This is a genomic window from Brenneria rubrifaciens (assembly GCF_005484945.1).
In the GTDB taxonomy this organism is placed as follows: domain Bacteria; phylum Pseudomonadota; class Gammaproteobacteria; order Enterobacterales; family Enterobacteriaceae; genus Brenneria; species Brenneria rubrifaciens.
This window is the reverse complement of record NZ_CP034035.1, coordinates 2017069-2074739: the sequence shown is the minus strand read 5'-3', so window position 1 is coordinate 2074739 and position 57671 is coordinate 2017069. Positions and strand designations below refer to the sequence as shown.

Annotated in this window: 57 protein-coding genes, 2 pseudogenes and 1 other annotated feature (2 of these 60 only partly in view); of the genes and pseudogenes, 33 read left to right on the top strand and 26 right to left on the bottom strand. The window is 50.9% G+C overall.

Features of this window, described 5'->3' with window-relative positions; translation table 11 throughout:
- On the top strand, window positions 1-244 hold the 3' portion of the coding sequence (locus EH207_RS09665; RefSeq protein ID WP_137713812.1) for a S9 family peptidase. It extends 1799 nt beyond the left edge of the window; 244 of the gene's 2043 nt are visible here — the last part of the coding sequence; its start codon lies off the left edge, out of view; its stop codon occupies window positions 242-244.
- A 291-nt stretch (window positions 245-535) separates the two neighbouring features.
- Here the strand turns inward: EH207_RS09665 and EH207_RS09660 are convergent, their stop codons facing one another.
- Complete coding sequence (locus tag EH207_RS09660; RefSeq protein WP_137713811.1) at window positions 536-766, bottom strand: DNA polymerase III subunit theta; 231 nt, start codon at window positions 764-766, stop codon at window positions 536-538.
- A gap of 326 nt (window positions 767-1092) precedes the next feature.
- On the opposite strand from EH207_RS09660, the gene ftnA reads away from it, so the two are divergent.
- Window positions 1093-1605 (top strand): non-heme ferritin, encoded by a 513-nt coding sequence (ftnA, locus tag EH207_RS09655; protein ID WP_137713810.1) that lies wholly within the window; start codon window positions 1093-1095, stop codon window positions 1603-1605.
- Between the two features lie 269 nt (window positions 1606-1874).
- Window positions 1875-2228: a YebY family protein gene (locus EH207_RS09650; protein WP_137713809.1), complete on the top strand. Its 354-nt coding sequence runs from the start codon at window positions 1875-1877 to the stop codon at window positions 2226-2228.
- 468 nt (window positions 2229-2696) lie between these two features.
- On the opposite strand, the gene EH207_RS09645 is transcribed toward EH207_RS09650, so the two are convergent.
- Window positions 2697-2981, bottom strand: coding sequence for a CsbD family protein (locus EH207_RS09645; protein WP_137713808.1), 285 nt, complete (start codon window positions 2979-2981; stop codon window positions 2697-2699).
- Window positions 2982-3235: 254 nt separating this feature from the next.
- Between EH207_RS09645 and umuD the strand changes: the two genes are divergently transcribed.
- The 3 genes from umuD (at window position 3236) to EH207_RS09630 (ending at window position 5947) form a co-directional block, all read left to right on the top strand.
- Window positions 3236-3655, top strand: coding sequence for a translesion error-prone DNA polymerase V autoproteolytic subunit (umuD, locus tag EH207_RS09640; RefSeq protein ID WP_137713807.1), 420 nt, complete (start codon window positions 3236-3238; stop codon window positions 3653-3655).
- 1 nt (window position 3656) lies between these two features.
- Entirely contained in the window at window positions 3657-4919 is a 1263-nt protein-coding gene (umuC, locus tag EH207_RS09635; protein ID WP_137713806.1) for a translesion error-prone DNA polymerase V subunit UmuC, read from the top strand.
- A gap of 335 nt (window positions 4920-5254) precedes the next feature.
- A complete protein-coding gene (locus EH207_RS09630) occupies window positions 5255-5947 on the top strand; it encodes an extensin-like domain-containing protein (protein ID WP_377805049.1) in 693 nt (230 codons plus the stop codon).
- A gap of 30 nt (window positions 5948-5977) precedes the next feature.
- Here EH207_RS09630 and EH207_RS09625 read toward each other — a convergent pair whose 3' ends face one another.
- The 4 genes from EH207_RS09625 to yebS all read right to left on the bottom strand — a co-directional run bounded on the left by EH207_RS09625 (window position 5978) and on the right by yebS (window position 11755).
- The gene (locus EH207_RS09625; RefSeq protein WP_137713805.1) at window positions 5978-6169 is read right to left on the bottom strand and encodes a YdfD/YebW family protein; all 192 of its coding nucleotides are present in this window, start codon (window positions 6167-6169) and stop codon (window positions 5978-5980) included.
- Window positions 6170-6297: 128 nt separating this feature from the next.
- Entirely contained in the window at window positions 6298-7740 is a 1443-nt protein-coding gene (gene rsmF, locus EH207_RS09620; RefSeq protein WP_137713804.1) for a 16S rRNA (cytosine(1407)-C(5))-methyltransferase RsmF, read from the bottom strand.
- A 114-nt stretch (window positions 7741-7854) separates the two neighbouring features.
- Window positions 7855-10488, bottom strand: a complete 2634-nt coding sequence (locus EH207_RS09615; protein ID WP_137713803.1) for a PqiB family protein — start codon at window positions 10486-10488, stop codon at window positions 7855-7857.
- Complete coding sequence (gene yebS / locus EH207_RS09610; protein ID WP_137715312.1) at window positions 10439-11755, bottom strand: membrane integrity lipid transport subunit YebS; 1317 nt, start codon at window positions 11753-11755, stop codon at window positions 10439-10441. The genes EH207_RS09615 and yebS overlap by 50 nt, the downstream gene beginning before the upstream one ends.
- A 338-nt stretch (window positions 11756-12093) precedes the next feature.
- On the opposite strand from yebS, the gene EH207_RS09605 reads away from it, so the two are divergent.
- From EH207_RS09605 to prc, 3 genes are all read left to right on the top strand, one after another.
- Window positions 12094-12600, top strand: a complete 507-nt coding sequence (locus EH207_RS09605) for a GAF domain-containing protein (RefSeq protein WP_137713802.1) — start codon at window positions 12094-12096, stop codon at window positions 12598-12600.
- Window positions 12601-12684: 84 nt separating this feature from the next.
- On the top strand, window positions 12685-13425 hold the full coding sequence (proQ, locus tag EH207_RS09600) for an RNA chaperone ProQ (protein WP_137713801.1): 741 nt from the start codon (window positions 12685-12687) through the stop codon (window positions 13423-13425).
- A 19-nt stretch (window positions 13426-13444) separates the two neighbouring features.
- Window positions 13445-15466, top strand: coding sequence for a carboxy terminal-processing peptidase (gene prc, locus EH207_RS09595; RefSeq protein WP_137713800.1), 2022 nt, complete (start codon window positions 13445-13447; stop codon window positions 15464-15466).
- A 138-nt stretch (window positions 15467-15604) separates the two neighbouring features.
- On the opposite strand, the gene potD is transcribed toward prc, so the two are convergent.
- The 4 genes from potD to potA all read right to left on the bottom strand — a co-directional run bounded on the left by potD (window position 15605) and on the right by potA (window position 19491).
- Entirely contained in the window at window positions 15605-16648 is a 1044-nt protein-coding gene (gene potD / locus EH207_RS09590) for a spermidine/putrescine ABC transporter substrate-binding protein PotD (protein ID WP_137713799.1), read from the bottom strand.
- Between the two features lie 110 nt (window positions 16649-16758).
- Window positions 16759-17535: a spermidine/putrescine ABC transporter permease PotC gene (potC, locus tag EH207_RS09585; protein WP_137713798.1), complete on the bottom strand. Its 777-nt coding sequence runs from the start codon at window positions 17533-17535 to the stop codon at window positions 16759-16761.
- Window positions 17532-18392 carry a spermidine/putrescine ABC transporter permease PotB gene (gene potB, locus EH207_RS09580; protein ID WP_137713797.1) on the bottom strand — a complete coding sequence of 287 codons (861 nt, stop codon included), beginning with the start codon at window positions 18390-18392 and terminating at the stop codon, window positions 17532-17534. The genes potC and potB overlap by 4 nt, the downstream gene beginning before the upstream one ends.
- Window positions 18376-19491 (bottom strand): spermidine/putrescine ABC transporter ATP-binding protein PotA, encoded by a 1116-nt coding sequence (potA, locus tag EH207_RS09575; RefSeq protein ID WP_137713796.1) that lies wholly within the window; start codon window positions 19489-19491, stop codon window positions 18376-18378. The genes potB and potA overlap by 17 nt, the downstream gene beginning before the upstream one ends.
- A gap of 488 nt (window positions 19492-19979) precedes the next feature.
- On the opposite strand from potA, the gene pepT reads away from it, so the two are divergent.
- Window positions 19980-21215: a peptidase T gene (gene pepT, locus EH207_RS09570; protein WP_137713795.1), complete on the top strand. Its 1236-nt coding sequence runs from the start codon at window positions 19980-19982 to the stop codon at window positions 21213-21215.
- Window positions 21216-21330: 115 nt separating this feature from the next.
- On the opposite strand, the gene EH207_RS09565 is transcribed toward pepT, so the two are convergent.
- The 6 genes from EH207_RS09565 to rluE all read right to left on the bottom strand — a co-directional run bounded on the left by EH207_RS09565 (window position 21331) and on the right by rluE (window position 27111).
- The gene (locus EH207_RS09565; protein ID WP_137713794.1) at window positions 21331-22452 is read right to left on the bottom strand and encodes a ribosomal protein uL16 3-hydroxylase; all 1122 of its coding nucleotides are present in this window, start codon (window positions 22450-22452) and stop codon (window positions 21331-21333) included.
- 237 nt (window positions 22453-22689) lie between these two features.
- Window positions 22690-24060, bottom strand: a complete 1371-nt coding sequence (gene purB, locus EH207_RS09560; protein ID WP_137713793.1) for an adenylosuccinate lyase — start codon at window positions 24058-24060, stop codon at window positions 22690-22692.
- A 64-nt stretch (window positions 24061-24124) separates the two neighbouring features.
- Window positions 24125-24751, bottom strand: coding sequence for a high frequency lysogenization protein HflD (gene hflD, locus EH207_RS09555; protein ID WP_137713792.1), 627 nt, complete (start codon window positions 24749-24751; stop codon window positions 24125-24127).
- A 2-nt stretch (window positions 24752-24753) separates the two neighbouring features.
- Complete coding sequence (mnmA, locus tag EH207_RS09550) at window positions 24754-25860, bottom strand: tRNA 2-thiouridine(34) synthase MnmA (RefSeq protein WP_137713791.1); 1107 nt, start codon at window positions 25858-25860, stop codon at window positions 24754-24756.
- Window positions 25861-26024: 164 nt separating this feature from the next.
- Window positions 26025-26492 (bottom strand): NUDIX domain-containing protein, encoded by a 468-nt coding sequence (locus EH207_RS09545; protein WP_137713790.1) that lies wholly within the window; start codon window positions 26490-26492, stop codon window positions 26025-26027.
- A complete protein-coding gene (rluE, locus tag EH207_RS09540; protein WP_175413728.1) occupies window positions 26485-27111 on the bottom strand; it encodes a 23S rRNA pseudouridine(2457) synthase RluE in 627 nt (208 codons plus the stop codon). The genes EH207_RS09545 and rluE overlap by 8 nt, the downstream gene beginning before the upstream one ends.
- A gap of 131 nt (window positions 27112-27242) precedes the next feature.
- Here rluE and icd point away from each other — a divergent pair, with 131 nt between their 5' ends.
- Entirely contained in the window at window positions 27243-28496 is a 1254-nt protein-coding gene (gene icd / locus EH207_RS09535) for an NADP-dependent isocitrate dehydrogenase (protein WP_137713788.1), read from the top strand.
- Window positions 28497-28630: 134 nt separating this feature from the next.
- On the opposite strand, the pseudogene EH207_RS09530 reads toward icd, so the two are convergent.
- A pseudogene (locus tag EH207_RS09530) lies at window positions 28631-28879 on the bottom strand (site-specific integrase); the annotation flags it as partial.
- An 86-nt stretch (window positions 28880-28965) separates the two neighbouring features.
- Between EH207_RS09530 and EH207_RS09525 the strand changes: the two are divergent.
- A complete protein-coding gene (locus EH207_RS09525) occupies window positions 28966-29289 on the top strand; it encodes a colicin E1 family microcin immunity protein (RefSeq protein WP_137713787.1) in 324 nt (107 codons plus the stop codon).
- 24 nt (window positions 29290-29313) lie between these two features.
- On the opposite strand, the pseudogene EH207_RS18610 reads toward EH207_RS09525, so the two are convergent.
- Window positions 29314-29418: pseudogene (locus tag EH207_RS18610) on the bottom strand (colicin-like pore-forming protein); the annotation flags it as partial.
- A gap of 142 nt (window positions 29419-29560) precedes the next feature.
- Between EH207_RS18610 and EH207_RS09515 the strand changes: the two are divergent.
- Together EH207_RS09515 and EH207_RS09510 are read left to right on the top strand one after the other, a co-directional pair.
- Complete coding sequence (locus EH207_RS09515; protein WP_246048868.1) at window positions 29561-29881, top strand: colicin transporter; 321 nt, start codon at window positions 29561-29563, stop codon at window positions 29879-29881.
- Window positions 29882-30125: 244 nt separating this feature from the next.
- Window positions 30126-30527, top strand: a complete 402-nt coding sequence (locus EH207_RS09510) for a hypothetical protein (protein ID WP_137713786.1) — start codon at window positions 30126-30128, stop codon at window positions 30525-30527.
- A gap of 110 nt (window positions 30528-30637) precedes the next feature.
- Here EH207_RS09510 and EH207_RS18355 read toward each other — a convergent pair whose 3' ends face one another.
- Entirely contained in the window at window positions 30638-30910 is a 273-nt protein-coding gene (locus tag EH207_RS18355; RefSeq protein WP_137713785.1) for a hypothetical protein, read from the bottom strand.
- Between the two features lie 397 nt (window positions 30911-31307).
- Between EH207_RS18355 and EH207_RS09500 the strand changes: the two genes are divergently transcribed.
- The 16 genes from EH207_RS09500 (at window position 31308) to ihfA (ending at window position 48424) form a co-directional block, all read left to right on the top strand.
- A complete protein-coding gene (locus EH207_RS09500) occupies window positions 31308-31565 on the top strand; it encodes a hypothetical protein (protein ID WP_137713784.1) in 258 nt (85 codons plus the stop codon).
- A 517-nt stretch (window positions 31566-32082) separates the two neighbouring features.
- Window positions 32083-34260, top strand: coding sequence for a sensor domain-containing phosphodiesterase (locus EH207_RS09495; protein WP_137713783.1), 2178 nt, complete (start codon window positions 32083-32085; stop codon window positions 34258-34260).
- Window positions 34261-34361: 101 nt separating this feature from the next.
- Window positions 34362-36107, top strand: coding sequence for a sensor histidine kinase (locus EH207_RS09490; RefSeq protein ID WP_246048867.1), 1746 nt, complete (start codon window positions 34362-34364; stop codon window positions 36105-36107).
- A complete protein-coding gene (locus EH207_RS09485) occupies window positions 36104-36853 on the top strand; it encodes a LytR/AlgR family response regulator transcription factor (RefSeq protein WP_137713782.1) in 750 nt (249 codons plus the stop codon). The genes EH207_RS09490 and EH207_RS09485 overlap by 4 nt, the downstream gene beginning before the upstream one ends.
- Window positions 36854-37037: 184 nt before the next feature.
- Window positions 37038-38264 carry an L-lactate MFS transporter gene (locus tag EH207_RS09480; RefSeq protein ID WP_137713781.1) on the top strand — a complete coding sequence of 409 codons (1227 nt, stop codon included), beginning with the start codon at window positions 37038-37040 and terminating at the stop codon, window positions 38262-38264.
- Window positions 38265-38545: 281 nt separating this feature from the next.
- Window positions 38546-39427 carry a protease HtpX gene (htpX, locus tag EH207_RS09475; RefSeq protein WP_137713780.1) on the top strand — a complete coding sequence of 294 codons (882 nt, stop codon included), beginning with the start codon at window positions 38546-38548 and terminating at the stop codon, window positions 39425-39427.
- Between the two features lie 214 nt (window positions 39428-39641).
- Complete coding sequence (gene kdgR, locus EH207_RS09470; RefSeq protein ID WP_137713779.1) at window positions 39642-40433, top strand: DNA-binding transcriptional regulator KdgR; 792 nt, start codon at window positions 39642-39644, stop codon at window positions 40431-40433.
- Between the two features lie 221 nt (window positions 40434-40654).
- Window positions 40655-40909, top strand: coding sequence for a YebO family protein (locus EH207_RS09465; RefSeq protein WP_137715310.1), 255 nt, complete (start codon window positions 40655-40657; stop codon window positions 40907-40909).
- Window positions 40910-41183: 274 nt separating this feature from the next.
- Entirely contained in the window at window positions 41184-43112 is a 1929-nt protein-coding gene (gene thrS / locus EH207_RS09460; protein ID WP_137713778.1) for a threonine--tRNA ligase, read from the top strand.
- Between the two features lie 3 nt (window positions 43113-43115).
- Window positions 43116-43658 carry a translation initiation factor IF-3 gene (infC, locus tag EH207_RS09455; protein ID WP_137713777.1) on the top strand — a complete coding sequence of 181 codons (543 nt, stop codon included), beginning with the start codon at window positions 43116-43118 and terminating at the stop codon, window positions 43656-43658.
- A 99-nt stretch (window positions 43659-43757) separates the two neighbouring features.
- Window positions 43758-43955: a 50S ribosomal protein L35 gene (rpmI, locus tag EH207_RS09450; RefSeq protein WP_004235358.1), complete on the top strand. Its 198-nt coding sequence runs from the start codon at window positions 43758-43760 to the stop codon at window positions 43953-43955.
- A 42-nt stretch (window positions 43956-43997) separates the two neighbouring features.
- A complete protein-coding gene (gene rplT, locus EH207_RS09445; RefSeq protein ID WP_009112987.1) occupies window positions 43998-44354 on the top strand; it encodes a 50S ribosomal protein L20 in 357 nt (118 codons plus the stop codon).
- Window positions 44355-44506: 152 nt separating this feature from the next.
- Window positions 44507-44633, top strand: a sequence feature (Phe leader region).
- Window positions 44513-44557, top strand: a complete 45-nt coding sequence (gene pheM / locus EH207_RS09440) for a pheST operon leader peptide PheM (RefSeq protein ID WP_121514181.1) — start codon at window positions 44513-44515, stop codon at window positions 44555-44557. (Overlaps the previous feature by 45 nt.)
- A 103-nt stretch (window positions 44634-44736) precedes the next feature.
- Window positions 44737-45720 (top strand): phenylalanine--tRNA ligase subunit alpha, encoded by a 984-nt coding sequence (gene pheS / locus EH207_RS09435; RefSeq protein ID WP_137713776.1) that lies wholly within the window; start codon window positions 44737-44739, stop codon window positions 45718-45720.
- A gap of 15 nt (window positions 45721-45735) precedes the next feature.
- The gene (gene pheT, locus EH207_RS09430; RefSeq protein ID WP_137713775.1) at window positions 45736-48123 is read left to right on the top strand and encodes a phenylalanine--tRNA ligase subunit beta; all 2388 of its coding nucleotides are present in this window, start codon (window positions 45736-45738) and stop codon (window positions 48121-48123) included.
- Window positions 48124-48127: 4 nt separating this feature from the next.
- Window positions 48128-48424, top strand: a complete 297-nt coding sequence (gene ihfA, locus EH207_RS09425; RefSeq protein ID WP_009112984.1) for an integration host factor subunit alpha — start codon at window positions 48128-48130, stop codon at window positions 48422-48424.
- Between the two features lie 55 nt (window positions 48425-48479).
- On the opposite strand, the gene EH207_RS09420 is transcribed toward ihfA, so the two are convergent.
- Together EH207_RS09420 and nadE are read right to left on the bottom strand one after the other, a co-directional pair.
- Window positions 48480-50198, bottom strand: a complete 1719-nt coding sequence (locus tag EH207_RS09420; RefSeq protein ID WP_137713774.1) for an ABC transporter ATP-binding protein — start codon at window positions 50196-50198, stop codon at window positions 48480-48482.
- A gap of 222 nt (window positions 50199-50420) precedes the next feature.
- The gene (gene nadE / locus EH207_RS09415; RefSeq protein WP_137713773.1) at window positions 50421-51245 is read right to left on the bottom strand and encodes an ammonia-dependent NAD(+) synthetase; all 825 of its coding nucleotides are present in this window, start codon (window positions 51243-51245) and stop codon (window positions 50421-50423) included.
- Between the two features lie 224 nt (window positions 51246-51469).
- Here nadE and osmE point away from each other — a divergent pair, with 224 nt between their 5' ends.
- Together osmE and EH207_RS09405 are read left to right on the top strand one after the other, a co-directional pair.
- Window positions 51470-51802, top strand: a complete 333-nt coding sequence (gene osmE / locus EH207_RS09410; protein ID WP_137713772.1) for an osmotically-inducible lipoprotein OsmE — start codon at window positions 51470-51472, stop codon at window positions 51800-51802.
- A gap of 339 nt (window positions 51803-52141) precedes the next feature.
- Window positions 52142-52597 (top strand): RcnB family protein, encoded by a 456-nt coding sequence (locus EH207_RS09405; RefSeq protein ID WP_137713771.1) that lies wholly within the window; start codon window positions 52142-52144, stop codon window positions 52595-52597.
- 56 nt (window positions 52598-52653) lie between these two features.
- On the opposite strand, the gene hxpB is transcribed toward EH207_RS09405, so the two are convergent.
- Entirely contained in the window at window positions 52654-53319 is a 666-nt protein-coding gene (hxpB, locus tag EH207_RS09400; RefSeq protein ID WP_137713770.1) for a hexitol phosphatase HxpB, read from the bottom strand.
- Between the two features lie 195 nt (window positions 53320-53514).
- Between hxpB and EH207_RS09395 the strand changes: the two genes are divergently transcribed.
- A complete protein-coding gene (locus EH207_RS09395; RefSeq protein ID WP_137713769.1) occupies window positions 53515-54063 on the top strand; it encodes a YniB family protein in 549 nt (182 codons plus the stop codon).
- 94 nt (window positions 54064-54157) lie between these two features.
- On the opposite strand, the gene EH207_RS09390 is transcribed toward EH207_RS09395, so the two are convergent.
- The 4 genes from EH207_RS09390 to EH207_RS09375 all read right to left on the bottom strand — a co-directional run.
- The gene (locus tag EH207_RS09390; RefSeq protein ID WP_137713768.1) at window positions 54158-55018 is read right to left on the bottom strand and encodes a fructosamine kinase family protein; all 861 of its coding nucleotides are present in this window, start codon (window positions 55016-55018) and stop codon (window positions 54158-54160) included.
- Window positions 55019-55261: 243 nt separating this feature from the next.
- On the bottom strand, window positions 55262-56122 hold the full coding sequence (locus EH207_RS09385) for a metal ABC transporter permease (RefSeq protein WP_137713767.1): 861 nt from the start codon (window positions 56120-56122) through the stop codon (window positions 55262-55264).
- Window positions 56119-56982, bottom strand: coding sequence for a metal ABC transporter permease (locus tag EH207_RS09380; RefSeq protein ID WP_137713766.1), 864 nt, complete (start codon window positions 56980-56982; stop codon window positions 56119-56121). The genes EH207_RS09385 and EH207_RS09380 overlap by 4 nt, the downstream gene beginning before the upstream one ends.
- Window positions 56979-57671 carry the 3' portion of a manganese/iron ABC transporter ATP-binding protein gene (locus EH207_RS09375; RefSeq protein WP_137713765.1) on the bottom strand. Its footprint extends 201 nt past the window's final position, so only the last 693 of its 894 coding nucleotides appear in the window; its start codon lies beyond the right edge, outside the window; it ends in the stop codon at window positions 56979-56981. The genes EH207_RS09380 and EH207_RS09375 overlap by 4 nt, the downstream gene beginning before the upstream one ends.

Sequence of the window (57671 nt, the reverse complement as noted above, 5' to 3'; positions counted from 1 at the left end):
TACCGCGCAGGCTTACCCCCATATGCTGGTGACCACCGGGCTGCATGATTCGCAGGTTCAGTACTGGGAACCCGCAAAATGGGTGGCCAAGCTGCGTGACATGAAGTCGGATGAGCGATTGTTATTGTTGTATACCGATATGGATGCCGGGCATGGCGGCAAGTCGGGACGCTTTAAACATTATGAGGATATTGCGCTGGAGTATGCGTTTCTGCTGATGGTACTGGGGACGCCCGGCGCTTGATGCTGGATTGTTATCGGGAGTAAACCCGCAGGGAGGCGGGTTTACCGATCGGTATCGTGGGTTTAATTGATGTCGGCCTGTGGTTGACCTTTTTTCGCCTTTTTATCCGCCCGTTTTTCCGCCGCGGTTTTCAAGGGCTTTTTCTTGCTGTTCTTTTTGCTGTCCATTCCTTTACTCATATCTTACCTCGTCTGGTAGTAAAAGGTTGGTTTGCCCACCCATTAACCGCCTGTTTTACCCAATATGCAAGGGAAACGCGGTTTTTATTGCGAGTCTGCTGAGCTGGAAAAATTATTTGGCCTTAGGTTCATAAGGAAGGCGAGAAAACTGCAACGACAACTGACGATAAACGGCAACGCGCTCGCGGAAATAACCGCGCAGATGCTCTGGCTGCTCTTTCTCAATCATTTCAGGAATGACAGGCATATTATAACGTTCTTTGAACGCTACCCCTGACGCCGCTAAATCAACATTGACCTTATCCATTTCTTCTTTGGAAAGTTCTGCCAGATTGTGTCCCATCGCGTTTTCCCCCGATTAACTGTGACGATATGCTGGCGTCACGGTAAAACAGAGCCATGGAAATCGCAAGTTATACCCGTCACCTTTCAATTTGCAGAGGTTAGATATATTGAATGTTTATTTTGATTGATAATAAAAACGGTTATCAATCAAAAACGTTTCTTTATTGAAAATGAAAATAATTATCAATAATAAAAAACAACCAATTGATTTTATTATTGATAATTATTTATTGTTGATTTAATTGATAAGATGTTTTTTATTTTTACGTTTCAAGGCATAATGGCGATCAATTATTTTGCTTGCCAGAAAAATAAGGAATGTCTATGTTAAAAAAAGAAATGACTCAAAAACTGAATGAGCAGCTTAATCTGGAATTTTATTCTGCGAATCTGTATTTACAAATGAGCGCCTGGTGTGGGGATAAAGGTTTTGAGGGCGCTTCTGCATTCCTGAAAGCCCATTCCCAGGAAGAAATGCAGCATATGCAGCGTTTGTTCAACTACCTGGACGACACCGGCAACCTGCCGATACTGGGAGCGATCCCCGCGCCGCCGGTAGAGTTCACTTCACTCTCTGACGTTTTCAAACTCACTTACGAGCACGAACAGCTCATCACCTCAAAGATCAATGAACTGGCGCATGCCGCGATGACGTTGCAGGACTACTCCACCTTCAACTTCCTGCAATGGTATGTTGCAGAGCAGCATGAGGAAGAGAAGCTGTTCAAATCCATTCTTGATAAGCTGGCGCTAGTCAATACCGATGACGGCGGCCTGTTCTTCATTGATCAGGATCTTAAAAAAATGTCTGCAAGCGTTTCAGGTTCAGCGAACTGATGCCGTAAGGCGTTTTCTGCTAGCGGCGTGAGGGAGCGTGTTTCTCGCCTCACGCTATTTTAAATCGCCGCGTTATTTTCCCCTCTTTATCTTTCCGCGTTTCCCTGCCGATTTGCCGCTCGACTTCATTGAATACTGTCGCTATGATCGCTGACAGAACTTATACGCAACCTCATGTTTTATAAGGTTTGAGATTTATCTTTGCCCGTGCCGGACGGTTTAATATGATGGCGCGCAATCGTCTGGATAATCATGTTCAGGAACCTCCGATGAAAAAACTACTTTTATACTTTGTCCTCGCCTCCCTGCCTGTGAGTGTATTCGCTGCGGCGAAACTGGCGAACATCAGCCGTCTGGAATACGGAGAACGCTGGGCCTTCACGCGAGAAGAAGTTCAACTGATATGCCGGCCCGGCAATGCGCTGTATGCCTTGCATACCGGAACATTGATGCAATATCCCCTCAATGACACGGCAACGGAGCAAATGAAAGCGGGGTTGGTGAACGCCAAGCCGATCGATGAAATCTGGCTGGATGACCCTAAAAACCCAGGTCAAAAGAAAAGTCTGCAACCTTTCATTGAACGTGCAGAGCAACTCTGCCAGCCGGATAATAAATCCTGAACTGATTGATTTTTATTTTATTGTTAATTAATTGGTTTTGAATAGTTATTGTAAAGTGTGAAATCTGTTCCATTTGTGATAACTGCTGATGAGTTGAAACTGGAAAACGCGAGAGAATTTACTAAGCTTATGTGACAAGGCTCGTTCAGCTTGTATAAATGCCAACTTTTAGCGCAAGGCTCTCTCCCAAGAGCCATTTCCCTAGACCGGATACAGGAATCGTATTCGGTCTTTTTTTAACTATTTGTTAATACGCGCTAAATCCCAGAAAAATACCGAGGTATGCCTAAAAAGCAACTGCGTTTTTTTATATGGACTGATGATGATTTCAATCAATAAGATAATGCCAAGATTGAAAAACATCTTCCTGGCAATCCAGCATTTTTTAAACTCACTAAAGTTTCAATCATTGGTAAGGCGACTAATGTCGCCTTACCGTGTTGACAAGTCCCTGAAAGGGACTTGAGATTATTTGCGCCCTGCCAAAAGGCCAATCACGATACCAATCGCGCCAGCGGCTAATAGACTTGCAATGGGGGATTCTTTAACTTTACCGGCAACGGTATTTGTTGCATCGCATAGTGCATCACAAGCTTGTGCCGCGTATTTTCGGGTAGCGCCTTTTATTTGATGTTTCGGTGAATCAACAACATCGCCGAAAGTTTCCTGAGCGGCTCCGGCAACCTCATTGGCTTTGTTAGCGGCTTTATCTGCGAGGTTTTCAGCATCTGTATCAAAATTATTTTTCGACATCGTTTATCTCCGCGTTATCTCATTAATGACAATACAAGGATAGTTCGAAATGCCGTCCAATCCACTGTTGATTGCATCATCAATGCGAATTCAGCAGGGCGTATTCAAAAAAAGGATACCGCGTTACGATAGGCAAAAACTAAATATTCAGCGCTATCAATTCGTTAATAAAAACATTCATGTGCAGGCTTGACCATTTACGTGATGAAATAATACTGTATGCATGAACAGTGCCATAACAGAATGTAAAAATCGTGAAGTTCATAAAAACAATAGAATTGTCAGAACCCGTTGAATTGCCGCTTTTCACCGATCGAGTTGAATGCGGATTCCCCAGCCCAGCCCAGGATTACGTTGAAGAACGTATCGATCTCAACAAGTTGCTTATTCGTCATCCCAGCGCGACCTATTTCGTCCGCGTCAGCGGCGATTCCATGTCTGGGGTGGGTATCGCTGATGGCGATATGCTGGTGGTCGACTGCGCGATAACGGCCAGACATGACGATATCGTGGTTGCCGCCGTGGACGGCGCTTTTACGGTCAAAAAATTGCAGCTTCAGCCGGAAGTGCAACTGATCCCGATGAACAGCGCATACCGTCCGATCCGCTTTGGAAATGATGATGCGCTGGAAATCTTCGGCGTGGTGACGTTTACGATAAAAGCCCACTGCTAATATGTTCGCACTCGTTGATGTAAACAGCTTTTATGCCGCCTGCGAGACGGTATTTCGGCCGGATCTGAGAGGCAGGCCGGTGGTTGTGTTGTCGAATAATGACGGTTGCGTTATTGCCCGCAACGACGGGGCGAAAATGCTGGGCATCACGATGGGGGCGCCGTTTTTTAAGATAAAAGATGCGCTGCAACAGCACGGCGTGCAGGTATTCAGTTCAAACTATGCGTTGTACGCGGATATGTCGAACCGTGTTATGGCGACGCTGGAGGAAATGGCGCCGGCCGTTGAGATTTACTCCATTGACGAGGCTTTTATGGACATTTCCGGCGTCGTCCACGGTGTGCCGCTGGAGCAGTTTGGCCGGGAGGTGCGCGCCCGGGTGCAACAGCATGCGCATCTGACCGTTGGCGTGGGTATCGCGCCGACAAAGACGCTGGCTAAGCTGGCGAACTATGCCGCCAAGAAATGGCGTAAAACGGGCGGTGTGGTAGATTTGTCGCTCCCTGAGCGTCAGCGGAAACTGCTGGCGCAGGTGCCGGTGGCGGATGTGTGGGGCGTCGGGCGTCGGATCAGCAAGAAACTGAATTTGCTGGGGATTGAAACGGCGCTGCATCTGGCGGATTGTTCGCCCTGGGTGATCCGCAAGCATTTTAATGTGGTACTGGAGCGTACCGCGCGGGAACTGTGCGGCCAGCCGTGTCTGACGCTGGATGAGTTTGCGCCGACAAAACAGCAAATCGTATGTAGCCGTTCGTTCGGTTCGCGTATTACCCGTTATGAAGATATGCGTGAGGCGGTGTGCGCGTATGCCGGACGCGCCGCGGAAAAACTGCGGGCTGAGCGTCAGTATTGCCGCCTTGTCAGCGTGTTTGTGCGCACCAGTCCGCATACTGAAGAAGAGGTTTTCTATTCAAACCAGGCGAGCGGCCAGCGGATGATTCCCTCCAACGACACGCGGGACATCACCCGCATGGCGACAGCAGCATTGGACCGTATTTGGCTGGAAGGCTACCGTTATATGAAAGCGGGTGTCATGTTGAGCGACTTTTTCAGCCAGGGGGTGGCGCAGCTCGATTTTTTCGACGACCATCCACCCAGAAAAAACAGCGCGGCCTTGATGTGCGTATTGGATGAACTTAATCAGAGCGGCAAAGGCAAAATCTGGTTTGCCGGGCAGGGTATTCAGCAAGCTTGGGCGATGAAACGGGACTTTCTCTCTCCGGCCTACACGACCCGGTATGCCGATTTGCCCATCGTCAGATAGGGCAATACACCACATACGGCGGCTGCCAACGCAAAAAGCCCACCGAAATGGTGGGCTTCGCTTTCCCTGATGTCATCGTTATCGTTTGAATTCTCCAGTGTCATGATGACATCAGGTGTGATTATTTTATAAACGTTTATACAGATCGATTCTTCATTATTGATCGGTTGTAGCGATAAGCCGGGTTACAAGACTCCCGTAAGCAAACAAAGCGTCCATGATTATCACAGATCTAGAGGAATAACTATGCGGATTTCAGCACCTCGCTTGGCGGCGGTCACGCAGTCATTACGCCCGATAGGGTTTGAACCGGAGGTGGGGACGTGGTACGAAGAATGCTGGTTGCTCTGATTATTCTGGGGGGGCTGATGGCGCTGGCGCCCTGGCTTCAACGCCACCTTCCTCCCGGCTATGATCCGTTTTCGCCGCTATCGGTTGACGACCCGCCAACCTTCGTCACACGTTTCAAACTAAAGCAAGTGGCGAATGACCCCAAAGCATGTCTGGCGATATTGATGCAGGCGCAGGAAAAAGGGCGGGTGACCTTTTCGCAGGTGAGTGATGTTGAAGGCCAATGTCCGCTGTCTTCGCCTGTTCGCGTGCAGCGTTTTGGCGCTGTCGGACTCAGCGCCAGCTTTCTCGCCAGTTGCCCGCTGGCGTTGAGCAGTACGATGTTTGTGACGCAATCGACTCTGCCGCAAGCGGCGCGGATGAACACATCGCTGGTACGGATCGACCATGTCGGCAGCTACGCCTGCCGCAATGTTTACCATCGTCCCGAAGGGCGATTGAGTGAGCATGCCACGGCGGAGGCGTTGGATATTGTCGGTTTTCGCCTGGCGGACGGACAGCGGATCAGCGTACTGAACCAATGGCCGCAACAAAATGAACGAGGTGACTATCTGCGAACCATCTTCGTCTTTAATGATAGCTGCCGTTTTTTTGGTAATTCGCTGGGGCCGGAATATAACGCGGCACACGCAAACCATTTTCATCTGGGTATGAGAGGTTTTGGCGTATGTCGGTGATATTGTTCGAACGAGCGGGCGTGTGGCGGATTAAAAATCCGTGTATTCCTTTGCCGGCATCCAGAAACCGTCAATAAATTCCTCAATAGGATAACACCCCGCGCGGCGCAAACGTTGCTCGTCCATCGCCCGCAGACATTGTGTTTCCGTGTTATAAGCATCGACCACCAGTTCATCACAGCCATGCCCGAGATAGCAAACAAATATCACCAGTGCAAACATGATGCCCTCAACTTTCTTTCCGACATGCTATAGGCAATTGTAGATGAAAACGCCGCAGATGGGGGGCGCGCGTTTATCAGGCGATTTTATCACCGCCAGATGACGGCTTCGCCGCCAGCGAAGACCGCTTAGCGCCGCGCCGGGCCAGCGCCGTCACGGACCAGATCGCGCGGCAAATTGTTTTTGATCCGACTACCGATGCGTTTCGCCAGACCGACCGGGCAATCCTGATAAGTGAGCAGCAGTTCATCCGCGGCGGGAAGCGGCTCCGGGTAACTGTCTTTGCCCTGAAACCATTCGGCGGCCTGTTGGGGCGTCAGCGCATAACGGTGACGAACATCGGATTTTGCCAGGGCGATAACGGCTTCATGCTGCCAGCGATAGCCTTTGGGAAAGCGTTCCGCCAGCTTGACGCCAATCCGCGAGAATTTAATGTTGCCAAACGCAGAAACCAGCGCGGTGGGAAAAAGCCAGATTTCATTGTCACGCTGCCATAGCTGATGCTGATTGCCGCGCCATGCCAGACCTTGCTTTTCCGCAGCTTGAGTCACCAGCGCCGCATCTTTGCCGTTCAGCGGCGAGAAGGGGAATTTGCCCACTTTATAACCCGGCGCCGGGAGCGGCGGCACGCGGGCCGTTTTTCTCAGGCGGGCGACAAAAAAACCTTCACTGTCATAGATTTGCGGGAAGACATGTAAAAAGCCTTCTTGCGTGGCGGCCAACGGCGCATTCGGGAACAGGTCGGTTAACGGTTCAAATTCACAGGCATCGGGGAACTGCTGCTGTAACCAGTAGCAAACCTGCTGATTTTCCTGCGTATTGAGCGTACAGGTCGAATAGATCATCACCCCGCCGGGTTTCAGCGCGTGGAAAGCGCTTAGGATCAGGTCGCGCTGGGTGGCCGCGATGCTGATGATACTTTCCGGCGACCAGTGGCTCATGGCGGCCGGATCTTTACGGACGACGCCCTCGCCGGAGCACGGCGCATCCAGCAGAATCGCATCGAAATACTCGGGCAGGGCGGCGCCAAAAACCCGGCCGTCGAAATGCGTGATCGCGGTATTGCTTACCCCGCAGCGGCTGATGTTGGCATGCAGCACTTTGACCCGGCTGCCGGAGTATTCGTTGGCGATAATGCCGCCCTGGTTGTTCAGTCTGGCAGCCATCTGAGTGGTTTTGGAACCGGGCGCGGCGGCAATGTCCAGAACTTTTTGCGGCGTTGAGCGGTCATGGAGCAAAGCGCTGACCGGCAGCATCGAACTGGCTTCCTGAATATAGAAAAGGCCGCTAAGGTGTTCCAGCGTATTGCCCAGCCGAACGGTTTCATCGTCCGCGTTTAACAGCCAAAAGCCCTCTTCGCACCACGGAATCGGTTCAAATCGCCATCCATAAGGCTCAACCTGTTGCAGAAATGCTTCAACGCTGATTTTTAACGTATTGATACGAATACTGCGGCGCAAAGGCCGTTGGCAGGCGGCAATAAAATCGGTCATTGAGAGATGCGCGGGCATGATTGCCTGCGTTGCATTAAGGAATTCAGCGGGCAAATCGGCCGGAGTCTGTTTAGCCACGTAAGATGTCCCATTACAGCGATAAAGATTAGGCGGCGGAGTTTACCATAAAAGTGATATCCGCCGAATGGGAAACGCCGGGGCGGTAAAGCGGTCCCGTCCCGGCGTGGTTTTTTAGTTCGTCGGGATTGCCGTTCCCCATTGCCGCCACGCCTGCGGCTCTTCATCGCGCAACAGAAAATGTTTTCCTTCCTGCGCCAGCGGTGCCAGCGGGGTGGTGGCCGGCGTCGCAAACGCAATCCCCCCGCGGATGAACTGCTGAAAGGTGCCGGTTTTTATCACGCTGCCGGTTAAACCGAACTCCAGGTTGTAGCCGGAAGCCAGCCAGAATACGGAGTTAACTCTCACCAAATGCTGATAACCTTTACTGATACGCAACGCAACCGTGATGCGATCGGAGAGCGTCCCCAGCGACAAACCGGTGACGGTTCCCACTTCAATGCCCCTGAACAACACCGGCGTGCCCACCTGTAACGCGCCCGCTTCGGGCGCATCCACGTTGATATTTAATCCATCCTGATAGCGTGAATCGGAAATTGATGCCTGTTGCAGTTCAAAACTGCGCGTCACGCGGCCGCTGCCCGGTTCAACATTGATGTACGGCTGGAATAACGTTTCCAGATGATTCACGCCGGCCGCGGAAATTTCCGGCGTCACCACCGAAAAACGCGTGCCCGACCGAGCGAAATTCCGCACGTATTCGGGATAAAGCACCGCCCGTACCCAGACTTCGTTACGCTGTTCGGACAGTTTTAGCGAATCAAGCTGACCGATATCAATGCCCAGATAGCGAATCGGCATCCCCGGCGACAGCTTGCTGGCGTCATAGGTGCGAAGGATGATGCGGCTGCCGACCGCACGGGCCGCGTTTTCGTTATTGTAAAGGACGCGTTTTCCTCTTTTGACTTCTGGCGCGCCCTCAAGATTGTCAAAGCTGATGGCGCCTTTCAGCGCACGATTGAGCGGAGAGGCCTGTACGGTCAGACCCGTGGTATTCAATTGCACGCGGGCGCCCCCTTCGGCCCAGAAAACGCTCTTATCCGTCAGCAAGTTGCGGTATTCCGGCCGGATATGGACATCCACTTCAAAATAATTTGCTTTGGGCCGGACGCGCGTGATTTCACCCACCTCAAATTTACGGTAGAGCACAATCGAGCCGTCCTGAATATCAGGCAGACTGTCCGTGACCAGCGTAAGCGTGGGCGAAGGCGCGGCGCCCCGAATCCCGTCTTGCGCTTTTTCAAGGTCGCTGAAAAGCGGATAATTCGCCATCACCTCGCCGCGAGTGCCCGGCAGCACCTGAACCCCTCCGCTTACCCATTCTTGCGCGCTTGCCCCCAGCACCTGTATGCCATCCAGCCCCACTTTGACATTTACCCGGCTGTTGACGACAAACTTGCTGTCCTTGTGCAGCAGGTGACGATACTGCGGCGCAATGACCAGAACAAAACGGACGGCTTGTTCATCCAGCGTGCGCTTAACGATTTGACCGATTTGTACGCCGTGCAGTAAAACAGGCTGCCCACTGTCGATACCGTAGCTCTGCGCCGCGTTCAACTCTATGGCTAGGGCGCCGGGCTGGGCCAACTGTCGCTGGCCGCTGTCCAGCACCTTAAAGTGTTGGCGCGGTTCGCCTTCGCCGGGGATCAGCGTCAGCGTCGGCCCGCTGAGCAGGCTGGGAATGTTCAGATCGCTAAGCGAAAGTCTGGGCTTAGTCAGTTCAATACGGGTGCCTTCACGCATCAGGGAAACCACGGCGGGATTGACAATTAACTCGCCGCTGACGCGCTGACTGTCAGGGACCAGCGTAATGTTGTTCAGCGTACCGACTTCCAGTCCCTGATAGATCAGCGGCGTACGGCCTTGCGCCAGCCCGTCTCCTGACGGCAGATCAAGCGTTATCGCCACCCCGCGCCGGCTTTGCGCCAGATCGGGATACAAACGGTAGGTTTGCTCGGCGCTGGCGTCTTCACTGTTTTCCGGCGAGTCGAACGCAATTGCGCCGTTAACCAGCGCGGCCAGATTCTCCATTTCAACCCTGGCGCCGTTAAAGCTGATATCCGCATTGAAACCGGATACGTTCCAGAAGCGGCTGTTGTTTTTCACCAGATTGGTAAATCGCCGTTCAATCAGCACATCAATCGTCACGCCCTGGCGATCCTGGGAAACCGTGTAGTCATAGACTTTTCCTACCGGAATTTTACGGTAATAGACCAGCGAACCATTGTTCAGCGAACCTAAGTCATCGGCCTGTAGGTGGATTAACAGCTCGCCGGTGTTCACCCGATATTTGGGCTGGGTGTCCAACGCGGAAAAATGTGACTGTGGCTCGCCTGTCCCCGGCATCATGCCGATGTAGTTGCCGCCGACCAGCGCGTCCAGCCCGGACACGCCGGCAAGCGACGCTTTGGGCGTCACCAGCCAGAATTGCGTGCCGCTGCGCAAGGCTTCCGCCATGTCGCTGTTGATGCTGGCTTCAACCTGAATGGTGTGCAAATCGTCACTGAGCTTAATATCTTGCACGGTGCCGACTTCAACCCCCTGATAGCGCACCGGCGTGCGCCCGGCGATAATGCCGTCCGCCGACACGAAATCAATCGTGACGGTGGTGCCGCGCTCTTTTTGGTTGGTATACACCAGCCAGCCGGCAATCATCAGCGCAATTAACGGCAGCAGCCAGAAAGGAGAAAGCCGACGTTTATTCTTCACCGCCGCCTGGCTCGTTATCTCGGGTTTGTCGTCTTGCATCGTTATCCCACATCAGTCGGCTATCCAGCCGTTCAACGGCCAGGATGGTGAGTATAACTGCCGCCCCAAAATAAAAGGCGGCAGGCCCCATGGTAAAAGCGAGTAATTGATCGCGGTTGACGAGCGACATCGTCAGCGCAATGACAAAGAGATCCAGCATGGACCAGCGTCCGATCCAGGCAATCACCCGCAGCATCCGCATTCTGACCATGATGCCGCGCCCGGCCCGGAAATGAATGCTGAGCAATAGGCCGAACAACACAATAACCTTAGTAAACGGCACCAGAATGCTGGCGATAAAAACCACTATTGCCACCGGAATGTTGCCGGTGGCCAGAGAGAGGATGCCGGAAAAAATGGTGTCTTCGGTACGTGCGCCGTTCACGTAGATAACAGAGATAGGCAGCAGGTTGGCCGGAAACAGAAAAATGACCGAGGCAATCAGCGCGGCCCAGGATTTTTGCAGGCTATGGCGATGCCGAAAATGTAGCGGAACGTGGCAACGCGGGCAACGTCCCAGGTTGTCGGGCGAACTGGTTAAGTGGCAGGAGAGGCAAATCCGATAGCGCCGTGGTGAAATAATCGGGCGCAGGCGCGGGTAAAAGCGCTGCCACAACTGGTCGGTATTCAAATGGATCAGCGTCAGGATGCTCAATACCATCAGCACCAGAAAGGCAATCAGGCCGTGCCCCGGCTGAACATCGGCGAACTCTCGCATTTTGATGGCGGCGACCGCCATGCCCACCAGATAGATATCCAGCATCATCCATGCTTTCAGTCTGTCCAACATCAGCAGAACCGGCCGCAAGTTCATGCCGAAGCGCGGCGCAAAGAACAGATACAGCAGCGAGAAGGCCAGCGTCAGTGGAACGCCGACGGTGCAGAACGCCACCATGCTCGCCGTCACCGGATTTCCCTGACGGGTAATCTGCCAGATACCTTCAAACAGGCTGGCATTGATGGATACGCCAAGCAGACGAATACTGATTAACGGTTCGGTGAAGGCAAACGGCATAAGAACCAGCATGGCAACGGCCATGGCAACCAGCCGTGAAATGGGCCAGTCGAGTCCTGAACTGACTTTGGCGTCGCAGCGCGGGCAGTTGGCCGTCTGATTACGCTTGAGCGGCGGCAGCACAAAAAGCGCGTCGCATTCCGGGCAGCGAGGGTAATGCGCCACGGTCTGCGATGACAGCGCGCTGACGTCCGTCCGCGGTGGTCTGGAAGACGGAAAAAGGGCAGGACTGATTATGTGGTATATCTTCATATTTCCCGCGGCCAGATGAACAGACGCCATTCAGTGTATCAGGTACTGGCGCACAACCGAACGTCGCCATCGCGTAACGGCATGATACGCGACATAAAAACAAGGCATACACGCTTTATGCTGTTTATATTAATCTATGCTGTTTATGGCGATGGGCGACGTCATGAGCGAAAGCTGCGTGGCGGCCGACATAAATAGCACATTATGCACGCTGTATGCAGGGTAATGCAGGGATTCTCCGCGCTAATGCATGGATCTTGTGGCATCCTGTAGCGGATATTTCCGTATGGCAAAGGTGTTGTTATCTGTCTGAACTGAAAAGACAATTAAATATTATTATGAATAAACATGTTTTTTATGAGGATCTGGTCAGCGATTTATCATCGCTGATTGCGACAGAAAATCGTTTTATAACGATTTTAGCAAACTGTAGCGCATTGCTGTTTGAGCGTTTGGATGGGGTTAACTGGGCCGGTTTTTATCTACTGGAAAACGATATCTTGTTCCTGGGACCTTTTCAGGGACGGGTTGCCTGTGTCCGTATTCCGGCGGGGAAAGGCGTATGCGGCCGGGCGATCGCTGAAAATCGAATCCAACGTGTAGACGATGTGCACGCTTTTCCCGATCATATTGCCTGCGATGCGGCAAGCAACGCGGAAATTGTTCTGCCGCTAACGGTCGGCGGTCAGATGATTGGCGTTTTAGATATTGATAGTACGGTTTATAAACGGTTTGACGCGGATGACGAGGAAGGGCTTAAGGCCGTGGTGAACGCGCTCTGTGCACAACTTGAAGCGAGCGATGTGCTGACTTTTATCAATTCTCTCACGTTGAGACAAGGATAACGTAGCAATTGCTGATGGCGTCATTATAATGACGCCTGTTCATGCCTGCGCTGGTTGGCAAACCCGTTGTAATCAGGAAATTTCATGGAAAATCAACCTAAGTTGAACAGCAGTAAAGAAGTTATTGCCTTTTTGGCAAAGCGGTTTCCGCTTTGTTTCACCACTGAGGGTGAAACTCGCCCATTAAAGATCGGTATATTTCAAGATCTTGTTGAGCGAGTGCTGGAAACGGAGAACGTCAGCAAAACGCAATTGCGATCCGCTTTGAGGCTTTATACCTCAAGTTGGCGATATCTGTACGGTGTTAAATTGGGCGCTCAACGTGTGGATTTGGATGGAAATCCCTGCGGCGAGCTGGAACAGCAGCATGTCGATCATGCTCGCAAGCAATTGGAAGAAGCGAAGGCCAGGGTCCAGGCGCAGCGCGCCGAACAACAGGCGAAAAAACGCGAGGCCGCCGGAGAATCCGCTGAGTCTGCACGCACCCCTCGTCCACAGGGGCAGGGCAAGCGTGCGCCGCGTCGTGACCGTGACGGCGTATCGCGTAAACCACATCAGCCTTCGTCCCGCCAGTCGCCGTCCTCTCCCCCTCAGCAGCCCGCCAGGACTCAGCCACGCAAGGCTGAACCCGCCGCCAGTGAGTCTCAGCTACAGCGCGTTGCGGTTACGGATGTATCCAAACTGCAAATCGGTCAGGAAATCAAGGTCAGAGCCGGCAAAGATGCCATGAACGCCACTGTGCTTGAGATTGCCAAAGGTGAAGTCAGAGTTCAGTTGGCTTCCGGCATGGCAATGATTGTGCGCGCAGAACATTTGCAGTTCTGATACGGAGGCTAATCAGGGCATGAACAATTTAGTCAAAATGACCGCCATTGCAGGCTTACTGCTGGCGGGCGTGAGTTTTGCAAATACCAACGAGAACATTACGCGCGTTGAGCAAATTCCTCAGCTTCAACAGGAGCCTCAGCATGCGACGGTAAGCGATCGCGTGGCGTCGCGTTTCCTGCGTTCTCATTATCGCCAGTTTATGCTGGACGGTCAGTTCTCCGAGAATATCTTCTCCCGCTACCTCAATATGCTGGACTACAGCCACAATGTGCTGATGGCGTCGGATATTGCACAGTTTTCCGGTCAGAAAACGCAACTGGGCGATGAACTGAAATCCGGCAAGCTGGATCTCCCTTACGCGCTTTATAATCTGGCGCAAAAGCGGCGTTTTGAACGTTACCAATACGCGTTGCTGGTACTGGAAAGGCCGATGGATTTTACCGGCAGCGACACCATCGAGCTCGATCGTGAGAAAGCGCCCTGGCCGCAAAACGTGGGCGAGCTGAACCGCTTATGGGACGCCAAAGTCAAATATGATTGGTTAAGCCTGAAGCTGACCGGCAAAGACGATAACGATATCAAGGAAACGCTGACCAAGCGTTACCAGTTTGCGATCCGCCGTTTGGCGCAGAGTAACAGCGAAGACGTTTTCCAACTGATCATGAATGCCTTTGCGCGGGAAATCGATCCGCACACCAGCTATCTCTCCCCCAGAAATACCGAACAGTTCAATACCGAAATGAGTTTGTCGCTTGAAGGTATTGGCGCGGTGTTGCAGATGGATGACGATTACACCGTGATCAACTCCATGGTGCCCGGCGGTCCGGCAGCGAAGAGCAAGAGCCTGACCGTTGGCGATCGCGTTGTGGGCGTGGGTCAAACCGGGAAACCGATGGTGGACGTTATCGGCTGGCGGCTTGACGACGTTGTCGCGCTGATTAAGGGGCCGAAAGGCAGCAGGGTCCGTCTGGAAATTCTGCCTGCGGGCAAAGGCACCAAAACCCGGATCGTGACGCTGACGCGTGAACGCATTCGCCTTGAAGACCGCGCGGTGAAGATGTCGGTCAAGAATGTGGGCCAAGAGAAGGTCGGCGTGCTGGATATTCCTGGTTTCTATGTCGGCCTGACAGATGACGTTAAAGTCCAGTTGCAAAAGCTTGAGAAACAGCACGTCAGCAGCGTTGTGATTGATCTTCGCAGCAACGGCGGCGGCGCGTTGACGGAAGCGGTCGGCCTGTCCGGTCTGTTTATTCCAAGCGGCCCGGTGGTGCAGATCCGCGATAATAACGGCAAAGTCCGTGAAGACAGCGATACGGACGGCATTGTGTATTACAAAGGGCCATTAGTGGTGCTGGTGGATCGCTTCAGCGCCTCCGCCTCGGAAATTTTCGCGGCGGCGATGCAGGATTACGGCCGCGCGCTGATTGTAGGTGAACCCACCTTTGGTAAAGGCACAGTGCAGCAGTATCGTTCGTTGAACCGTATCTATGATCAGATGTTGCGACCTGACTGGCCGGCGTTGGGGTCTGTCCAATATACGATTCAGAAATTCTATCGTATTAACGGCGGCAGTACCCAAATAAAAGGCGTCACGCCGGATGTGATGATGCCTACCGGAACGGAAACGGTTGATACCGGAGAGAAGTTTGAAGATAACGCGCTGCCGTGGGATAGCATCAAAGCCGCTACCTACACCAAGAGCGGCGATTTGAAACCGCTTATCAGCCCGCTGAACGAGCTTCATCAGGAACGGATTGCCAAAGATCCAGAATTCCAATACGTGGCTCAGGATATTGCGCGCTATAACGCGATGAAAGATAAACGTAACACGCTATCGCTCAACCTGGCTCAACGAGAGAAGGAAAATAATGACGACGAAGCGGTGCGTCTGGGGCGAATCAACGATCGTCTGGCGAAAGCGGGTAAAAAACCGTTGAAATCACTGGAAGATCTGCCTAAAGATTATCAGGCGCCCGATCCCTACCTGGATGAAACGGTGCACATTGCGAAGGATTTGGCACAGGAGCAAAAAGAGTAAATCTCTTTCCGCTGAACAATATACAAACCCCGGCACCGCCCGGGGTTTTTTTTGCGGATGCATGGCGGTGTGCCCATGCGCTGTTGGAACAGTGGCCGAACGGGGTTTGCCTGCCGGACCCTGGCGATCGCAAAAAGTTTACCGCCCCGCCTTCAACTGCTGGAAATAGGTTTCATACAGCGTGCCGGCGCTGCCGACATCGTTCTGCCACTCACCATTGTTGATGGTCTTTTCATCTGGATACAGCGTTTTGTCGCCTGATAATTCGGCAGGCAGCAGTTTCTTCGCCGCGAGATTGGGTGTCGGGTAGCCGATGGATTCCGCCACCTGTGCGGCGATCTCGGGACGCAGCAGGAAGTTAATCATTTTCATCGCGCCATCGACGTTTTTGGCATTAGCCGGGATAGCCAGGCTGTCCATCCAGAAAATACCGCCTTCCTGCGGCCAGATTACATCCAGCGGCGTTCCCGCCTGGCGCGCGACATACGCGGAGCCATTCCAGACCATCCCCAGATTCACTTCACCTTCCATAAACGGATTACCCGGATTATCGGAATTGAAGGTCAGTACGTTGGGCATTAATTTTTTCAGTTCGGCGTAGGCCGCTTTAATTTCTTTCGGATCGGTGGTGTTGGCGGAATAACCCAGCTTACGCAGCGCAATCTGGAACACTTCACGGGCGTCATCGGTCAACAGCAGGCTACTTTTATACTTCTCGTCCCACAGGTCGGCCCAGCGGGTGACGCTGGCGGGATCGATCATGTCACGGTTAACGCCAATCACCGTCGCTCCCCAGATATAGGGAACGGAGTATTCATTGTTAGGATCAAAGGATTTGTGCAACAGATTCGGGTCGAGGTTATGGAAGTTGCTGAGTTTGCTAATGTCGATCTTTTGCAGCATGCCCTCTTTGCTCATTTTTGAAATGAAATAGGTGGAGGGCACCACCAGATCGTAGGCGCTGTCCTGATAGGTTTTCAGCTTCGCATACATGCTTTCGTTGGATTCGTAGGTGGAGTAAATCACCTTGATGCCGGTTTCTTTGGTGAACTGTTCCAGCAGTCCGGGCGGTACATACTCTGTCCAGTTATAGAAATAGAGGGTGTTACCGTCGTTGGCGCTGGCGCTGTTAAGGCTAAAAGCCAGCGTGCAGGCTGCCAGCAGATGTGACCACGTCTTCATAATAGTTATCTCCTTAAAATGCCCAAAGAATAGACCCGCGATACTGAAATCTATCAGGTATGAATGTTACGACTTATTGACAGGACTTGATTTACTTACTGCATACGCTGTTATTTCCGGGTGCGATCGCGCAGGATCAACTGGCTGCTGAGCACCAGGAGTAGTGACAGAATGAGCAGAATGGTGGCCAGCGCGTTCACTTCCGGCGATACGCCGACCTTGACCATTGAGTAAATCTTCAACGGCAGAATTTCATACGTCGGGCCGGTGACAAAGGAGGACACCACAACATCGTCCATCGACAAGGTGAAACTGAGCAACCATCCGGCGGCGACCGCGGGCATGGCCAACGGCAGAATAATTTTTCTCAGGATAATGGTTTCACTGGCGCCCAAATCGCGAGCGGCCTCCAGCATCCGCACATCGAATCCTTTGAGACGCGAATAGACGGTTACCACCACGAAAGGCAGGCAGAAGGTGATGTGGGAAAACAGCAGCGACCAGAATCCCAGTGAAATGCCCAGTAGCATAAACAGCACCAACAGGGAGATCGCCATCACGATATCGGGTGACATCATCACGACGAACAACATGCCGCTGACGAAGGGTTTACCGCGAAAGCGGTAGCGATAGAGCGCGACCGCCGTCAACGAACCAATCAGCGTGGCAAAGGTGGCGGAGAAAACCGCCATGGTCAGCGAATGGCGGGCGGCCTGCAGCAGACTGTCGTTGTTGAGCAGCAGACGATACCAGTCCAGCGTAAAACCTTGCCAGTTAATGCCGAAGCGGGCCTGATTGAAGGAATTCACAATCAAAATAATGATGGGAATGTACAAATAGGCGTAAATGACAAACATTAAGCCACCACGCAACAGGCGTCCGATCATGCCAGTTCCTCTTTCTTGTTCAGCAGACGGGCCGTGCGGTAATAGACGAGCAGCATTATCCCCATGATTAAGGTCAGGCCGATACTGGTCGCCGCGCCAAATGGCCAATCGCGGATGTTAAGGAACTGGCTTTTGATCACGTTGCCAATCAGCAGGTTTTTGGCGCCGCCCATCAGATCGGCGACAAAAAACAGCCCCATAGCCGGTAATAGCACCAGCAAACAGCCCGCGATGATGCCCGGCATGGTCAGCGGAATGACGACGCGGATGAATGTCTGCCATTTGTTGGCGCCCAGATCGCGGGCGGCTTCGAGATACGCCTTATCCAGCTTCTCAATGCTCGAATAGAGCGGCAGCACCATAAAAGGCAGCAGAATGTAGATCAGGCCGAGCACCACCGCCCCGGAGGTGTACATCATGCGCAAGGGGGTATCAATAATGCCGACCCACATCAGGAACTCATTCAAATGTCCGCGCGTACTCAGAAATATCTTCAGTCCGTAAATACGAATCAGCGAGTTTGTCCAGAAAGGGACAATCAGTAAAAACATCATCAGCGGGCGGACGCGTTGAGGCAGGCGAGCCAGGATAAAGGCGAAGGGATAACCTAATATCAGGCAGCACAGCGTCGCGACTGCCGCCATATTCAGCGAGTGCAGCAGAACCGAAGCATACATCGGATCGGCCAGCCGGGTGTAGTTGTCAAGCGTAAATACCAGACTGATGAGATCGGTATCATCGCGGGTCAGGAAACTGGCGCCGATAATCATCAGGTTCGGCGCGAATACGAACAGCGCCAGCCAGACGACAACGATCGTGATAATGGTATTCTGAAAGCGTTTACGCGGCTTTTTCATCGTGCAGCACAACCTCCCAGCTTTCGACCCAGGTAATCGCGACTTTCTGATTGAGCGAGTGATCGAAATCAGGATCGTCTTCGTTAAAGAACTCGCTGACCATCACTATTTTGCCGTCCTCAAGCTCAATGTTGGATTCCAGCGTCATGCCTTTGTAATTGCGCTCACGGACGTATCCGACGATGCCTTCCGCCTGGACCCCGTCGTTGATTTCTTCCACCCGCAAATCCTCCGGCCGCAGCAACACGTTGAGGTGCTGCCCATCGCTAACCGGGAAATTGACCGTAATCACGCACTCATGGCCTTCCACCCGGGCGCGCACCCGCTGCTCGCCGATTTGCTCTAATACAACGGCATCGAGAATATTGATTTCGCCGATAAAGCTGGCCACAAACAGGTTCTTCGGCTCCTCGTAAATCTCACGCGGCGTGCCGTCCTGTTCGATGCGGCCGTCGCGCATCACCACGATGCGGTCAGACATGGTGAGCGCCTCTTCCTGATCGTGCGTAACAAAAATAAAGGTAATGCCCAGCGTCCGCTGTAGCGCTTTCAATTCGTTTTGCATCTGTTTGCGCAACTTGTAGTCGAGCGCGGAGAGCGACTCATCCAGCAGTAGGACTTTAGGCTGATTGACGACCGCCCGGGCAATCGCCACCCGTTGTTGCTGTCCGCCAGAGAGTTGATGAGGGCGGCGCTGCGCCAGACTCTCCAGTTGCACCATTTTCAGCGCGTCAGTCACGCGCGGGGCGATCTCGGCCGCGGGCGTTTTTTGCATCCGCAAGCCGAAAGCGACATTGTCGAAAACGCTGAGGTGGGGAAATAAGGCGTAGCTTTGGAAAACGGTATTAATGTGGCGATGCTCGGCGGGCTGGTGGGTAATATCCTGTTTTTCTAATATGACATTGCCGCCGTCTACGGTTTCCAGTCCGGCAATTAACCGCAGTATGGTGGTTTTACCGCAGCCGGAGGGACCAAGAATGGTCAGAAACTCGCCGTTGTTAATGGTGAGATTAAAATGAGCAATGATGTCTTTGCCATCAAAGTTTTTACGGACATCGATCAACTCGACGACCGGCGTAGCGCGAGGATTATCTTTCATTAAGGGATTGCTCTGTTTCCAAGTATGGCGCGTCCACGGAAGTTCCGTTGCGATGCATGCCAGGGGTTATCACCTTTCAGCCTACAAGCTCAGTTGAGGGCGGCATTCTACGGGAAACGATGCTTAACGCCAACTTGTGTCGCCATACATCGGGTTGTGAATGGGAGTCAGCGGGTGAGCGGAGGGAAACGCTCCACCGTTCGATGTTTCATAATTGTTTTTTTCTTGATGGCGGCCTGTGAAATAGAACGGTGCGGCAAAATGGAGGGCGGGCGGCGTGGTTTGCTTTTGCCGCATTAGATGCATTAACGTCATCGCCGTGTGTCTCCTGAGACTAAGCTTAAGTGGACTGCATGAGGAGAGGGGGGAATTTTCACCTGTTCAGGTCTGTCCGGTTCTGGGCGTTAACGCGGTAAAAACTGACCTGACGCAATATTTTCGGTGATAGCCATCCTCATAATAAAAAATAGGGTTCAGGAGGCGAAGAGATGGATAAATTACTCGATAGGTTTTTGAATTACGTTTCTTTTGATACTCAGTCAAAATCCGGCGTTCGGCAGGTGCCGAGCACGGAAGGCCAGCTCAGGCTGGCGCACGCCTTGCATCGGGAGTTGCAGGAATTGGGTTTTGAACAGGTGACGCTTAGCAAGTATGGCTGGGTGATGGCAACGCTGCCTGCTAATGTTGCCTGGAACGTACCGACCATCGGTTTTATTTCTCACCTCGATACGTCGCCTGATTACACAGGAAAGAACGTGAATCCGCAGATTGTGGAAAACTATCGTGGCGGCGATATTGCATTGGGGGTGGGTGACGAGGTGCTGTCGCCGGTCATGTTCCCGGTGTTGCATCACCTGCTCGGCCACACGCTGATTACCACCGACGGCAAAACGCTGCTGGGCGCGGATGATAAAGCCGGCATCGCCGAAATTATCACGGCGATGATGCGATTAAAAAAACGTCAGGTGCCGCATGGGGAAATTCGCGTGGCGTTTACGCCCGATGAAGAAATTGGTAAAGGCGCGCAGTTCTTTGATGTGCGGGCATTCAATGCGCAGTGGGCCTATACCGTTGACGGGGGAGGCGTGGGTGAACTGGAGTATGAAAATTTCAATGCCGCCGCGGTGACCGTGAAGATTGTGGGTAACAATGTGCATCCCGGCAGCGCCAAAGATGTGATGGTGAATGCGCTGTCGCTGGCGTCCCGATTCCATCAGGAAGTGCCAGAAGAGGAATCGCCTGAAAATACAGATGGTTATCAGGGTTTCTACCATTTACAGAGTATTAAAGGCGTGGTGGAGCGTGCAGAGATGCACTATATCGTGCGTGATTTTGATCGGACGGGGTTTGAACGGCGCAAACAAAAAATGATCGATATCGCCGAGAAAGTCGGGGCGGGTTTGCATCCCGATTGCTATATCGAAGTGACGATAACCGACAGCTATTACAATATGCGTGAGCAGGTTGAACAGCATCCGCATATTATCGCGCTGGCGCAGCAGGCCATGCGGGATTGCGATATCGAACCTATTCTCAAGCCGATTCGTGGCGGGACTGACGGTGCGCAGTTGTCGTTCAGGGGATTACCGTGCCCGAATTTGTTTACCGGCGGCTACAATTACCACGGCAAGCATGAATTCGTGACGCTGGAAGGTATGGAACAGGCGGTATCGGTGATTATGCGAATTGCCGAATTGACCGCCCAGAAAGCCAAATTACCATGAGTTCATCCGCCTTTCCCCTTTGTCGGAGAGAGGAATAACCATTGCAGATTATGGACATGCCCTCTCCCCCTACGAAGGGGGGGAGGTAAGAGATACATTGATGAATATCTGGCGTTTAATCGGCGAAATACCAGTAGCCGTTGTTGACCAGAACGGTAAGCTGGGCTAGGAACGACGGATCGTCCAGCGCTTCACCCAACAGGGAAGCATCAATGACGTAGTGCTCGGCCAGCGCGAATGTCGCCTGTTGGTGTGGCGTATCGATCTTTTCGCCGTTGACAAAACAGTGGTCGCCGACGCACAGGACACGCAACCCGCCCAGACGACGCAACTGCTCCCCTTGTTGCAGATAATCGTAGACCTCGCCCGCCAGATAGGGGGGGGCCGGTGGCGCGAGATCAAGCTCATGACGGGATTGAGAAATAAATTCACCAAACCAGTTCTGAAAATGTTCCGGCTGTTGAACCAGCGCCAGCATCATTTTTTGCAGTTCGTCCATCTCTTGCGGCAGAACCCGCGCCGGATGATCGCGCATGGGGATGGACGGATCGCTGTAACGATAGCCGCCGAGTTCGCGGGAAAGCACATAATCAGCGAAGCCGCTCACCAGCTCACGGCCATTGGGAGCGCGAAAGCCCACGGAATAGTTGAGTGCGTTTTCCAGCGAATAACCTTCATGAGGGAAACCGGGAGGAATATACAGAATGTCACCCGGTTCCATTTCTTCATCAATGATGGCATCGAAAGGATCAACCTGTAGCAGATCAGGATGGGGACAATGCTGCTTCATTGGAATCTTTTCGCCCACGCGCCAGCGGCGGCGTCCGAGCCCCTGAATGATGAACACATCATATTGATCCAGATGCGGGCCGACACCGCCGCCGGGAACGGAGAAGGAGATCATCAGATCATCCGTGCGCCAGTCCGGTAGCTGACGGAAAGGACGCATCAGCGCGGCGGAAGGTTCATGCCAATGATCGACGGCCTGAACCAGCAGTGACCAGTTGGTTTCACCCAGATGGTCAAAACTTTCAAAGGGACCGTGGCTGACCTTCCAACGGCCATTAATGTGGCTCACCAGACGGCTGTCGACTTCATTCTCCAGGGACAAGCCCGCAAGCTCGTCAGGGGAAATCGGATCGATAAAGTGATTAAAACCGCCTTTAATAATAACCGGGCGTTTTTGCCAGTAACGTGCCAAAAAATCCGGCCAGTCAAGATTGAGCTGATAGTCCATACTCTCTTTTCCAGGAAACAAGAAGTTAGAAGAAATTATAGCGGAAGCGCGGGCGGCTGTAGTGACTTTCCTATCTCATTTTGACCGGGAGGCTGGCGGTAAAAGCTGGCTTCATTTATTTTTAATCCGTCAAATTATCCACATGGCGAATTAAACAGGGATAAACACGTAGAAAAGGGCGGGGATAGTCGAACCACAACAGGCGGACACGAAGCCCGCCTGAAGAGAGACAAGGGATTATTTCAGATCGTCAACCATTTTGACTGCCCGGCCCAGATAGTTGGCCGGGGTCAAGGCCTTCAACCGGGTTTTCTCTGTTTCCGGCAGCGCCAGACCGTCAATAAACGCCTGAATGCCAGCCGCGTCAACGCGTTTGCCGCGGGTCAGCTCTTTAAGCTTCTCATAGGGTTTTTCAATACCGTAGCGACGCATCACGGTCTGAATCGGCTCGGCCAGCACTTCCCAGTTGTGATCCAGTTCTTCAGCGAGGCGGTCGCGGTTCACTTCCAGTTTGCTGATACCTTTCAAGGTCGCCTGATAAGCAATCAGCGCATAGCCCACGCCAACGCCCAGATTACGCAGGACGGTAGAGTCGGTCAGATCGCGCTGCCAGCGGGAAACCGGCAGTTTACCGGCCAGATGGCCCAACACGGCATTCGCCAGCCCCAGGTTGCCTTCGGAGTTTTCAAAATCGATCGGATTCACTTTGTGGGGCATGGTGGAGGACCCGATTTCACCCGCGATGGTTTTTTGTTTGAAATGATTCAGGGCGATGTAACCCCAGATATCACGGTCAAAGTCGATCAGGATGGTATTAAAGCGCGCGATGCAATCGAACAGTTCGGCGATGTAATCATGCGGTTCGATTTGCGTGGTGTAGGGGTTCCAGGTAATGCCCAGCGAAGTGACGAAATTTTCGCTGAACTGATGCCAGTCAACTTCCGGGTAGGCGGCGATATGGGCGTTATAGTTTCCGACGGCGCCGTTGATTTTACCCAGACTCTCAATCTGCTGAAGCTGACGATACTGGCGCTCCATGCGGTAAACCACGTTGACGAACTCTTTGCCGATGGTGGACGGCGTGGCCGGCTGGCCGTGCGTGCGTGAGAGCAGCGGAATATCACGGTATTGGTGAGCCAGATCGGTCAGCGCGTCGATAATTTTGCGCCAGTGCGGTAGGATCACCTCGCGGCGGGCCGTATCCAGCATCAACGCGTGAGACAGGTTGTTGATGTCTTCGGAGGTACAGGCGAAGTGGATGAATTCAGTAACGGCATGCAGCGCGGGCACCGCCGCCACTTTTTCTTTCAGGAAGTACTCAACGGCTTTGACGTCATGGTTGGTGGTGCGCTCAATGGTTTTGATGCGTTCGGCATCCTGCACGCTGAATTCGGCGACAATCTGGTCGAGGAAAGCGTTTGCGTCACGGTCAAAAGCAGGAACTTCCTGGATCTCTGCACAGGCCGCCAGTTTTTGCAGCCAACGTACTTCAACCTGTACGCGAAACTTCAGCAGACCGAATTCGCTGAAAATCGTGCGTAACGTGCTGACTTTATCGCCGTAGCGTCCATCGATGGGGGAAACGGCGGTCAGTGAGGATAATTCCATCGCAAGCAACTCCTGAAAGTGGTTTTCATAAAAATATAAAAGACGGTTAACGACTCATCGCTTATCAGCAACGCGCCAGTATCTGTTTGGCTTCTTTAACCAGATGGCTGCGGGAAAACATCAGTTGCAGACGCCCGCCGCCAATCTGCTGCCACAGCACGGCGGAACGAATACCCGCCAGCAATACCGCGCGTACCCTGGCCTGAACCTGACTGTTTTTCAGGATATCCGGCGAACCCACTACCTGAATTCGCGGGCCGAGCGCACTGATCACATCAACATAAATAGCGGCCAATGAGCCGACGATCGTATCAGAGAGCAGTTCAAAATGCTCCAACTGGCGCTCCAACTGCCCGATACGTTTACCCAGCTCGTCCAGCGAAGCGGGTTTGGCGTTCAGTTTGCGCTCCAGAGCAATCAGGCTGAAAGCGTAGCGCGACAGCTCGGCTCCCGGCCCTTTGCTGTTGGTGTTCAGGATGCCGAGCAAGGTTTCCAGTCCGGTTTTCAGATTTGTTTCCGCCTCCCCATAAACCGACAGCGTGGAGATCGGGTTGACCACCAAAATGCTGTTCAGCGAGGTGTGCAGAACATTGTTGTCGCAATTGCCGGTGTGCGCCAACTGCTGCACCAGATAAGCCGACTGGCAGATGCCCGCCAGCGCCAGGGTAATATCATGATAGTTTTTCGCCACGATCACTCCTGTAAGCGTTCTTCGATAATGCCTCCGCCGAGGCAGACATCGCCCAGATAGAAGACGGCGGATTGGCCTGGGGTGACCGCGGCGACCGGCTGATCAAAACGAACCGAGATGCGGTCTGTGTCGAGCGGGATGACGGTGCAGGGGATATCGGCCTGACGGTAGCGGGTTTTGACCACGCAGCGTAATTCCGAGGTCAGCGGCTGACGGTCAACCCAGTGCAACTGCTGAGCGATTAACCCGCACGACATCAGACGAGGGTGCTCATGCCCCTGCGCGACATACAGAATATTATTGGCGACGTCTTTGTCTACCACATACCACGGATCTTCGCCGCCGTCTTTGACGCCGCCGATGCCAAGTCCCTTACGCTGTCCCAGCGTGTGGTACATCAGCCCCTGATGTTGCCCCATGGGTTTGCCATCATCGACGGAGACTATCTGGCCCGGCTGGGCAGGCAGGTAACGCGCCAGAAAATCCGTGAATTTACGTTCGCCGATGAAACAAATCCCTGTGGAATCTTTTTTCCTGGCCGTCGCCAGTTCCAGTTGTTCAGCAATGCGGCGGACTTCAGGTTTTTCCAGTTCCCCAACCGGGAACAAGCTTTGGGCGATTTGCTCGTGGCTCAGCGTATACAGGAAATAGCTTTGATCTTTATTGCCGTCCATGCCGCGCAGTAAACGGCTTTTGCCGTTAACGTCCTGACGGCGGACGTAGTGACCGGTTGCAATGTAATCGGCCCCGAGATCTTCGGCGGCGAATTCAAGGAACGCTTTGAATTTGATCTCTTTGTTGCACAGAATGTCAGGATTGGGAGTGCGGCCAGCCTTATATTCCGCCAGGAACAGCTCAAACACATTGTCCCAGTATTCGGCGGCAAAGTTGACGGTATGCAGCGCAATACCCAGTTTGTCGCAAACGGCTTGCGCGTCGGCAAGGTCGGCTGCCGCGGAGCAATACTCCGTGTCGTCATCCTCTTCCCAGTTCTTCATGAACAGGCCTTCAACACGATAGCCCTGTTGCTGTAACAGGTAAGCGGAAACGGAGGAATCAACTCCGCCGGACATACCAACAATCACTTTTTTCTGGCTGTTATCTGACATGGAGGTCTCACGAACTGAAATACATATACCCGTCGATTGTCAAGTTGCAGATGCATTGGCTTTGTTACTCGGTGCCGCCTTGCTGCGACTTGAAATCTATTGGTGTGACATCAAAGCGAAAAACAAGCGGCGCATTTTATCATGTTGCGCCGGGGGCTGCATCGCTATTCCTGATGCTCTGGCGGTGAAAAAGGCCAGTTGAAAGCTTGCAGTAAGGTTAAAGGATAGCGTGCTGGCTGTTGATAGCAGCGAATGCTTTCCGCAACCAGCGGTGAACGGAGTTGATTGGAATGAAGGATTTCGTCTGCCGTTAACCAGCGGCAACACACGATATCGCTGTCGTGGGGCTGGGTTTCGGCCCGCAGCGGGAGATCGAGGACAAAGCAAAAGCGCAGGAACGGCGTCCGATCCGGCGCAATCCACTGGTGCAATCGCAGAAAGCTCTGCGGCTTGGCCTGAATTCCGGTTTCCTCCCACAGTTCCCGGCTCGCCGCCTGAATCAGCGTTTCATCGGCTTCCAGATGTCCCGCAGGCTGGTTCCACAGTAATTTATCGTTAATCAACTCTTCCACAACCAGAAAATGGTTCTCGGCCTGAACAACGCTGGCAACCGTAACATGAGGTTTAAACATCAGTAATTTCCTTCCATTCTCCGGGTGATAAATTTTCCACTGTCTGATTGGCCATGCCGTAGCGAATCAGACGCAGCGTAGGATAGCCGATATGCGCCGTCATGCGGCGAACCTGCCGGTTGCGCCCTTCATACAGGGTGATTTTCAGCCAGCACTCGGGAATGCTTTTTCGCTCGCGAATCGGCGGAACCCGCGCCCACAACCATGCCGGTTCTTCCACAATCTCGGCGCCGGCCGGCAGCGTTTTTCCATCTTTCAGCTCAAGCCCGCGATGGAACTGAGCCAGCGCGCTATCATCCGGGATACCTTCAACCTGTACATAATAGATTTTTGCGGTTTTTTGCGACGGCTGGGTGAGTCTGGCTTGCAACTTACCGTCATTGGTCAGGATCATCAGCCCTTCACTGTCCCGATCCAGACGGCCGGCGGCATAGATTTCACCGTGCGGAATATAGTCCTTCAGCGTCTTGCGGCCCGCTTCATCGGTGAACTGCGGCAAGACGTCAAAAGGTTTATTGAACAGCACGACGCGCCGGGGGGCGCGAATTGGACGTCTTTTTCTTGGCGTCTGTGAGCTGAATCGTTTAAGTTTGTGATTTTTAACAGAGAATTTATTCATCATCTTTATAGCCGCGGATAACAAAAGCATTATACTCGAAATGGTCTGCGATTGGCGCGGGCTGAATATTCAAGTAGTATTGACACGCATCTTACAAGTCATTAACAAAATTGCGCTCGAAGGAGAGGTTAATGGAAAGCAAAGTAGTTGTACCGGCTGAGGGGCAAAAGATAACGCTAAATGTCCAGGGTAAACTGGTTGTCCCCAATAATCCGGTAATTCCGTTTATTGAAGGGGACGGTATTGGCGTTGATGTAACGCCGGCGATGATCAATGTCGTCAACGCGGCGGTGGAAAAAGCCTATCAGGGCCAGCGGGCTATTTCCTGGATGGAAATTTATACCGGTGAAAAATCCACGCAAATCTACGGTAAAGACGTTTGGTTGCCCGAAGAAACGCTTGAGCTGATTCGGGAATACCGTGTGGCGATTAAAGGCCCGCTGACGACACCCGTAGGCGGCGGCATCCGTTCTCTGAACGTTGCGTTGCGTCAACAGTTGGACCTGTATGTTTGCCTGCGTCCGATTCGTTACTATGAAGGTACGCCTAGTCCGGTAAAACACCCTGAACTGACCGATATGGTGATCTTCCGTGAAAACGCGGAAGATATTTATGCGGGGATTGAATGGAAAGCGGGTTCAGCGGAAGCTGACAAAGTAATCAAATTCCTGCGTGAAGAAATGGGCGTTAATAAAATTCGTTTCCCTGAACAATGTGGTATCGGTATTAAACCGTGTTCCGAAGAAGGAACGAAACGCCTGGTTCGCGCTGCAATTGAATATGCGCTCGTCAACGATCGTGACTCCCTTACGCTGGTGCATAAAGGCAACATCATGAAATTCACCGAAGGGGCGTTTAAAGACTGGGGTTACCAGTTGGCGCGCGAAGAGTTCGGCGGGGAACTGATTGATGGCGGCCCGTGGGTTAAAATCAAAAATCCTGACACCGGCAAAGAGATTATCGTGAAAGATGTGATTGCCGATGCATTCTTGCAGCAAATCCTGCTACGTCCTGCTGAATATGATGTTATTGCCTGTATGAACCTGAATGGTGATTACATTTCCGATGCGCTGGCGGCACAGGTTGGCGGTATCGGTATCGCGCCGGGTGCCAACATTGGTGACGATTGCGCGCTGTTTGAAGCGACTCATGGTACAGCGCCGAAGTATGCAGGTCAGGACAAGGTGAACCCAGGTTCAGTCATTCTGTCTGCCGAAATGATGCTGCGTCACATGCAATGGTTCGAAGCCGCCGACCTGATTGTTAAAGGAATGGAGGGTGCTATCAAGAACAAGACCGTGACCTACGATTTCGAACGTCTGATGGATGGCGCTAAGCTGCGGAAATGTAGCGAGTTTGCGCAGGACATCATCGATAACATGTAATTTTATTGTTTTCGAATTGATCGGCGAAGGCGTTTGGCTTTCGCTGATTTTTAACATGGCTATTTACCTTTAGGAAAATGGTTTAGGAAAATAGACCAAAGAATCATCAATCCTGTCTCTCTGTTTTCGTCTCTCTTCACCTGAATTGTTAACCAATCTTTACCTCGATCGTCGTTGTACACATCGGTCTGATGCTGCGATTTATGCCCCAGCAATCGGCGGGTATCGACATCACCTTGTTCGCGGTAAATCCGTTCTGATAAACGTTGTTCGTGAAATGTCGGTAGTGTGCCGTTCTCCCAGATAATCCCTGTTTTATCTCTGGCCGCACTGAATCGCATTGTAAGTGTGCGGGAAGAAACGGCATCGCTGCGCTTCTGTTGTTACGAACGGCTTGATTTCGCTATGCTCTATTTGTGTCTATGTTATATGGGAGAATGTGATGCTAGGGATAGATAAGAAGTATTATATGAAGAATTTTTTTATTGGTATTGGTATGGTGGCCATTTTTGGTTTCGTCTGCTACAAACAGGGGCTTGATCCTGATCTCTTGTGTCATGTAACTATTTTATCAACTTTAAGCGCACTCTTATTTCCGTTTGGAATAAATGTGATTGAAAAAGCGGCCTTGCGTTTCACATCACGGGAATTTTGGCGCCGAGGTTTATTTATAGAAACGATTGGCAAGAATGGGCTATACGTTATTTATTATGGCTTTTGCTTTTTCCTTGCGATTCCACTAAGTGTGATTTATTTTTTCTGCCTCATTACTAAGAAAAATCCCGCATCATGAATACGGGATTTTTCATTCCAACAGTTATGAAAATATCAAACTGTTAAATTTTTTCACAAACTCTTCATCAATAAAAATACTGGTCAGCGCCATGATCAGTCCGTAGCCCAGAATGCCCAATGGCGTCGCGGTTAATGTAGCAAACGCAAAGGAAACTAGGACAGAGGCTGCTACCCCTGCAGCTAATGGGTTGAAAAATCATCCGGTAGAGGCGGCGGAGCGGGAACCCGGATTGGATTGATGATTCCAGAATTAGATGGGAGAACAAATAATGAGTTTTAACAAAAAAATAATCTATGACAATGGGAATGACTTCTTTAAATTGAGAGGCGACAGTGTAATGGCGTTGACGCCTAAAGCAGCTAAAGAAGTTTGCGCTGAAGCGACTAAACGAAATAAATTTGTGTGGATTGTGGAAGGGGGGCATTGGTTGAGTCCTGGTTATAGGCCGGATAGCGCTACCCGTTGGGATGCTCGCCCTGAACTGGAAAAAGCTAATAAGATAAAAGAAAATAATGAGCTAGCCATACAGAATATTACTGAAGACGCTAGCTATGGATATAACGCATTTATGATTACTTTATCGAGATAACAAGCTTTTATTCTTGCGTCTTGCGCTAACAATAAATACGCGCTAAATTCCCCAAAGATACCGGAGTATGCCTTAAAAGCTGCTCCGGTTTTTTTATACCACAAAATCAGCGCCCGCCAATTATGGTGGGCGTTTTTGTTTGCGCCGATAAGCGCTTTGGCAACAGTGCGCTTATTCGCATGGGCAGCGATACGCCTCAATCCTTTCGGATCTATCCGACAAATAGACGTGCAGGAGTCATAACGTGAGCATCGATATTGAGAATTTAACAGGTAACGAAACCCCGGAAGAACTGGAAGCATTGCTGGATAGCATCGGTGACGTGGAGGTTTCCGATACGCCCGGCGCAGATACGAGTGCGAACGCTGGCGATCTGGCAGCGGAAACCAACCCATTCACGCAGCAGGAAAACAAGGGCGATACCAATACGTCGACGCTGGACGTAACTACTGAACAACAGGTTGAGACCGCACAACCGACCACTCAGACAATGACACCACAGGTGCAACAGCAACCCACAGCCGAGGAACTTAAGAAACTGGCAGGAGAAAAGTTGGCGGAAGCAACCGCAGCCGCCAATCTTCCCGCCTCACCGTCAGATGTCGGTTCAACAACCAGCAGCAGCGCCGCGTCACCACTCGAATAGGCGGCGAATGCCAATCCTGAGCAGTTGCAGGCCATGCTTGCGGATATGACAGACGCCGTTACGCCGGATAAAAAAGCAGGGACTACATGATATCTATTCAAAGAATGCGGTCATGTTTTTGCGGAGAATGAAGCCAGCGATCGTCTGAAATCAGCAGGGAGAGGCGATAGGGCTACGGTTCTTAGGTGCCTGTTGCAGATGAACCAAATTTCATCTCTGTCATTGGACAGGATGTAATAAGCGTCTGACGTTTCAGATGGATTGAATATTCCAATCGCGCGGTAGGCGGTTTCAGAATTAAAACCGCTTTTGAGTGGCAAAGGGGTAGGGCCATTCTCCAACTCCTTTATTCTCAGATAAAGACCTTCTTCGAACCAAAGCATATTGGCCTCTGAAATTTAAGTGATGATTTTAAGCGCACAGCATGGGGTCGCGTTCTCACCCTCCGGCAGAACTAAGATTAGTATAAAAGTGAGGATAGGGTGGGTAAAAATACTATTTAGCGAATTTCACCTTATTTTATGCTGGAAAAAACTTACCCTGCTTATTTATTCCGTTACTTGTCATGGCAATTCAGCATTATCAACAGACCTTATGAAATGATGAGCTTCATGGCTTGCTCTTATTACATTGCGGTTCTATTAAAAACGCGGATTTATTTTGATCTACATCATAATAGTGCGGTATGCATTTTGTTTTTATAGCATTCCATGGTGGGAAATCACTCTGGTGGATCTATTTTATAAATGCATGTTACTCGCGGTATGCTGCGGAGGATGTATGTCTGTAATTCGCACCTGTTTGAGTCTTTTTGGCGGTGATACAGTGATTGTTCGTTGTGATAATACATTTGAAATTCAAATGGTTAGTTGTAATAAAACGATAAATGCTGAAAATCGGACCGCTACTCCAGACTCTATTAACATCAGTGCAGAAAATGAGATTTATTTAACGGTCCCGTATACAGGCAATTGGGATTTAATTATCAAGGCAAAAAATGATGCGCCTGAACATTCGATAAGCTATTTCCCTGCCTGATCCTTTAAAGGAGAAATGCGCGATTCCGCTGGAATTTCCATGAGTCGCGCTCATTCCATTCTATCTGCAAAAAAGATACATAATTCAGCATGTTTTCCAGCGATGAGCTTCGCGAGAACCGATCAAGAATACTTGCCTCCGGTCAATATCCGGCCAATTTCGGTAGCATGCAAAAAATTTGTATTCCAAGTGTGCAGACAACACCACCTTCAAATTAACGCTTTATCAACATGCTTAATGGTGCTTTATATCGTCATTGAACAATCGTCTAACAAAGGATCTTAATATTCCGAGAGTGTTACTATTATAGTTGCTAAGGAATGATAGATTCGGGATCGTTTGCCATAATGACTTATCAGCTGAGATTTAGTGTTCTGAAAATGGATTTTTTGCTTGTTCTTCTATTTGCCAACGTTGGTTTACTTTTCGTCGCTCTACCGTTGCAGCAACGAATTGTATTTGTTACTTAAGTTTTTATTCAGAAAACTAAGATGATAGATACTTTAGGGGGGAACCTATGAGCCGAGCCCCAATAGGCAAAGATGAAGCTGGTCGTCTTGCCGCTCTTCATGAATATGGTGTTAAGAGTTTTTTAGTTGATAGTGGTTTTAACGAGCTGATTAAAATGACGGCAAACGTTTTCAACGTGCCTATTGTCTGCATTTCTCTGGTGGAGTCGGAACGACAATTATTTGCTGCCGGCATGGGAATGTCTTTTTGTGATATACCAAGAGACGTCTCTTTTTGCGCCCACACGATCCTGAAAAAGAAAATTATGGTGGTTCCCGACACCCGCAAAGATCCCCGCTTTAAGTGCAATCCGTTAGTAACTGACATTCCCCATATTCGCTTTTATGCGGGAATTCCACTCAGAGCGCCGTCGGGCCATGCGATTGGTACGCTCTGCATTGTTGACGTTAATCCCCGTAATACTTTCAGTGCCAGAGATGAACATTGCCTGCAAGATTTGGCGGCGATGGTGATGGATAAGCTGGAAATGCGGCGATTGGATTTGGCGCGCAAGGCCAGTCAGATTCGGTTTGAAAATATCGCCGACACCTCGCCTGACGGCATCATGTGCATGGATGAGAAAGGCATTATTACCTATTGTAATGCCGCTGCCCAGAAGATGCTCGAATATAGCGGCGATGAAATGACGGGGTTAAACATTAATACCATCGTATCCGAGCCTTTTATTGTCCGGTTAACCCGGCTGATTGCCGATCGGGAAGCGTTAGCCAACGGCGTCGTGCATGAAATGAGCGTCAGAACGCAAAGCGGTAGTATAGTGCCCGCCGAACTGTCGCTTTTCATGTGGGAAGATAATGCCACGGTCAGTTACAGCGTGATCCTGCGCGATGTCACGGAGCGCAGACGTAATGAAGAACGTCTGCATCTACTGGCAAATATGGACCCGCTCACCGGGTTGGCTAACCGCACGCTGCTGACTGCCACTCTGGGGCACACGCTGAAAAGTGATTCTGCCGCCTGCATAATGATGGTCGATTTGGACGGCTTCAAGGATGTAAATGACAGCCTGGGCCATGCCAGTGGCGATCAAATTCTGGTTAATGTGGCGAAAAAGATTCAGTCTCTCGTGCGGTTCAGCGCTCTGATTGCGCGTATGGGAGGCGATGAATTTGCCTTATTGTTCTCAGGGATGAATGATCGGCATGTTGTGTCCGGCATCGCGAAAAAGATTATCCATGAGATTTCGCAACCCATGATTATTGGCGATCACCAAATTAATATCAGCGCCAGTATTGGGATGGTGCTGTCACCCGAACATGGCACCACGACTCAGGAACTGCTAACCAGTGTAGATTTGGCGCTTTATCAGGCCAAGTCGGAAGGGCGAAATTGTTATCGGTTTTTTACCCGCGAACTCCGTGAAATTTTTCAGGCAAGACACGCTTTCCAACTGGAGTTTGGGCGGGCGTATGAGCAATGCGAATTTGAGATGTTCTATCAACCGCAGGTAAATTTGAAGAGCAACGAGATCGTAGGGGCGGAAGCACTGCTGCGCTGGCGCCATCCGCTCAAGGGATTGCTGGGCCCGGGGGCGTTTATTGCAGCATTGGAGCAGGGGCCGTGGGCTGAACGTATTGGCGACTGGATCGTTAAAACCGCCTGCGAACAAGCTGCCCGCTGGCGTAATGCGGGCGCTAAAAATTTCCGTATCAGCATTAATCTGTTTAGCGCGCAGTTCCGCTCGGGGATGCTGGCGCAGAAAATTATGGATGTGCTGACGCAAACGGGGTTGCAACCCGGCGCGCTTGAACTGGAGATCACCGAAAATATTATTCTGCGATATGACGAAAATATGTTGCAGCCATTAAATGCGCTTCGTGATGCGGGCATCGGGATTGCATTTGATGACTATGGGACAGGTTACGCTTCGCTGAGTATGTTGAAAAACTATCCGGTGACGCGACTCAAGATTGATCAGTCATTCGTGCGTAACATGTGTGAATCTCCTTCAGACGCGGCGATAGTTCGGGCGATACTTTATCTCGGTAATAGTTTCTGTCTGGGGGTCATCGCGGAAGGCGTCGAAACACAGGAGCAGTGTGAACGCTTGAGAAGAAAAGGCTGTGAAGAAGCACAGGGATATTTGTTCGGTCATCCGATGCCAGCGGACGATTTCACCCGGTTGTTGAAACTCGATATTCCCGCCGAGTGGCGATCGGCATGATGGATTTATTGTTTAGGGGCAGGGGGTTCCACTAAAAAGTGGAATGTGGATCACATTTTTTCTATAGTGAATTTCTTGTTGCCTGCTTCCCGGAATTCCCTGTGCACGAAATATTTGAGATGCTACTCGCGGTATTTGATCGTGCGGCGCTGATGCTGATCTGCCTGTTTTTCCTCACCCGCACCCAGCAGTTTCGCCAGTTATTGCAAAAAGAACAGTACTCTCCCAGAGAGCGTGTCACGGTAACGACTATTTTTTCCTTGTTTGCCCTGTTTGGTACTTATTCGGGAATCAATGTTGAAGGTTCGCTGGTTAATGTGCGTGTCATTGCGGTGATGTCCGGCGGTATCCTGTTCGGGCCGTGGGTAGGAATTGCGACCGGGGTGATTGCGGGTGTTCATCGGTATCTGATTGATATTGATGGTATTACTTCTGTTCCCTGTTTGATTACCAGCATTATTGCCGGTGTGATTTCCGGCTATATCAATAAGAAGATAAAAAAAGAGCAGCAGTGGAGAATCGGTATTCTGGGGGGCATGCTGTGCGAGTCTCTTACGATGCTGTTGGTGGTAGCCTGGGCCACGCCTATTGAACTGGGGTTGGACATTGTTTCCAAAATTGCGGCGCCGATGATTTTAGGCTCCGTCTGTATCGGTCTGATTGTACTGTTGGTGCAGAGCGTTGCTAATGAAAAAGAAATGATCGCCGCCAGACAGGCTAAACTTGCGTTGGATATCGCCCATAAAACCCTGCCTTATTTTCGTAATATCAATAATGATTCCCTGGGGTCTATCTGCAATATCATTCGAACGGAAATTAAAGCGGATGCGGTGGCGATTACCAATACACAGCATATTCTGGCTTATGTTGGCATCGGAGAAGAAAAATATCGTATTGCTCACGATATTATCAGTCCGATGACGCAGCAGGCGATTAAAGATGGCAAGATTATTATCAAAAATAATGATGAGCAACATCTGACGCCGCAGATTCATTCAATGATTATTATCCCTCTCAGGGAACAAGGGCAGGTGACAGGTACGCTGAAAATCTATTATTGTCATGCCCATAAAATTACTTATTCATTGCGGGTCATGGCCGTAGGATTATCGCAGATTATGTCAACGCAGATTGAAGTATCCCGCACGGAACAGTTGCGTGATATGGCCAATAAAGCAGAGTTGCGCGCCTTGCAGAGTAAAATCAATCCCCATTTTCTTTTTAACGCCTTGAACGCGATTTCCTCCTCTATTCGTATTAATCCCGATACCGCTCGGCAACTGGTGATCAATTTGTCGCGCTATTTGCGTTACAACCTTGAGCTGAATGATGACGCGATGATTGATATCAAAAAAGAGCTCTATCAGATTCGTGACTACATTGCGATTGAACAGGCACGATTTGGTTCAAAACTCACCGTTATCTACGATATCGATGACGATTTGATCGATAAAATTCCCAGCCTGTTAATTCAGCCGCTGGTGGAAAATGCCATTGTGCACGGTATCCAGCCGTGCCGCGGCAAGGGGACGGTCGTTCTGTCGGTAAAAGATCAGGGCAATCGGCTGCTGGTGGCGGTGAAGGATACCGGGCCGGGCATCAGTCAGGAGACGATGGAAAGGGTGGCGAGCAATGAAATGCCCGGAAATAAAATCGGGTTGCTGAATGTACATCACCGGGTTCGTTTGCTTTACGGCGAGGGATTACATATTCGTCGTCTAGAACCGGGAACGGAAATCTATTTTTATATTCCGCGGTCGGATAAACAGCAACCGGGAATTACTGAAATGAGAAAGGGGCCAGAAGAGGCGGATTCGGCAGTTGGTTTGTCAGGAGGTCATCAATGAAAGCCATTATTGTCGAGGATGAATTCCTCGCTCAGCAAGAGTTGAGTTATCTGATCAAACAGCACAGTAATATCAATATTGACGCCGTCTTTGATGACGGGCTGGATGTGTTGAAATATCTACAGCACAACGAAGTGGATGCCCTCTTTCTGGATATCAATATTCCGTCGCTGGATGGTGTCTGGCTGGCGCAGAATATCAGCAAGTTTGTCCACAAGCCTTATATCATCTTTATTACAGCCTATAAGGAACATGCGGTTAAGGCCTTTGAAGTGGAGGCCTTCGACTATATTCTCAAGCCGTATCATGAATCACGCATCATCACTATGCTGCAAAAACTGGAAACGACGTGGCGGCAGCGGCAGTTACCTGCCGCTGCCGAGCCGGGCGCCAGCGTGAGCGTCCAGCGGAGTGCGCAGCCAACCATCAACCTGATGAAAGATGAGCGCATTATCGTCACGGACATCAATAATATCTATTACGCCGCCGCGCAGGAAAAGGTCACGCTGGTTTATACCCGGCGTGAAGAATTCGTCATGCCGATGAATATCACTGAATTTTGTGGCCGCTTGCCGGAAGAGTATTTCTTTCGCTGTCATCGATCTTACTGTGTCAATCTGACCAAAATCCGTGAAATTGTGCCCTGGTTCAACAATACTTATATTCTGCGTCTTAACGATTTGGATTTTGAAGTGCCCGTCAGCCGCAGTCGGGTAAAAGAGTTCCGGTCATTGATGCGTCTTTAAAGGCATTTCATTCTGCATTTCAGGCATCTCATTCCCATTTCGAACAGACATCGTCAGCCCGCTTGTATACTGGCCTCAGCCCATAAGCTGACCGTGTTTCTGGCGATCTTTTCTCCATCACATCAGCTTATATTTTTTAGCGCTCCGAGAACCTCGGACACCTTTTTGATGTAGGGGAAAAGCCATGAACGAGCAACCTGTTAACCGGGGTCTGATTGTTGTTGGTACGATTATTACCCAGATGGGACTGGGTACTATTTACACCTGGAGCCTGTTCAATCAGCCGCTGGTAGATAAATTTGGCTGGTCACTGAGTTCGGTGGCGACGACGTTTTCCATCACCAGTTTCTGTCTGGCCCTGGCGACTCTGTTTGCCGGGAAATTTCAGGAACGTATAGGCCTTCGCCGCCTGACCCTGACAGCCGGGATCATTTTGGGGCTGGGTCTGATGGCCAGCGCCGCCAGTTCCTCACTCATTCTTATTTACATTCTGATGGGCTTCATCGTCGGTTTTGCCGATGGTACCGCCTACATCACCACGCTATCCAACCTGATTAAATGGTTCCCTGAACGCAAAGGGTTGATTGCTGGCGTATCCGTAGGGGCTTTCGGCACGGGCAGCCTGCTGTTCAAATATGTCAATAGTTTCCTGATTGATGAAGTCGGCGTGTCTCAGGCTTTCTTCTTTTGGGGCATCATCGTGATGGCGATGGTGGTGATGGGCAGTTCGCTGCTGAAAGAACCTGCCGCGACGCCTGTTCAGAATACGGCATCCGCCCACGGGCAGGCGCGTGATTTCTCGCTGAGCGAGATGTTGGCGACAAAAGAATCTTATCTGCTGTTCATTATTTTTTTCACGGCTTGCATGAGCGGTTTGTACCTGATCGGTATCGTGAAAGACATCGGTGTGCAGATGGCGGGGATGAATATGGAAACCGCTGCCAACGCCGTCTCCGCCATTGCGATATTTAATACGGTGGGACGAATCGTGCTGGGCGCGATTTCTGATAACGTCGGCCGTCTGCGGGTGATCACCTTTACGCTGTCTATGACCATCCTCGCGGTGTCGGTTATGACCTTTCTGCCACTTAACCCTGTGCTGTTCTTTATCTGCGTAAGCGTCATTGCTTTCTGTTTCGGCGGCAATATCACCGTCTTCCCGGCTATCGTGGGCGACTTTTTCGGCCTGAAAAATCACAGCAAGAATTACGGCGTGATTTATCAGGGATTTGGTATTGGCGCGCTGTCCGGCTCGATTATTGCGGCGCAACTGGGTGGTTTTCACGCGACTTTTATCGCGATTATCATTATGTCGGCCGTTTCATTAGTGATTACGCTGTGGATTAAACCGCCGAAATATCAAGCCCCTTCAGCTTCACTGAATACCAAGATGGCGCAGGTGCAAAGTTGACAGAGAGCGGTTGAAACTGAATGACTCACGGCGGGGCAATCCCGCCGTTTCTGCATTTATTAAGCTGCGCCGCGAACCTGTATTTTCCTCTCGTTCAATGGGGTCCCAGCGCATTTTTGACCCCGGATTTTTTGCTGCGCAAAACAAATTTCCTTTTGAAAAATGTAAAGTTATGTGGATTTAGTAACTGATAAGTTAAGAATGCTTGAAAATGCCACCGCAACCCATACGATGTGGATGTTGCAAACTTTATTTTTTCTGCGAGAGGAAATCAGACTTCTATGATGCGTATTGCACTTTTCCTGATCACCAACCTGGCGGTGATGTTGGTTTTCGGGCTGGTTCTCAGCCTGACGGGAATTCAGTCCAGCAGTGTCCAGGGCTTAATGATTATGGCTGGGCTGTTTGGCTTTGGCGGTGCGTTTGTTTCACTGCTGATGTCCAAATGGATGGCATTACGATCTGTCGGTGGTGAAGTGATTGAACAGCCACGCAATGAAACAGAGCGCTGGTTGCTGGAAACTGTCCGTTCGCAGTCACAGCAGGCCGGTATCGCGATGCCTCAGGTAGCGGTTTACCATGCCCCTGATATCAACGCTTTTGCAACCGGCGCACGCCGTGACGCGTCGCTGGTTGCAGTCAGTACGGGCTTGCTGCAAAACATGAACCGCGATGAGGCGGAAGCCGTTATCGCGCATGAAATCAGCCACATTTCCAATGGTGATATGGTTACCATGACGTTGATTCAAGGGGTGGTGAATACCTTTGTTATCTTTATCTCCCGTTTGCTTGCACAGGTGGCGTCAGGCTTCCTGTCGGGTAACCGCGACGAGGGGGAGAGCGGTAGCGGTAACCCGCTGGTTTACTTTGCGGTGGCAACCGTGCTGGAACTGGTGTTTGGCATACTGGCTAGCATCATCACCATGTGGTTCTCACGCCATCGTGAATTCCACGCCGATGCGGGCTCCGCGAAACTGGTCGGACGCGAGAAGATGATTGCCGCGCTGCAACGTTTGAAAACCAGCTACGAGCCACAGGAAGAGGGCAGCATGATGGCGTTCTGTATCAACGGCAAATCCAAGTCGTTCAGCGAGTTGTTTATGTCACACCCGCCCTTGGACAAGCGTATCGAAGCGTTGCGTTCAGGCGCGTACCTGAAATAAGGTTCTGCTGGCGTCTCCTTTGTAATAAGGCCCGATTTCGGGCCTTTATCTTTTATGCAACCCCTACTCCGCTTCTGCCGCTGCGGTAAGTAACATCGCGCGGCGCCACATTATCACCTATGCTTCATTGCCATAATCAGCGCGTTCCAATTATACTAAAACCATTGTTCTATTTTTTTTAAAACAAGAAAAGTCGAGTAGGATAACCACAAAAATGGCTATTGCAGATCGAGATAAACAACCTGATTCCGTGTCGTCCGTTTTGAAGGTTTTTGGTATTTTGCAGGCGTTGGGTGAAGAGCGTGAGATTGGTATTACCGAACTTTCTCAACGTGTAATGATGTCAAAAAGTACGGTGTACCGTTTCTTGCAGACGATGAAATCCTTGGGCTATGTGGAGCAGGAAGGTGAATCAGAGAAGTATTCACTGACGCTTAAGCTCTTTGAACTTGGCGCGAAAGCCTTGCAGAACGTCGATTTAATCCGTAGCGCGGATATACAGATGCGCGAGCTTTCCGCCCTTACGCGGGAAACCATACACCTCGGCGCGCTGGACGAAGATGGGATCGTTTATATCCACAAGATTGATTCGAAGTACAACCTGCGCATGTATTCGCGTATTGGGCGCCGTAATCCGTTACACAGTACGGCTATCGGTAAAGTATTGCTTGCCTGGCGCGACAGAGATGAGGTGGAGCAAATCCTCTCGACTATCGAGTTTACCCGCAGTACTCAGCACACCTTGAGTACTGCTGATGCGCTGTTGGCGCAGTTGGATCTGGTGCGTGGTCTGGGATACGGTGAGGATAATGAAGAACAGGAAGAAGGGTTGCGTTGCATCGCGGTTCCTGTTTTTGATCGTTTTGGCGTCGTCATCGCTGGCCTGAGCATTTCATTCCCAACGATCCGTTTTTCTGAGGAAAACAAACGCGCATACGCTGAGATGTTACATACCGCCGCCAGAAATATCTCTGAGCGGATGGGTTACCACAAGTATCCATTCTGATGTTGGTTCGCTTCACCGTCAGCCTGTCCTTGCGACAGGTTTTTTATGGCTCCTATTGCAGCGACGGTGTTAATTGCGCCTTGACGCGCAAAGGAGATACCGCAGCAGCGTATCGAACTCTTCGGGCGCAATGAGTGTTAAGATAGGCGCCATGAGTGGCTGTTCGCTGCTTGTCCTGTTTGACAGAACGTTTGAGTGGAGTTGATGTGGACATGTTAGAAATGGTTTTTATCGCGCTGGTGGTGGTGCTGGTCATGATGGTTTGGTTTTTCATTAACCGCGCGAGCGTTCGGGCAAATGACCAGATCAAATTGTTGCGTGAAATCGTTGAGCAACAGCGTCAACAGTTGGAACTGCTGAAAATGCTGGTTCCGCAAGAGACACGTAAAGAAAAGGATGATGAGGCCGATGAGACACACATCCAAGATCGTGATGATGTCGCGCTGGCATTCAAAAACGTCATACCTGAGCGTTGATAACGACATATGGCGAACCGGGAGAGGGCGCCTTTAGATGATTGAATTGCAGTTCCAGGCAGCCTCGGCGCGTTTATCCTTGGATTATTTAGTGATATTATCCCGGCTGCCTTTTGAGGCCGAATGTGTGCACATCAGAACGAACTGGTGTACCAATTTGCTTGTCGATCTGACATTGTGGGTTTGATTTGACTGGCAATTATCTGAAATTAAAGAAAATTGTTTTTGCATGTGATCTTTCGTGCGGGTCACCACTGCAAATAAGGGAATTATAATGCCTGTTATTACCCTTCCTGATGGAAGTGAGCGTCAATACGACCACGCCGTTTCTCCTCTTGATGTTGCCCTTGATATTGGTCCCGGACTGGCAAAAGCCTGTATCGCCGGACGTGTTAATGGTGAATTGATAGACGCCAGCGATAAAATCGACACTGATGCGCGGTTGGCGATTATCACGGCTAAAGATGAAGCCGGTCTGGAGATTATTCGTCACTCTTGCGCCCACCTGCTGGGGCACGCCATCAAACAATTATGGCCGGATACCAAGATGGCGATTGGTCCGGTCATCGACAACGGTTTCTATTACGATGTTGATATCGATCGCACACTGACGCAGGAAGATATCGATCTGCTTGAAAAGCGAATGCACGAGCTTGCCAAAACTGACTATGACGTGATTAAAAAGAAAGTCAGTTGGCAGGAAGCGCGCGATACGTTCGCCGCTCGCGGTGAGACTTACAAAGTCGCCATTCTGGATGAAAACATCAGTCGTGATGACCGCCCAGGTTTATATCATCATGAAGAATACGTCGATATGTGCCGTGGTCCGCACGTACCGAACATGCGTTTTTGCCACCATTTCAAATTGCAAAAAACCTCCGGCGCCTACTGGCGCGGCGACAGTAAAAACAAAATGCTGCAACGCATATACGGCACTGCCTGGGCGGATAAAAAACAGCTTGGCTCTTATTTGCAACGCCTTGAAGAAGCCGCCAAACGCGATCACCGCAAGATTGGCAAGCAGCTCGATCTTTACCATATGCAGGAAGAAGCGCCGGGTATGGTGTTCTGGCACAATGACGGTTGGACTATCTTCCGTGAGCTGGAAGCGTTTGTCCGTATGAAGTTGAAAGCGTATCAGTATCAGGAAGTTAAAGGCCCGTTCATGATGGACCGTGTGCTGTGGGAAAAAACCGGACACTGGGACAACTACAAAGAAGCGATGTTTACCACATCGTCAGAAAACCGTGAATATTGTATTAAGCCAATGAACTGTCCGGGTCATGTACAGATTTTCAATCAGGGGTTGAAATCTTATCGCGATCTGCCGTTGCGGATGGCCGAGTTCGGTAGCTGCCATCGTAATGAGCCCTCGGGTTCACTGCATGGTTTGATGCGAGTTCGTGGCTTTACTCAGGATGATGCGCATATTTTCTGTACGGAAGAGCAAGTCCGTGGTGAAGTAAATAGTTGTATCAAAATGGTGTATGATGTGTACGGTACTTTCGGTTTTGAAAAAATCGCCGTGAAACTGTCTACCCGTCCTGAGAAACGTATCGGCAGCGATGAAATGTGGGATCGTGCCGAGGAAGATTTGGCCGCCGCATTGAAAGAAAACGGTATTCCGTTTGAATATCAGCCAGGTGAAGGGGCGTTCTACGGGCCCAAAATTGAATTTACCTTACATGATTGTTTGGATCGTGCTTGGCAGTGTGGTACGGTGCAACTCGACTTTTCGCTACCGGGTCGCCTCAACGCTTCTTATGTGGGTGAAAGTAACGAACGTCAGGTGCCGGTAATGATTCACCGTGCCATTTTGGGTTCGATGGAGCGCTTTATCGGTATTCTTACCGAAGAATTCGCCGGCTCCTTCCCGACCTGGTTGGCGCCGGTACAAGCGGTGATCATGAATATCACCGATAGCCAGTCTGATTATGTCAGTGAATTAACCGGAAAACTGCAAGTAGCAGGCATTCGCGTAAAAGCAGACTTGAGAAATGAGAAGATAGGCTTTAAAATCCGCGAGCACACTTTACGGCGTGTTCCCTATATGCTGGTCTGCGGTGATAAAGAGGTTGAGGCAGGTAAAGTTGCTGTCCGTACCCGCCGAGGCAAAGATCTGGGAAGCATTGACGTTAATGAAGTGATCAGTAAGCTGCAACAAGAGATTCGCAGTCGCAGTCTTCATCAACTGGAGGAATAAGGTATTAAAGGCGGAAAACGAGTTCAACCGGCGCGTCCTAATCGCATCAACAGAGAAATTCGCGCAAACGAGGTACGCTTAACAGGCGTCGAAGGCGAACAGCTTGGCATTGTCAGTCTGAACGAAGCATTAGAAAAAGCCGAGGAAGCAGGTGTTGATTTAGTTGAAATCAGTCCGAACGCCGAGCCGCCGGTTTGCCGAATCATGGATTACGGCAAGTTCCTCTATGAGAAGAGTAAGGCTACAAAGGAACAGAAAAAGAAACAAAAAGTTATTCAGGTCAAGGAAATAAAATTCCGGCCTGGTACCGATGATGGCGACTATCAGGTCAAACTACGCAACCTGATTCGCTTTCTGGAAGACGGCGATAAAGCCAAAATCACGCTGCGTTTCCGCGGACGTGAAATGGCGCACCAACAGATTGGCATCGAAATGCTTAACCGCGTACGTGACGATCTGAGTGAACTGGCAGTGGTTGAATCTTTCCCATCGAAGATTGAAGGCCGTCAGATGATCATGGTGCTCGCACCTAAGAAGAAACAGTAAGGCATTCAAGTAATAAAACCCGCGCCGCGCTTGCGCTGTGCGGGTTTTGTTCGCCTTAATCTGATTCGTTGTAATTAACAATGCGAAGTGGAAATTAACATGCCAAAGATCAAAACAGTACGTGGTGCCGCTAAACGCTTCAAAAAAACCGCCAAAGGTGGTTTTAAGCGTAAGCATGCTAACCTGCGTCATATTCTGACTAAAAAATCGACTAAACGTAAACGCCATCTTCGTCCGAAAGGCATGGTCTCCAAAGGAGATCTGGGTCTGGTCGTTGCATGTCTGCCTTACGCATAAGTAACCTTTTTAAATTTAGAATAAGACTTTAGGAGAGAGCATATGGCTCGCGTAAAACGTGGTGTGGTTGCTCGCGCACGTCACAAAAAAATACTGAAACAAGCGAAAGGTTACTATGGTGCCCGTTCGCGCGTTTATCGTGTTGCCTTCCAGGCAGTAATCAAAGCTGGTCAATACGCTTACCGCGACCGTCGTCAACGTAAACGTCAATTCCGTCAGTTGTGGATTGCACGTATCAACGCAGCAGCCCGTCAGAATGGCTTATCTTACAGCAAATTCATCAATGGCTTGAAAAAAGCTTCTGTTGAAATTGACCGTAAGATCCTGGCTGATATCGCCGTATTCGACAAAGTCGCGTTCAGCGCACTGGTTGAAAAAGCGAAAGCAGCGCTGGCATAAGTCAGTTACAAGAGGGAGCCAGGCTCCCTCTTGTCGTTTGTGGGCTGATGATATTTATGGGTTGATGCGTTGTAGTTGACATTTAATGTGACTCATTTTTCAATAAAGCGGCTTTGCTTTTTATATAACAATTTTATTAACGACAAGGTTACGCAAGTATGCATACTGCTATTTTCCGTTTCTTTTTTTACTTTAGCGCCTGAACTCAGGGGGGCTTTGCGCGTAAGAAAAGAAACGAAAAGTAGCGCCTAAGCCTCCCTCAGGGGAGGCTTTTTTGTTTAATAAGCAAAATTTCACTATGCGGAAAAACATCACACGCGTTATTGGGTAAATATTTTCCAATCATGACAGTTGTCCATACAGGCAGAAGAAGAGGAATGCAATGCCACATCTCGCAGAGCTGGTTGCTAAAGCCAAGACAGCTATAGAAGAGGCCCTGGATATTACCGCGCTGGAAAACGTGCGCGTTGAGTATCTTGGTAAAAAAGGTCACTTAACCCTTCAGATGACCTCGCTACGTGAGCTGCCGGCTGAAGAGCGCCCCGCGGCAGGGGCCGTTATTAATCAGGCTAAGCAGGGGGTACAGGTAGCGTTGAATATGCGCAAACAGGCGTTGGAATCGGCGGAGTTGGACGCCCGCCTGGCGGAAGAGACAATCGATGTATCGTTGCCCGGCCGTACCATTGAAAACGGCGGTTTGCATCCGGTAACCCGTACCATCGACCGTATTGAAACGTTCTTTGCCGAGCTGGGTTTTTCGGTTGCGACTGGGCCGGAAATCGAAGATGACTATCATAACTTCGATGCGTTGAATATTCCGGGACATCATCCTGCCCGCGCCGAACACGATACTTTCTGGTTCGATGCGAAACGCTTGCTGCGAACGCAAACCTCCGGGGTGCAAATCCGTACGATGGAAAACCAGCAGCCGCCTATTCGTATTATTGCGCCGGGCCGCGTATACCGTAACGATTACGATCAGACGCACACGCCAATGTTCCATCAGATGGAGGGCCTAATTGTTGATAAAAATATCAGCTTTACCAATCTGAAAGGAACGCTGCACGATTTTCTGCGTAACTTCTTTGAGGAGGATTTACAGGTTCGTTTCCGTCCTTCTTACTTTCCGTTTACCGAACCGTCCGCAGAGGTGGATGTGATGGGTAAGAACGGCAAATGGTTGGAAGTGCTGGGTTGCGGCATGGTACACCCGAATGTGCTGCGTAACGTCGGTATCGATCCTGACGTCTATTCCGGTTTTGCCTTTGGGATGGGTATGGAGCGTCTGACGATGCTTCGTTACGGTGTAACTGATTTGCGCGCATTCTTTGAAAACGATCTACGTTTCCTCAAACAGTTTAAGTAAGGCGGGATTATCATCATGAAATTCAGTGAACTCTGGTTACGCGAGTGGGTAAACCCGGCGGTTAACAGTGATGCATTATCTGAACAAATCACCATGGCGGGGCTCGAAGTGGATGGCGTTGAGCCGGTTGCCGGCGCTTTCCACGGTGTTGTCGTGGGGGAAGTCGTTGAGTGTGGTCAGCATCCGAATGCCGATAAACTGCGCGTAACAAAAGTTAACGTGGGCGGCGATCGTCCGCTGGACATCGTTTGTGGTGCGCCGAACTGTCGTCAGGGTTTGAAAGTGGCGGTAGCGATGGTGGGAGCGCTGCTGCCTGGCGATTTCAAAATCAAAGCGGCTAAACTGCGTGGCGAGCCGTCCGAAGGGATGCTGTGCTCATTTTCTGAGCTGGGTATTTCCGACGATCATAACGGCATTATCGAGTTGCCGCTTGATGCGCCGATTGGCATGGACATTCGTCAATACCTGCAACTGGATGACAACATCATTGAAATCAGCGTAACGCCGAACCGTGTGGATTGTCTGGGCATCATTGGCATTGCCCGCGATGTGGCCGTGCTGAACCAATTGCCGCTAATTGAACCCGACATTCAACCGGTCCCGGCAACCATTCAGGATACTTTCCCGGTTCAGGTTGAAGCGCCGCAGGCTTGCCCGCGTTATCTGGGGCGAGTTGTCAAAGGCATCAACGTTAAGGCCGCAACGCCGCTATGGATGCGTGAAAAGCTGCGACGCTGTGGTATCCGCGCCATCGATCCGGTGGTCGACGTCACCAACTATGTCTTGCTGGAGTTGGGCCAGCCGATGCATGCGTTCGATCTTGACCGACTGGAGGGCGGAATTGCGGTGCGCCAGGCCCACGATGGTGAGACGCTGACGCTGCTGGACGGCAATGAGGCGAAGCTTAACGCGGATACGCTGGTGATCGCTGATAAACAAAAAGTGCTGGCGCTGGGCGGGATTTTGGGCGGTGAGCATTCCGGCGTTAATCAAGAGACGCAAAATATTCTGCTGGAATGCGCCTACTTTAACCCGCTATCCATCACCGGACGTGCGCGTCGCTATGGCTTGCGTACCGATGCCTCCCATCGTTACGAGCGTGGCGTTGATCCCGGATTACAGTATAAGGCGATGGAGCGGGCCACGCGTCTGCTGATCGCTATCTGTGGCGGTGAAGCTGGCCCGGTGGTGGATGTGACCAGCGCGGCGGACGTACCCGCGCGGGCGACGATTATGCTGCGTCGCGAAAAACTGGATCACCTGATTGGGCATGTTATTGCCGATGATCAAGTAACGGATATTTTGCAGCGTCTTGGCTGCAAAGTGACTAAAACAGACGCAGGTTGGCAGGCTGTTGCCCCAAGCTGGCGTTTTGATATGGAAATTGAAGAAGATCTGGTTGAAGAAGTTGCCCGGATTTACGGCTACAACAATATCCCGAATATCGCGACGCTTGCCCCGCTAACCATGACTTCGCATCGTGAAGCGTCGCTTTCACTCAAGCGCGTCAAGACGTTATTGGTCGATCATGGCTATCAGGAAGCAATTACTTACAGTTTTGTTGACCCGAAAATTCAGTCTCTGATCCATCCCGGCGAAGACGCGTTGATGCTTCCCAGTCCGATTTCAGCAGAAATGTCAGCCATGCGTCTCTCATTGTGGAGCGGGCTGCTGGGCGTGGTCGTTTACAACCAGAATCGTCAGCAGAGCCGCCTGCGTCTGTTTGAAAGCGGCTTGCGTTTTGTGCCGGACAGCCGTGCCGATCTGGGCATTCGTCAGGATTTCATGTTGGCAGGTGTGATTACCGGCACACGCTACGAAGAGCATTGGGATCTGGCGCGTCAGGCTGTCGACTTCTATGATTTAAAAGGTGATTTGGAAGCTGTGCTGTCGCTGACGGGTAAGTTGTCGGCTATCGAGTTCAAGTCTGAGAGTAATCCGGCATTGCATCCGGGGCAAAGTGCTGCTATTTATCAGTGCGGGGAACGTATTGGATTTATTGGTGTTATCCACCCGGAGCTGGAGCGCAAGCTGGACCTGAACGGACGCACAGTCGTATTTGAATTGCTGTGGGATAAGGTTGCACACCGCATTCTGCCTAATGCGAACGACATTTCCCGGTTCCCTGCAAACCGTCGTGATATCGCTGTAGTAGTGGCTGAAAACGTCCCGGCTGGGGATATTTTAGCCGAGTGTAAGAAAGTTGGCGCAAATCAGTTAGTTGGCGTAAACTTATTCGACGTGTACCGAGGAAAGGGCGTAGCTGAAGGTTACAAGAGCCTGGCTATCAGTCTGATCTTGCAAGATACCTCTCGGACACTGGCAGAAGAGGAAATTGCCGCTACCGTTGCCAAATGTGTAGCAGCATTAAAACAGCGATTCCAAGCATCCTTGAGGGATTGAACCTATGGCGCTTACTAAAGCTGAAATGTCAGAATACCTGTTTGAGAAGCTTGGGCTGAGCAAACGGGATGCCAAAGAGTTAGTCGAGCTGTTTTTTGAAGAAGTTCGTCGAGCTTTGGAAAATGGCGAGCAGGTCAAATTGTCGGGATTTGGTAATTTTGATCTGCGAGACAAGAACCAACGACCGGGACGTAACCCAAAAACTGGCGAAGATATTCCGATTACGGCGCGCCGTGTGGTCACGTTCCGTCCGGGGCAAAAGCTAAAAAGCAGGGTGGAGAACGCCTCTCCCAAAGAGTAAACATGAAGGCCGCGTAAGCGGCCTTTTCTTTATACGGCGATGGCTTTGAAGCGCATCAAGCGTGTCCGAACTGTGCCTGATGCAGACTGGCGTAAATCCCGCGGTGCGCAATTAAAGCCTGATGGCTGCCTTGCTCAATGATCCCGCCGTTATCGACCACCACAATACGCCCAGCATTCTGGATGGTTGCCAGACGATGGGCAATAACCAGCGTGGTTCGTCCTGCAGAAAGCTCGCTGAGCGATTGTTGAATCGCCTGTTCGGTGGCGGTATCCAGTGCGGAGGTCGCCTCATCAAGGATCAGAATCGGCGGATTTTTCAGGAAAATCCGTGCAATGGATAAACGCTGTTTCTGACCGCCGGACAATTTGACGCCACGCTCGCCCACGATGGTATCCAGACCGTCAGGCAGATTGTCAATCAGTTCGTCGAGTCTGGCGCGTTTCGCCGCCTGCATGATTTCTTCATCGCTGGCCCCCAGTTTGCCATAGGCGATATTTTCACGAATGGTGCCGCCAAACAGGAAGACATCCTGCTGTACGATACCGATCTGGCTGCGCAGGGATGACTGTGTCATGTCGCGAATATCAATGCCATCGATGGTGATACTGCCGCTGGTTAAATCATAAAAGCGAGGAAGCAGCGAACAGAGTGTGGTTTTTCCTGCACCAGAAGGCCCGACAAAGGCGACGGTTTCGCCAGCGCGTATCGACAGATTAACGTTATGGATGATGGGACGATCGGGCGAATAGCCAAAGCCGACTTGGATGAATTCAATATCACCTTTAAGTGGCCCCCTATCGCGAGCATGGGGGGCGTCTGCAATTTCCGGCACGGTATCAATTAGTTGGGTAAAGCGTTTGAAACCGGCAATGCCTTTCGGATAGCTCTCCAGCACCGCAGTAATTTTAGCGACCGGGCGGAAGAACACTTCGATCAATAACAGGAAGCCGATAAAGCCACCGTAGGTCAGTTCACCTTTGATGACATACCAGATGCCTGCCAGCATGACGATCAACTGAATCAGACGGGTGCTCAGATAGCTGAGCGTCAGACTGGCGGTCATGATGCGATAGGCTTGAAGTTTGGTGCGACGATAGTTTTCATTGTCATGAGAAAACAGTTGTTCCTCATGCGCTTCATTGGCGAAAGCTTTGACAACGCGAATACCGCCCACGCTTTCCTCGATGCGGGCATTGAAATTACCAACCTGACCGAACAACTGGCGCCAGGTATCGGTCATTCGGGCGCCATAGCGGCTGACCAGATATGTCATGAACGGCACAATGACGATAGTAAGCATTGCCAGCGGCAGATGCACGGTCGCCATCAGAATAAATGCGCCAATGAAAGTCATAATCGCAATAAACAGATCTTCCGGGCCGTGATGCGCGATTTCGCCGACTTCTTCCAGATCTTTGGTGACGTGGGTAATGATATGCCCGGTTTTCATATTGTCGTAATAACGAAATGGCAGTTTTTGCAGGTGTTCAAACGCCTGGCGGCGCATGTCGGTTTCGATGCCAACCCCCAGCGCATGTCCCCAATAGTTGACAATGGCCATGAGTGCGGTGTTTAGCAAGTACACCGCTAGTAACGCCACCGACGCCAGCAGAATTAACGACCAGTTTTGCTCTGGCAGCAGTTTGTCGATGAATGCTTTGATCGCCATCGGGAAACCCAGTTCAAGCAAACCCGCGACAATGGCACAGCCAAAATCCAACACGAATAGCCCCTTGTAGGGGGAGTAATAAGAGAAGAATCGCCGCAACATAACGTTCTTTGAGTTAAATAAATGTGAAATCCACTATAACAGGTTAATGCCCTGAGAGGGACATCCCGAATCCGATGCGCACACTGGTTTATTCACGTGGCTACCCTAATGACACTTTGCGCGGAGTAGGCGAGTAGGGTGAATGCACCGATGAAGGACAGTCCTATCCATAATAAAAAGCGGATGCCGGAACCAGCATCCGCCAGAGTCTATCAAACCTGATTATTGCCAGAAATCGTCGAAAACGGTAACCGGCGGACGACGCTTGTGTTCGGTTTTGCGATACCAGTTTTCAATGGTCGCCGCGTCTTTTGCATCCACTTGCTTACCTTCAAGGTAATCATCAATGTTCTCATAGGTCACACCCAGGGCGACTTCATCAGGCAGTGAAGGGCGATCTTCCTCCAGATCGGCCGTCGGCGCTTTGGTGTAAAGGTGAGACGGGCAGCCCAATTCTTGCAGCAGCGCTTTCCCCTGGCGTTTATTCAAACGGAATATCGGGTTGATGTCTGTTCCGCCGTCGCCATATTTTGTGAAGAATCCGGTCACGGCTTCCGCCGCATGATCGGTTCCCACCACTAATCCGGCATTCATGCCCGCGATGCTGTACTGCGCCTTCATCCGCTCGCGCGCCTTTTCATTACCTTTGACAAAGTCGGAAAGCTCAATGCCAATCGCCCTTAGCGTGGCTTCGCTGGCTTCTACCGCTGGTTTGATATTGACCGTCAGCACCTTGTCGGGTTGAATAAAATTGATAGCGTCCTGACAGTCGGCTTCATCGGCCTGTACGCCATAAGGCAGGCGCACGGCGATAAATTGATAACCCTGTTCACCCGTTTCATTACGTATCTCACTAATGGCCGTTTGGCAAAGTTTACCGGTTAACGCCGAGTCCTGGCCTCCGCTGATCCCCAATACCAGCGATTTTACGAATGGGTGGGCCTTCAGATAACTCTTTAAAAAATCAACGCTAACACGAATTTCTTTCACCGGGTCAATGGTGCTTTTGACCCCCAGTGCAGTGATAATGTCTTGCTGTAATGACATAATCTACCCTCCTGAACTTATTGATCCTGCGGAATAATTATCGTAATCCCCTGAGTGTAAAACGAATTGGCGCGAAGAAAAAGGACAAGCGTTCTGTCAGGGGTTTTATCTCAGGGTGAGGTTTTTGCTCTCTCAATGACAGCGTTATCTCACCACCTCGGCATTTGAAAAAATGCCTTTTGCCATCTAGACTCATCCATGACCCATCCATATGAGGTAATGCAATGAAAAATAATCGACAAATATTGTGTATTGCGGCGGCAGGCGCAGTCTTTCTTTCTGGGTGTACGGCTTATAACAAAGCAGAGAGCTATGTGAATGAGCCGGTGGTAAAGGATGTTAAGGTAGGAATGACGAAGCAGCAGGTTTATCAGCTTGCTGGTTCGGGAGGAACGGAAAGAAGGCTGGTAAACGCGAAGGGGACGTGTAGCGATTATCTGTTAAAGAATCGTGACGGCACGGCTCAAAATTATTTTGTCAGCTATGATGAAACCGGGCACGTTCTCAACAAAGGCTTCCAAAGCTGTCAGGCATACGATACGTCTCCGAACCGATAATAAACGTTACGCTTTTATGTTATTGCGTAGGCCGGGGGCTTACGTGAATATTGGGTTTATCCGTGTTTCATCTCCAAAAATATGCTGAGAGACAAGAGGGACGCTTCCGAAGTCTCTCAGCATGATCCGTCAGTATCCTCGCACCTAACGTACTAATGTACGCAATGCCCCTGACATCAAAATGCGTGAATGTCTATGTGTTAAGATTTTGCATGGATTAGGTAATATATTGTCAGACAAGCGGTTTTAAGACATTTCCATCTTTCGCCCAACCCTATTTGTCACCGATATTGCTGTTAACCAGTTCTATAAGACTGTTAATGCGGCGAGGAAAATACAATGACGAAAAAAACACTGGCACTGATGATGTCGTTACTGCTGGCCACCAGCGCTTTTTCAGGTATTGTTTTTGCGGAAGGCCCGAATGGACCACACGAACAGAAACGGCAAGCGCCTAATCACCAAAATGGTGGTGAACGCAGAAATGCGCCTGACGGTAATCACGATAGCGGCAAAGGAAACCATGCGGCAAAGCAGACTTCCCGTGAGCATCGGGATGCATCTAACTTCCGTGAACGCGACCATTTTGCATGGCGTGGGAATAATTTCAGGAAAGGTCATCCCGCACCTCAACGTTTTCGCGGGGATGATTATCGGGTCAATGACTGGCGCGCCAGAGGGTTAGGCGAACCACCCGCCGGACAGCACTGGGCTCACATTGATGGAAACTACGTATTGATTGCGGCGACTACCGGGATAATCACCGCCATTCTTATGAATGGCGCGTTAGACTAGCAAATTAGAGCGTCAGCCGGAACTCGCCTTCCGGCTAATCACCGGTTCTCGGGGCATCACGAAATGTGCCCGTTATCCAGTTGCAGTAAAGATTCCAGCTTGAGTTCGGCCAGCGCCCAGCGTGGGTCTTGGCTGAACTCAGGTTGCGGAACCACGATGGAACGCATGCGGGCTGCTTTGGTGGCAATCATGCCGTTTATCGAATCTTCCAGCGTGACACACTGTAAAGGTGAAACGCCCAGGCTGTTAGCCGCGTTCAGGTAGACCTCAGGATGAGGTTTGCTATAGGGCAGCTTTTCCGCGGAAACCAGAACATCAAAATAAGTTTCAAGATGGAACATGTGGAGTACCTGTTGCAACATGCGCAGCGGCGAAGCAGAAGCCAGACCTATTTTGAGATGTCGCTGGCGGCAGAGCTGCAACGCGTGTTCAACGCCGGGCAACAGAGGGCGGCGTTCAGCAACTAATTCGATTGCGCGCTCAATAATGCGGTTAACGACAACTTCCCGGCTGGGCGAGTTCCAGGGAGCGATCTGATACCAGAGATCAACCACCATATCGATACGTAATCCCAGCGTGTCGGTCATGGATTGGCGTAGCGAAGTATCAATCCCCAGCGAGGCGATGACTTCAATTTCGGCCATGTCCCACAGGGGTTCGGAGTCAATCAGTAAGCCATCCATATCAAAAATGGCCGCTTGGATAGAAAAGTCAGGGGTCATACAAAGCAGTTCCCGCAGGGTGGAAAGAGTCAGAAATCAATGAGAATACGCGTTGATTATACGCTAAATCATTGCCTATAAAGCGCGTCGGGCGATAAGACATTGACGATAATAAATCTACAGTAGACTGCCGGCGATTTTTTTTATGTATACACTATTTGATATACGTTGCTGCGCCGTTCAAAAGGAGAACTCATGACATATCAACTGGCTGGCCGTATTGCCGTGGTTAAACGTATCGCGGGATGGATAATTTTTATTCCGGCGTTGCTGTCTACACTCGTTTCGTTAGCCAATTATCTTTATGCCTATAAACAGAGAAGGGAGGGGATTGATGCGGTTCTGCTGGATTTTTTGTACTTGATGATTGATATGGTTCGCTTCAATACGCCATTTCTGGATAATTTTTGGTATAACTCGCCGGTTCCTGATTTTTCGCGCTTTTTTGTGCCGTCAAGCCTGATGTTCTGGTTGATTTACATCCTGATTTTTGTCGGACTGGCGCTACAGGTGTCTGGCGCGCGTATGTCTCGTCAGGTGAAAGCTATTCGTGAGGGTATCGAAGATCAGCTGATTCTGGATAAAGCGAAGGGTAACGAAAGCCGTACGCGCGAAGCATTAGAAGCGCGTGTTGTGATGCCGCACCACACCATTTTTCTGCAATTTTTTCCGCTTTATATCCTGCCGCTGATTCTGGCCGGCTTGGGGTACGTGATTTTACGCTTACTGGGAATTCCCGTCTGATTAAATGGGCATCGGGGCGTTTATCGCCTGCGCCGAGTCGCCGCCAGCCATGTTCTTTCAGCGTTTCGCCGGTGGTATAGCGGATGTGGTCACGTCATAGATTGAACTGTTGCTCAATAGCCTGTTGCGCCTCAAGAATGTTTTTCCCGCCAAATAGATTGGCGCGGTTGAGCAGATAATAAATTTGGTAGACCGGCTGGCGTTCGATAAAGTCTTTATCCAGCGGCCATACGCTCTGATAGCCGTCATAAATTTGTGGTGGCAGCTTAGGATAAAGCGGCAACATCGCCAGGTCGCACTCCCTGTCGCCCCAGTAACAGGCCGGATCGAACAGGTAGCATCCATTGTGGCTGTTAGCGCAGTTATCGGGCCATAGGTCGCCATGCAGCAGTGATGGCTGAGGCTGATGACCTAACAGCCTTTCCTCTACACGCGCGATCAGCGTTTCGATGTCACCGAAATGCATGCCTTTTTCGGCGGCTAACTGAAGCTGCCAGCCAATCCGCTGTTCAGCAAAGAACGTGGGCCACCGTCGCTGCCAGCAATTAGGCTGCGGCGTGGTTGACAGGTCATTGTCAAAATCCAGCCCAAACTGCGGCTGATCGCTCCATTGATGCAGGTGCGCCAACTGTTCGCCGAGGCACCAGGCGCCGTGAGCATCCAGCGGTTTTACCGGCAGGTATTCCAATAGCAGGAAGCTGTTGTCGCGGGAACTGCCGACACCGTAAACCACGGGAATATTCACGGTTTGACTGCGGGCCAGTAACGAGAGTTGGTCGGCTTCGGCGGTGAATTTGGGCAGCATTTCACGGATATCGCACTTGACGAAAACTTCGTGCTCGCCATAGCGGACATACCATGCGGAGTGGATTTCTCCGCCGGGTAATGCCTGGCGCTCCTGAATGTCAGCGGCACCGAGGTATTCTTCCAGAATTTGGCTGATTGCTTGCCACATATGGTCATCCTCCCGTTGATGTTGCCAGAAAACCTGATCATCCCGCCGCTGCCACCCAATGCTACTGATTATCACTACGTTAGCCCATAGAACACAATTAAAACGGGCACTGTGACACAGTGATGATGGATGACGACAGTGGAAGTGCTCAGGAAAAGAGTATAGACGCAGTTAAAATATAACGCAGTTGGCGTTGACCATCCCTGAGTTTACGTCAAGGCAGAGGTAAACTCAGGGAGCGCCTTAGGCTATTTTAGCTCCGGCAGCCAACGTTGCGCTTCTGCGAAGTTTCCACTGATGATAAGTCAGAGCCAGCGTAAAGAACAACGCTTGAACGAGCACAATACAAGGGCCGGTGGCGCCATCAATGTGGAAACTGATTAAGGTTCCGGCGACGCAGGACGCCACAGACGCCACCGTTGCCAGCATCAGCATGCGGTCAAAGCGTTTGCATACCATAAACGCGATGATACCCGGCGCGATCAGCATCGCGATCACCAAAATCACGCCGACCGCCTGTAACGATGCCACAATGGTTAACGCCAGCAGGCAGAGCAGACCATAGTGCAGCAGTTTCACCGGCAGACCAATTACACGCGCATGGCCGGGATCAAAGCAGTAGAGCATGAAATCGCGCCATTTCAGCAGGATGACAAATAGCGTAATGGCGGCAATGACCAGGAGTTGCGTCAGCTCTTGTCCGGTAATTCCCAGTACGTTGCCGAACAAAATATGGTTGAGATGCTGGTCGGTATCAATGCGGGCAAACAACACCAGACCCAGCGCAAACATACCGGAAAAGATGATGCCCATGACCGTATCTTCTTTTACCCGGCTATGTTCTTTGACATAGCCAGTGGCGACGGCGCAAAAGATGCCGGATGCAAAAGCGCCGATGACCAGCGGGATACCAAGCCAAAACGCCAGAACAATGCCGGGCAAAACGGCATGAGAAATCGCGTCGCCCATCAGCGACCACCCCTTCAGCACCAGATAGCAGGACAAGACGGCGCATACCGTCCCCGTAACGATGGCGGCGATAACCGCTCGCTGCATAAACGGGTAGGCGAGCGGTTCGGTTAACCAACTGATTAGCATGCTCATAGCGCGTCTCCCTGCTGATCGCGCTGTCGGGCGCGGCGTGATGTCAGCAATCCCTGTTTCGGGGCGAATAAAAACGCCAGCAGGAATATCAAGGTTTGCAGTGTGACGATAACGCCGCCGGTTGCGCCGTCGAGAAAAAAACTCAGGTAAGCGCCCGCGGCGCTGGAAATGGACCCCAGCGCTATGGCAATCAGCACCAGACGGTCAAACCGGTCGGTAAGAAGATAAGCTGTGGCGCCAGGGGTAATGACCATTGCGATTACCAGAATGGCGCCAACGGTTTGCAATGCGGCAACGGTACAGGCGCTGAGCAGGGTAAAGAAAAGGATTTTCAACCTCAGCGGAGAAAGGCCGATGGATTGTGCATGGTTTTCATCAAAAAACACGGCAAGCAGATCTTTCCATAGCAGACATAGGATCACGAACGTCACCCCGATGATAATTTCCACCTGAAGAACATCTTCGTCGGCGATACCCAGAATATTGCCGAAAATAATCGACTGAACGTTAACTGACGTCGGATTGAGCGAAATAATCAATAAACCGACCGCGAAGAATGTAGAAAAAATAAAGCCGATGATGGCGTCTTCACGTAGCCGGGTAATATGTCGGATGAGCGTCATAGCCAGCGCAGCCAGCATACCGGTAAAAAACGCGCCGACGACATACGGCAAACCCAGCGCGTAAGCGCCCGCCACACCGGGAACAACCGAGTGCGACAGGGCATCCCCCATCAATGACCAGCCTTTCAGCATCAGATAAGCGGAAAGAAAGGCACAGACGCCGCCCACCATTGCGCTGACCCAGATCGCTTTCACCATGTAGTTATAACCGAAGGGCTGTAATAGGATGTCGATCATCGGTGCTTTTTCTCCACCTGTACAGAGCTTAAAGCGGGAGAATCGCTCTTGGTTGAGCCGTAGAAAACAGCCGGACGCTCATCGTCTGTCAATACCGTTACGGAACGCGAATCGTCATCGTCGTGAAGGTGTGGGCCACCAAGATTAATATGGCGCAGCACCCCGCCAAAGGTTTTTTCCAGATTGCGTTGGGTAAAGGTGCTGTGGGTGGGACCGGCCGCCAGAACGGTCCGGTTGACCAGAATCACGTTATCGCAGAATTCTGGCACGCTGCCGAGGTTGTGCGTGGCGACCAGAATCAAGTGTCCTTCGTCGCGCAGTGTGCGGAGCAGATCGATAATGGCGTTCTCGGTTTTGACATCGACGCCGGTGAACGGTTCGTCCAGCAGCAATACGCTGCCTTGCTGCGCCAGCGCGCGGGCGAGAAAGACGCGTTTTTTCTGTCCGCCGGAGAGTTCGCCGATTTGACGCTCACGCAGCGCGGAAAGCCCCACGCGTTCCAGTGATTCGGCGACGATGGCACGATCCTGCTGGCTGGGTATGCGCAGAAAATTCATTTTGCCGTAGCGCCCCATCATGACGACATCGGAAACCAGTACGGGGAAGTTCCAGTCCACATCTTCGGTTTGTGGAACATAGGCCACCAAGTTCTGTTTCAGCGCCTGAAAAATAGGCTTATTGTTAAGCAA

Bases quoted from the DNA above. Each gene is read 5' to 3' on its own strand.
- rpmI (WP_004235358.1), top strand. From the start codon at position 43,758: ATGCCAAAGATCAAAACAGTACGTGGTGCCGCTAAACGCTTCAAAAAA.
- EH207_RS09500 (WP_137713784.1), top strand. From the start codon at position 31,308: ATGTCTGTAATTCGCACCTGTTTGAGTCTTTTTGGCGGTGATACAGTG.
- purB (WP_137713793.1), bottom strand. From the start codon at position 24,060: ATGGAATTATCCTCACTGACCGCCGTTTCCCCCATCGATGGACGCTAC.
- mnmA (WP_137713791.1), bottom strand. From the start codon at position 25,860: ATGTCAGATAACAGCCAGAAAAAAGTGATTGTTGGTATGTCCGGCGGA.
- potC (WP_137713798.1), bottom strand. From the start codon at position 17,535: ATGATCGGACGCCTGTTGCGTGGTGGCTTAATGTTTGTCATTTACGCC.
- ftnA (WP_137713810.1), top strand. From the start codon at position 1,093: ATGTTAAAAAAAGAAATGACTCAAAAACTGAATGAGCAGCTTAATCTG.
- EH207_RS09660 (WP_137713811.1), bottom strand. From the start codon at position 766: ATGGGACACAATCTGGCAGAACTTTCCAAAGAAGAAATGGATAAGGTC.
- EH207_RS09385 (WP_137713767.1), bottom strand. From the start codon at position 56,122: ATGAGCATGCTAATCAGTTGGTTAACCGAACCGCTCGCCTACCCGTTT.
- ihfA (WP_009112984.1), top strand. From the start codon at position 48,128: ATGGCGCTTACTAAAGCTGAAATGTCAGAATACCTGTTTGAGAAGCTT.
- EH207_RS09395 (WP_137713769.1), top strand. From the start codon at position 53,515: ATGACATATCAACTGGCTGGCCGTATTGCCGTGGTTAAACGTATCGCG.
- icd (WP_137713788.1), top strand. From the start codon at position 27,243: ATGGAAAGCAAAGTAGTTGTACCGGCTGAGGGGCAAAAGATAACGCTA.
- nadE (WP_137713773.1), bottom strand. From the start codon at position 51,245: ATGTCATTACAGCAAGACATTATCACTGCACTGGGGGTCAAAAGCACC.
- EH207_RS09405 (WP_137713771.1), top strand. From the start codon at position 52,142: ATGACGAAAAAAACACTGGCACTGATGATGTCGTTACTGCTGGCCACC.
- EH207_RS09515 (WP_246048868.1), top strand. From the start codon at position 29,561: ATGAGTTTTAACAAAAAAATAATCTATGACAATGGGAATGACTTCTTT.
- EH207_RS09565 (WP_137713794.1), bottom strand. From the start codon at position 22,452: ATGGACTATCAGCTCAATCTTGACTGGCCGGATTTTTTGGCACGTTAC.
- osmE (WP_137713772.1), top strand. From the start codon at position 51,470: ATGAAAAATAATCGACAAATATTGTGTATTGCGGCGGCAGGCGCAGTC.
- thrS (WP_137713778.1), top strand. From the start codon at position 41,184: ATGCCTGTTATTACCCTTCCTGATGGAAGTGAGCGTCAATACGACCAC.
- potA (WP_137713796.1), bottom strand. From the start codon at position 19,491: ATGAAAGATAATCCTCGCGCTACGCCGGTCGTCGAGTTGATCGATGTC.
- EH207_RS09480 (WP_137713781.1), top strand. From the start codon at position 37,038: ATGAACGAGCAACCTGTTAACCGGGGTCTGATTGTTGTTGGTACGATT.
- proQ (WP_137713801.1), top strand. From the start codon at position 12,685: ATGGAAAATCAACCTAAGTTGAACAGCAGTAAAGAAGTTATTGCCTTT.
- EH207_RS09495 (WP_137713783.1), top strand. From the start codon at position 32,083: ATGAGCCGAGCCCCAATAGGCAAAGATGAAGCTGGTCGTCTTGCCGCT.
- EH207_RS09605 (WP_137713802.1), top strand. From the start codon at position 12,094: ATGAATAAACATGTTTTTTATGAGGATCTGGTCAGCGATTTATCATCG.
- EH207_RS18355 (WP_137713785.1), bottom strand. From the start codon at position 30,910: ATGCTTTGGTTCGAAGAAGGTCTTTATCTGAGAATAAAGGAGTTGGAG.
- potB (WP_137713797.1), bottom strand. From the start codon at position 18,392: ATGAAAAAGCCGCGTAAACGCTTTCAGAATACCATTATCACGATCGTT.
- yebS (WP_137715312.1), bottom strand. From the start codon at position 11,755: ATGAAGATATACCACATAATCAGTCCTGCCCTTTTTCCGTCTTCCAGA.
- EH207_RS09625 (WP_137713805.1), bottom strand. From the start codon at position 6,169: ATGTTTGCACTGGTGATATTTGTTTGCTATCTCGGGCATGGCTGTGAT.
- pheT (WP_137713775.1), top strand. From the start codon at position 45,736: ATGAAATTCAGTGAACTCTGGTTACGCGAGTGGGTAAACCCGGCGGTT.
- EH207_RS09615 (WP_137713803.1), bottom strand. From the start codon at position 10,488: ATGCAAGACGACAAACCCGAGATAACGAGCCAGGCGGCGGTGAAGAAT.
- EH207_RS09525 (WP_137713787.1), top strand. From the start codon at position 28,966: ATGAAGAATTTTTTTATTGGTATTGGTATGGTGGCCATTTTTGGTTTC.
- EH207_RS09545 (WP_137713790.1), bottom strand. From the start codon at position 26,492: ATGTTTAAACCTCATGTTACGGTTGCCAGCGTTGTTCAGGCCGAGAAC.
- umuC (WP_137713806.1), top strand. From the start codon at position 3,657: ATGTTCGCACTCGTTGATGTAAACAGCTTTTATGCCGCCTGCGAGACG.
- EH207_RS09645 (WP_137713808.1), bottom strand. From the start codon at position 2,981: ATGTCGAAAAATAATTTTGATACAGATGCTGAAAACCTCGCAGATAAA.
- kdgR (WP_137713779.1), top strand. From the start codon at position 39,642: ATGGCTATTGCAGATCGAGATAAACAACCTGATTCCGTGTCGTCCGTT.
- pheS (WP_137713776.1), top strand. From the start codon at position 44,737: ATGCCACATCTCGCAGAGCTGGTTGCTAAAGCCAAGACAGCTATAGAA.
- EH207_RS09465 (WP_137715310.1), top strand. From the start codon at position 40,655: ATGGTTTTTATCGCGCTGGTGGTGGTGCTGGTCATGATGGTTTGGTTT.
- EH207_RS09420 (WP_137713774.1), bottom strand. From the start codon at position 50,198: ATGTTGCGGCGATTCTTCTCTTATTACTCCCCCTACAAGGGGCTATTC.
- EH207_RS09630 (WP_377805049.1), top strand. From the start codon at position 5,255: ATGCTGGTTGCTCTGATTATTCTGGGGGGGCTGATGGCGCTGGCGCCC.
- pepT (WP_137713795.1), top strand. From the start codon at position 19,980: ATGGATAAATTACTCGATAGGTTTTTGAATTACGTTTCTTTTGATACT.
- potD (WP_137713799.1), bottom strand. From the start codon at position 16,648: ATGAAGACGTGGTCACATCTGCTGGCAGCCTGCACGCTGGCTTTTAGC.
- EH207_RS09650 (WP_137713809.1), top strand. From the start codon at position 1,875: ATGAAAAAACTACTTTTATACTTTGTCCTCGCCTCCCTGCCTGTGAGT.
- prc (WP_137713800.1), top strand. From the start codon at position 13,445: ATGAACAATTTAGTCAAAATGACCGCCATTGCAGGCTTACTGCTGGCG.
- EH207_RS09380 (WP_137713766.1), bottom strand. From the start codon at position 56,982: ATGATCGACATCCTATTACAGCCCTTCGGTTATAACTACATGGTGAAA.
- rplT (WP_009112987.1), top strand. From the start codon at position 43,998: ATGGCTCGCGTAAAACGTGGTGTGGTTGCTCGCGCACGTCACAAAAAA.
- rluE (WP_175413728.1), bottom strand. From the start codon at position 27,111: ATGAATAAATTCTCTGTTAAAAATCACAAACTTAAACGATTCAGCTCA.
- hxpB (WP_137713770.1), bottom strand. From the start codon at position 53,319: ATGACCCCTGACTTTTCTATCCAAGCGGCCATTTTTGATATGGATGGC.
- EH207_RS09485 (WP_137713782.1), top strand. From the start codon at position 36,104: ATGAAAGCCATTATTGTCGAGGATGAATTCCTCGCTCAGCAAGAGTTG.
- htpX (WP_137713780.1), top strand. From the start codon at position 38,546: ATGATGCGTATTGCACTTTTCCTGATCACCAACCTGGCGGTGATGTTG.
- EH207_RS09390 (WP_137713768.1), bottom strand. From the start codon at position 55,018: ATGTGGCAAGCAATCAGCCAAATTCTGGAAGAATACCTCGGTGCCGCT.